Annotated in this window: 41 protein-coding genes, 1 tRNA gene and 6 pseudogenes (1 of these 48 running past the window's edge); 19 read left to right on the top strand and 29 right to left on the bottom strand. The window is 69.2% G+C overall.

The window, feature by feature from the left end; all coding sequences use genetic code 11:
- From ACFVST_RS05555 to ACFVST_RS05535, 5 genes are all read right to left on the bottom strand, one after another.
- Positions 1 to 155, bottom strand: the 5' end (the start) of a protein-coding gene (locus tag ACFVST_RS05555; RefSeq protein ID WP_390147135.1) for a MerR family transcriptional regulator. 184 nt of this gene lie to the left of the window's left edge; the window shows 155 of its 339 coding nt (coding positions 1-155); the start codon lies at positions 153 to 155; the stop codon falls past the left edge of the window.
- A 655-nt stretch (positions 156 to 810) separates the two neighbouring features.
- Positions 811 to 1,116 carry an SCO5918 family protein gene (locus tag ACFVST_RS05550; RefSeq protein ID WP_390147133.1) on the bottom strand — a complete coding sequence of 102 codons (306 nt, stop codon included), beginning with the start codon at positions 1,114 to 1,116 and terminating at the stop codon, positions 811 to 813.
- Positions 1,104 to 1,439, bottom strand: a complete 336-nt coding sequence (locus ACFVST_RS05545) for a CBS domain-containing protein (protein ID WP_390147181.1) — start codon at positions 1,437 to 1,439, stop codon at positions 1,104 to 1,106. Before ACFVST_RS05545 ends, ACFVST_RS05550 begins: the two co-directional genes overlap by 13 nt.
- Before the next feature lie 192 nt (positions 1,440 to 1,631).
- Positions 1,632 to 3,125, bottom strand: a complete 1,494-nt coding sequence (locus ACFVST_RS05540; protein ID WP_390147131.1) for a DEAD/DEAH box helicase — start codon at positions 3,123 to 3,125, stop codon at positions 1,632 to 1,634.
- Positions 3,126 to 3,468: 343 nt separating this feature from the next.
- Positions 3,469 to 3,672, bottom strand: a complete 204-nt coding sequence (locus ACFVST_RS05535) for a cold-shock protein (protein WP_055566644.1) — start codon at positions 3,670 to 3,672, stop codon at positions 3,469 to 3,471.
- 723 nt (positions 3,673 to 4,395) lie between these two features.
- Between ACFVST_RS05535 and ACFVST_RS05530 the strand changes: the two genes are divergently transcribed.
- Positions 4,396 to 4,563 carry a hypothetical protein gene (locus ACFVST_RS05530; protein ID WP_390147129.1) on the top strand — a complete coding sequence of 56 codons (168 nt, stop codon included), beginning with the start codon at positions 4,396 to 4,398 and terminating at the stop codon, positions 4,561 to 4,563.
- A gap of 92 nt (positions 4,564 to 4,655) precedes the next feature.
- On the opposite strand, the pseudogene ACFVST_RS05525 reads toward ACFVST_RS05530, so the two are convergent.
- Positions 4,656 to 5,591: pseudogene (locus ACFVST_RS05525) on the bottom strand (transposase family protein).
- A gap of 266 nt (positions 5,592 to 5,857) precedes the next feature.
- Between ACFVST_RS05525 and ACFVST_RS05520 the strand changes: the two are divergent.
- The 5 genes and pseudogenes from ACFVST_RS05520 (at position 5,858) to ACFVST_RS05500 (ending at position 9,805) form a co-directional block, all read left to right on the top strand.
- Positions 5,858 to 6,358, top strand: a complete 501-nt coding sequence (locus tag ACFVST_RS05520; RefSeq protein WP_390147127.1) for a hypothetical protein — start codon at positions 5,858 to 5,860, stop codon at positions 6,356 to 6,358.
- 14 nt (positions 6,359 to 6,372) lie between these two features.
- Positions 6,373 to 6,636, top strand: a pseudogene (locus tag ACFVST_RS05515) (LacI family transcriptional regulator); the annotation flags it as partial.
- Between the two features lie 633 nt (positions 6,637 to 7,269).
- Positions 7,270 to 8,997 carry a GNAT family N-acetyltransferase gene (locus ACFVST_RS05510; protein ID WP_390147125.1) on the top strand — a complete coding sequence of 576 codons (1,728 nt, stop codon included), beginning with the start codon at positions 7,270 to 7,272 and terminating at the stop codon, positions 8,995 to 8,997.
- Positions 8,994 to 9,326, top strand: coding sequence for a hypothetical protein (locus tag ACFVST_RS05505; protein ID WP_390147124.1), 333 nt, complete (start codon positions 8,994 to 8,996; stop codon positions 9,324 to 9,326). The genes ACFVST_RS05510 and ACFVST_RS05505 overlap by 4 nt, the downstream gene beginning before the upstream one ends.
- A gap of 17 nt (positions 9,327 to 9,343) precedes the next feature.
- Complete coding sequence (locus tag ACFVST_RS05500; protein ID WP_096622819.1) at positions 9,344 to 9,805, top strand: ASCH domain-containing protein; 462 nt, start codon at positions 9,344 to 9,346, stop codon at positions 9,803 to 9,805.
- A gap of 52 nt (positions 9,806 to 9,857) precedes the next feature.
- Here ACFVST_RS05500 and ACFVST_RS05495 read toward each other — a convergent pair whose 3' ends face one another.
- From ACFVST_RS05495 to ACFVST_RS05480, 4 genes are read right to left on the bottom strand one after another with little or no spacing between them, the layout of a single operon-like run.
- Complete coding sequence (locus tag ACFVST_RS05495; protein ID WP_390147122.1) at positions 9,858 to 11,120, bottom strand: TIGR02679 family protein; 1,263 nt, start codon at positions 11,118 to 11,120, stop codon at positions 9,858 to 9,860.
- Positions 11,117 to 15,355 carry a TIGR02680 family protein gene (locus ACFVST_RS05490; RefSeq protein ID WP_390147120.1) on the bottom strand — a complete coding sequence of 1,413 codons (4,239 nt, stop codon included), beginning with the start codon at positions 15,353 to 15,355 and terminating at the stop codon, positions 11,117 to 11,119. The genes ACFVST_RS05495 and ACFVST_RS05490 overlap by 4 nt, the downstream gene beginning before the upstream one ends.
- A complete protein-coding gene (locus tag ACFVST_RS05485) occupies positions 15,352 to 16,677 on the bottom strand; it encodes a TIGR02678 family protein (protein WP_390147118.1) in 1,326 nt (441 codons plus the stop codon). Before ACFVST_RS05485 ends, ACFVST_RS05490 begins: the two co-directional genes overlap by 4 nt.
- On the bottom strand, positions 16,674 to 18,314 hold the full coding sequence (locus ACFVST_RS05480) for a TIGR02677 family protein (protein ID WP_390147116.1): 1,641 nt from the start codon (positions 18,312 to 18,314) through the stop codon (positions 16,674 to 16,676). Before ACFVST_RS05480 ends, ACFVST_RS05485 begins: the two co-directional genes overlap by 4 nt.
- A 181-nt stretch (positions 18,315 to 18,495) precedes the next feature.
- On the opposite strand from ACFVST_RS05480, the gene pglW reads away from it, so the two are divergent.
- A complete protein-coding gene (gene pglW / locus ACFVST_RS05475; protein ID WP_390147115.1) occupies positions 18,496 to 22,938 on the top strand; it encodes a BREX system serine/threonine kinase PglW in 4,443 nt (1,480 codons plus the stop codon).
- A gap of 46 nt (positions 22,939 to 22,984) precedes the next feature.
- Here the strand turns inward: pglW and ACFVST_RS05470 are convergent, their stop codons facing one another.
- On the bottom strand, positions 22,985 to 23,767 hold the full coding sequence (locus ACFVST_RS05470) for a hypothetical protein (RefSeq protein ID WP_390147113.1): 783 nt from the start codon (positions 23,765 to 23,767) through the stop codon (positions 22,985 to 22,987).
- A gap of 14 nt (positions 23,768 to 23,781) precedes the next feature.
- On the opposite strand from ACFVST_RS05470, the pseudogene ACFVST_RS05465 reads away from it, so the two are divergent.
- Positions 23,782 to 24,957, top strand: a pseudogene (locus ACFVST_RS05465) (helicase-related protein); the annotation flags it as partial.
- A gap of 40 nt (positions 24,958 to 24,997) precedes the next feature.
- On the opposite strand, the gene ACFVST_RS05460 reads toward ACFVST_RS05465, so the two are convergent.
- Both ACFVST_RS05460 and ACFVST_RS05455 read right to left on the bottom strand, forming a co-directional pair.
- Complete coding sequence (locus ACFVST_RS05460) at positions 24,998 to 25,957, bottom strand: NAD-dependent epimerase/dehydratase family protein (RefSeq protein ID WP_390147111.1); 960 nt, start codon at positions 25,955 to 25,957, stop codon at positions 24,998 to 25,000.
- Positions 25,958 to 25,969: 12 nt separating this feature from the next.
- Entirely contained in the window at positions 25,970 to 27,265 is a 1,296-nt protein-coding gene (locus ACFVST_RS05455; protein WP_390147110.1) for a nucleotide sugar dehydrogenase, read from the bottom strand.
- A 341-nt stretch (positions 27,266 to 27,606) separates the two neighbouring features.
- On the opposite strand from ACFVST_RS05455, the gene metG reads away from it, so the two are divergent.
- Entirely contained in the window at positions 27,607 to 29,328 is a 1,722-nt protein-coding gene (gene metG / locus ACFVST_RS05450; protein WP_390147108.1) for a methionine--tRNA ligase, read from the top strand.
- Between the two features lie 32 nt (positions 29,329 to 29,360).
- Here metG and ACFVST_RS05445 read toward each other — a convergent pair whose 3' ends face one another.
- From ACFVST_RS05445 to ACFVST_RS05420, 6 genes are read right to left on the bottom strand one after another with little or no spacing between them, the layout of a single operon-like run.
- On the bottom strand, positions 29,361 to 29,999 hold the full coding sequence (locus ACFVST_RS05445) for a histidine phosphatase family protein (RefSeq protein WP_390147106.1): 639 nt from the start codon (positions 29,997 to 29,999) through the stop codon (positions 29,361 to 29,363).
- A gap of 20 nt (positions 30,000 to 30,019) precedes the next feature.
- Positions 30,020 to 30,574, bottom strand: coding sequence for an FkbM family methyltransferase (locus tag ACFVST_RS05440; RefSeq protein ID WP_390147105.1), 555 nt, complete (start codon positions 30,572 to 30,574; stop codon positions 30,020 to 30,022).
- Positions 30,526 to 32,118 carry a hypothetical protein gene (locus ACFVST_RS05435; RefSeq protein ID WP_390147103.1) on the bottom strand — a complete coding sequence of 531 codons (1,593 nt, stop codon included), beginning with the start codon at positions 32,116 to 32,118 and terminating at the stop codon, positions 30,526 to 30,528. The genes ACFVST_RS05440 and ACFVST_RS05435 overlap by 49 nt, the downstream gene beginning before the upstream one ends.
- Before the next feature lie 4 nt (positions 32,119 to 32,122).
- Positions 32,123 to 33,265 (bottom strand): glycosyltransferase family protein, encoded by a 1,143-nt coding sequence (locus ACFVST_RS05430; RefSeq protein ID WP_390147101.1) that lies wholly within the window; start codon positions 33,263 to 33,265, stop codon positions 32,123 to 32,125.
- A gap of 14 nt (positions 33,266 to 33,279) precedes the next feature.
- On the bottom strand, positions 33,280 to 34,596 hold the full coding sequence (locus tag ACFVST_RS05425; RefSeq protein WP_390147099.1) for a N,N-dimethylformamidase beta subunit family domain-containing protein: 1,317 nt from the start codon (positions 34,594 to 34,596) through the stop codon (positions 33,280 to 33,282).
- Positions 34,593 to 35,162: a class I SAM-dependent methyltransferase gene (locus ACFVST_RS05420; protein ID WP_355360043.1), complete on the bottom strand. Its 570-nt coding sequence runs from the start codon at positions 35,160 to 35,162 to the stop codon at positions 34,593 to 34,595. Before ACFVST_RS05420 ends, ACFVST_RS05425 begins: the two co-directional genes overlap by 4 nt.
- A gap of 384 nt (positions 35,163 to 35,546) precedes the next feature.
- On the opposite strand from ACFVST_RS05420, the gene ACFVST_RS05415 reads away from it, so the two are divergent.
- Together ACFVST_RS05415 and ACFVST_RS05410 are read left to right on the top strand one after the other, a co-directional pair.
- Entirely contained in the window at positions 35,547 to 39,065 is a 3,519-nt protein-coding gene (locus ACFVST_RS05415) for an NB-ARC domain-containing protein (RefSeq protein WP_390147098.1), read from the top strand.
- Positions 39,066 to 39,090: 25 nt separating this feature from the next.
- Positions 39,091 to 40,317, top strand: coding sequence for a damage-control phosphatase ARMT1 family protein (locus tag ACFVST_RS05410; RefSeq protein ID WP_390147097.1), 1,227 nt, complete (start codon positions 39,091 to 39,093; stop codon positions 40,315 to 40,317).
- Positions 40,318 to 40,719: 402 nt separating this feature from the next.
- On the opposite strand, the pseudogene ACFVST_RS05405 reads toward ACFVST_RS05410, so the two are convergent.
- Both ACFVST_RS05405 and ACFVST_RS05400 read right to left on the bottom strand, forming a co-directional pair.
- Positions 40,720 to 41,342 (bottom strand): annotated as a pseudogene (locus tag ACFVST_RS05405) (nucleotidyltransferase domain-containing protein).
- A gap of 373 nt (positions 41,343 to 41,715) precedes the next feature.
- Positions 41,716 to 42,420 (bottom strand): nucleotidyltransferase domain-containing protein, encoded by a 705-nt coding sequence (locus tag ACFVST_RS05400; RefSeq protein ID WP_390147096.1) that lies wholly within the window; start codon positions 42,418 to 42,420, stop codon positions 41,716 to 41,718.
- 190 nt (positions 42,421 to 42,610) lie between these two features.
- Between ACFVST_RS05400 and ACFVST_RS05395 the strand changes: the two are divergent.
- From ACFVST_RS05395 to ACFVST_RS05385, 3 genes and pseudogenes are all read left to right on the top strand, one after another.
- Positions 42,611 to 42,958, top strand: a pseudogene (locus ACFVST_RS05395) (DUF317 domain-containing protein); the annotation flags it as partial.
- Between the two features lie 182 nt (positions 42,959 to 43,140).
- The gene (locus tag ACFVST_RS05390) at positions 43,141 to 43,950 is read left to right on the top strand and encodes a DUF317 domain-containing protein (RefSeq protein ID WP_390147179.1); all 810 of its coding nucleotides are present in this window, start codon (positions 43,141 to 43,143) and stop codon (positions 43,948 to 43,950) included.
- A gap of 162 nt (positions 43,951 to 44,112) precedes the next feature.
- Positions 44,113 to 44,568: a hypothetical protein gene (locus tag ACFVST_RS05385; RefSeq protein ID WP_390147094.1), complete on the top strand. Its 456-nt coding sequence runs from the start codon at positions 44,113 to 44,115 to the stop codon at positions 44,566 to 44,568.
- Positions 44,569 to 44,701: 133 nt separating this feature from the next.
- On the opposite strand, the gene ACFVST_RS05380 is transcribed toward ACFVST_RS05385, so the two are convergent.
- From ACFVST_RS05380 to ACFVST_RS05360, 5 genes are all read right to left on the bottom strand, one after another.
- Entirely contained in the window at positions 44,702 to 46,438 is a 1,737-nt protein-coding gene (locus tag ACFVST_RS05380) for a relaxase/mobilization nuclease domain-containing protein (protein WP_390147092.1), read from the bottom strand.
- Positions 46,435 to 46,887: a plasmid mobilization protein gene (locus ACFVST_RS05375; protein WP_390147090.1), complete on the bottom strand. Its 453-nt coding sequence runs from the start codon at positions 46,885 to 46,887 to the stop codon at positions 46,435 to 46,437. The genes ACFVST_RS05380 and ACFVST_RS05375 overlap by 4 nt, the downstream gene beginning before the upstream one ends.
- Before the next feature lie 279 nt (positions 46,888 to 47,166).
- Positions 47,167 to 48,459, bottom strand: a complete 1,293-nt coding sequence (locus ACFVST_RS05370; RefSeq protein ID WP_390147089.1) for a hypothetical protein — start codon at positions 48,457 to 48,459, stop codon at positions 47,167 to 47,169.
- A gap of 233 nt (positions 48,460 to 48,692) precedes the next feature.
- Positions 48,693 to 49,373, bottom strand: coding sequence for an ATP-binding protein (locus tag ACFVST_RS05365; protein ID WP_390147177.1), 681 nt, complete (start codon positions 49,371 to 49,373; stop codon positions 48,693 to 48,695).
- Positions 49,370 to 50,302, bottom strand: a complete 933-nt coding sequence (locus tag ACFVST_RS05360) for a hypothetical protein (protein ID WP_390147087.1) — start codon at positions 50,300 to 50,302, stop codon at positions 49,370 to 49,372. Before ACFVST_RS05360 ends, ACFVST_RS05365 begins: the two co-directional genes overlap by 4 nt.
- Positions 50,303 to 50,812: 510 nt before the next feature.
- Between ACFVST_RS05360 and ACFVST_RS05355 the strand changes: the two genes are divergently transcribed.
- From ACFVST_RS05355 to ACFVST_RS05340, 4 genes and pseudogenes are all read left to right on the top strand, one after another.
- Positions 50,813 to 51,070, top strand: a complete 258-nt coding sequence (locus ACFVST_RS05355) for a helix-turn-helix domain-containing protein (RefSeq protein WP_390147085.1) — start codon at positions 50,813 to 50,815, stop codon at positions 51,068 to 51,070.
- Positions 51,071 to 51,115: 45 nt separating this feature from the next.
- On the top strand, positions 51,116 to 51,496 hold the full coding sequence (locus tag ACFVST_RS05350) for a helix-turn-helix domain-containing protein (protein WP_266399275.1): 381 nt from the start codon (positions 51,116 to 51,118) through the stop codon (positions 51,494 to 51,496).
- 50 nt (positions 51,497 to 51,546) lie between these two features.
- Positions 51,547 to 53,076, top strand: a complete 1,530-nt coding sequence (locus ACFVST_RS05345; RefSeq protein ID WP_390147083.1) for a LacI family DNA-binding transcriptional regulator — start codon at positions 51,547 to 51,549, stop codon at positions 53,074 to 53,076.
- Between the two features lie 157 nt (positions 53,077 to 53,233).
- Positions 53,234 to 54,076: pseudogene (locus ACFVST_RS05340) on the top strand (PE-PGRS family protein).
- 193 nt (positions 54,077 to 54,269) lie between these two features.
- Here ACFVST_RS05340 and ACFVST_RS05335 read toward each other — a convergent pair.
- The 3 genes from ACFVST_RS05335 to ACFVST_RS05325 all read right to left on the bottom strand — a co-directional run bounded on the left by ACFVST_RS05335 (position 54,270) and on the right by ACFVST_RS05325 (position 56,951).
- The gene (locus tag ACFVST_RS05335; RefSeq protein ID WP_390147081.1) at positions 54,270 to 55,646 is read right to left on the bottom strand and encodes a PE-PGRS family protein; all 1,377 of its coding nucleotides are present in this window, start codon (positions 55,644 to 55,646) and stop codon (positions 54,270 to 54,272) included.
- A gap of 227 nt (positions 55,647 to 55,873) precedes the next feature.
- Positions 55,874 to 55,947, bottom strand: a tRNA-Pro gene (locus tag ACFVST_RS05330).
- A gap of 74 nt (positions 55,948 to 56,021) precedes the next feature.
- The gene (locus tag ACFVST_RS05325; protein ID WP_390147079.1) at positions 56,022 to 56,951 is read right to left on the bottom strand and encodes a metallophosphoesterase; all 930 of its coding nucleotides are present in this window, start codon (positions 56,949 to 56,951) and stop codon (positions 56,022 to 56,024) included.
- 102 nt (positions 56,952 to 57,053) lie between these two features.
- On the opposite strand from ACFVST_RS05325, the gene ACFVST_RS05320 reads away from it, so the two are divergent.
- A complete protein-coding gene (locus tag ACFVST_RS05320) occupies positions 57,054 to 57,521 on the top strand; it encodes a GatB/YqeY domain-containing protein (protein ID WP_390147077.1) in 468 nt (155 codons plus the stop codon).
- Positions 57,522 to 57,671 lie beyond the last annotated feature (150 nt).

The raw sequence follows: 57,671 nt of genomic DNA, 5'->3' as shown, positions 1-57,671 counted from the left end.
TGCCCACCGTCTGAGCGCAGGGGCGTGATCAGCCGTGCCTCGCCGATGGCGCGCAGGAAGCCGGGAGTAGCGCCGATCATCTCGGCGGCCCGGCCCATGGTGTAGGCGGGGTAGTCGTCGTCATCGAGACGGCCCAGCGAGCTGTCTGCTGTCATTTCACCTCTCTGCGGAACACGTTGAGGGGCCTTGGTGCCGTACGGCACCAAGGCCCCGAAGGAACTACTACACCATCTGCCGACCTTGCTGCTGCGTCGGCCCTCTGTTTCCGCATGACCGTCCGGAATGCTGACGGAAGTGCGGGGATCGCGGATGCGTGACCGGAGACCACCTGCCTATCGATGTCCTGCGGTACCCGGGCTCAGTTCTGCTCCCGGGCGATCCTGATGGCGATCGATTCCTCCGTTCTTCCCTCTGGATCATTCACTCGCCTGCTGTGGCGGCCCCTGATCACCGCGGGCCACCCGGTCCGGTGGTCAGCCCCGTCGCCGTCGTGCAACAGCCCTGGCTTCGAAACTCCACCACCGCACCGTGATGCGTGCACTGCTGCCCGGCAGTTCGTGTCTGCCGGGCCCTGCTCGATCTCGGCTACGACAGAGACCTTAGCTACGCGAGGGGTCAATGTCTACTCTGGCGAGGATAGATTTTTGGTTGCCTGTTGATGCGGTAATCCTCTCTGGTGGCGTACGGATGGCTGAAGAGGCCGGGCGGCAGCGATGTGGCCACGGTCCGACAGCAGTGAGGGCCCGACTGGTCGTGCCGGTCGGGCCCTCACTGCTGTTCTGGTGTCGTCTCGTGGCCTGCCCTTGCCGCTCAGGTCGCGCTGGTCCCCAGCATGGTGGAAGCCCTCTGGAGCGGGCTGGTAGTGAGCGCGGGCGAGGCCGTGGGGACCGTACGGCAGGTGAAGCCGAGTCGTGTCATGGCCCGGACGACCTCGCCGGCACTGAAGTCGCGGCGGTCCTGGCGGGTGATCGCCTGGCCGACCTGCTTGACGGGGTACTGGCGCCGCCCGATGGTCACCGATTCACCGGTGACCGGCTCGGGCTTGACGCCCTTCATCGTCTCCAGCACGCCGGCCTTGGTCAGGTCGAACGGGAAGCGGGCGATTACACAGCGCATGAGACCTCACAAGGAGAGGGGCGGAAGGACCGACCGTGGGGAGCTGATTCGGCGGGCGAGGGCGAGGACGGCCGGGTCACTGCCGTGCCCGTCACCCACCACGGGCAGGGTGCCGGGCGGGTCGCAGCACTCCGAGCGGTCGGCTTCGGTCGTCGCCCGCGGCGGGGTGAATGGTCCGCTGCCCCGCTGATGTCACGCAGGCGGATCCGGTCCGTGTATCCGGAGCCGTCACGGACGGCGGTGAGCCGGGCCAGGGTGATCAGGCCGGTGCGTATGCCGTCCTCATCGCAGACGAGCAGGTGTCCAACTCCGGCGCCGGCCATGACGGACAGTGCCACCTCGACCGTCATGTCGTCCCAGACCCGCGGTCCGGCTTCCTTCGCGGTATCGGCCACTGCCGTGCGCGTGGTGCCGGCGTTCGTCGGGTGGAGCTGCATCTGAACCAGCGTCAAAAGATGTCTCCTACAGAGAGGGATCAGCTTCAGAGAGGGATCAGCTTCCTGATCACGAAGGTGCTAGGTCGCCTTCTCGACTCGGCGCTGCTGTACGGACGCGCGCCGACTCGTCGAAGCGGGGCGGCGACGGCCGCGGGAGGTGGTGTCGCGCTTGGGGCGTTCGACCACCGGCGCCGTGATGACGACCGGAATGCCGGAGGGAGTCCGGGCGCCGGTGATGCGGTGCAGTTCCGGCTCGCCGGAGCGGATCTGGGTGACCTGCGGCCGGATCCCGGCGTCCGACATGAGGCGGACCATGCCGCGGCGCTGATTCGGCGTGACGAGGGTGACGACGCTGCCGGACTCGCCGGCGCGGGCGGTGCGGCCGCCACGGTGGAGGTAGTCCTTGTGGTCGGTCGGCGGGTCGACGTTGACGACGAGGTCGAGGTTGTCGACGTGGATGCCGCGGGCGGCGACGTTCGTGGCGACGAGCACGGTGATGTGCCCGGTCTTGAACTGCTGGAGGGTGCGGGTGCGCTGGGGCTGTGACTTCCCGCCGTGCAGCGCCGCCGCGCGCACGCCGACGTTGAGCAGGTCCCGAGCCAGTCGGTCGACGGTGTGTTTGGTGTCCAGGAACATGATCACACGGCCGTCGCGGGCTGCGATCTCGGTGGTGGCGGTGTGCTTGTCGGCGCCCTGGACGTGCAGAACGTGGTGCTCCATCGTCGTGACCGCACCGGCCGACGGGTCGACCGAGTGGACGACGGGGTCGGTCAGGTAGCGGCGCACCAGGAGGTCGACGTTGCGGTCCAGCGTGGCGGAGAACAGCAAGCGCTGCCCCTTGGGGCGCACCTGGTCGAGCAGCGCGGTGACCTGTGGCATGAAGCCCATGTCCGCCATCTGGTCGGCTTCGTCCAGCACGATGATGCCGACCTGGTTCAGTCGGCACTCACCACGGTCGATGAGGTCCTTGAGACGGCCCGGGGTGGCCACCACGATCTCGGCTCCGCCGCGCAGCGCGCCGGCCTGCCGACCGATCGACACCCCGCCGACGACCGTGGCCAGGCGAAGCCTGACAGCGCGGGCGTACGGAGTGAGTGCGTCGGTCACCTGCTGGGCGAGCTCGCGGGTGGGGACGAGGATCAGCCCCAGCGGTTGGCAGGGCTCGGCGCGCTGTCCGGCAATGCGGGAGAGCAGGGCGAGCCCGAAGGCAAGGGTCTTGCCGGAGCCGGTGCGCCCGCGTCCCAAGATGTCACGGCCTGCGAGGGAGTTCGGCAGCGTCGCGCCCTGGATCGGGAACGGTACGGTGACGCCTTGCCTGCCGAGTTCCGCCAGCAGCTGCGCGGACATGTCGAGATCGGCGAAGTCCTCCACGGCGGGAATCGCGGCAGTGATCGTCGTGGGGAGCGCGAACTCACCCTGCGGAGCAGAGGTCCGACGGCCGTGACCGCCGGACCGAGCGGGCCCACCGGAACGGCGCGGGGCCCGCGAACCGAAGTGCCGCCCGCCCTTTCCGGCATCGGCACTGCCGCCACGGGTGCGGCTGAAACGGTCGTTCGTACGTGTGCGGTTCATACGGGAACCTTCCTTGATGCGGTGCATATCAAGGAATTCCCGCCAGAACGAACGGCGCAGAGAATTACAAGAATGTACCGATGAAAAACGACAGTGGAGCTGACCGGTAAAGAGAACGCGGGCGCATGCACTGAAATGGGTGGCGTGACGAGGACGCGAGATCCGGGTGCCGTTTTTGGGGCGTGCAGAGACGTGTCCCCGTCCCCGCGTGATCATCCGCCTGCGCTGAGGCTGCGGATCTCGTCAAGTGGGGCCCCGCAGCTGAGGCCAGCGCGGAAAAATCATGCAGCTGGGGCCCGCACCCCGAAGGATGCGGGCCCCAGCTGCAAACTGCGCGTCAGTATCAGGCGGGAACGATGTTCTCGGCCGTCGGGCCCTTCTGGCCCTGCGCGATGTCGAAGGTCACCTTCTGGCCTTCGAGGAGCTCACGGAAGCCCTGGGCGGCAATGTTCGAGTAGTGGGCGAACACGTCGGCGCCGCCACCGTCCTGCTCGATGAAGCCGAATCCCTTTTCCGCGTTGAACCACTTCACGGTGCCATTGGCCATGTCGATCTCCTTTGGGGCAGTGCATCGGGATCCACGCTCTGCGGATGCCGTGTCGCCGCGATGATCATCCCGCCGGAAATTACCGGTCAACACGAAAGCGCTCCCGTCCCGGAATTCGATCGGGGGGCGCTTGAAGTTTTGGGAACCACAACTGCAACTGAAAAGACAGTAGCACGTCTCGGGCCCGCGAGTGGCAAATCATTTCACTCTGCTCGGTGCGCGAAAAACTCTCACCAGGCGGGCCGTTGAACTCTCCCTTCGCGGACGTAGAAATTCAATCTCCGGAAGTCCAACGTTTCTGGGCGAGCGTTGTGCGGCCGTTGGCGCCGTACGGGCGCTTGCCGGATGCAGACGGATCCCGTTCCACCCGGTGTCGTGGTCACGAGTCCCATGGGCAGACCGGGGCGAAGTCGTTCTTCGTTCGCTGGCCATACTTCAGGTGGCAGCTCTCGGGGCCTGCCGCGGGCTCTCCGTCGCGGCTCAGCCCGCTCTCCACCGGGACCGTCACGCCGCCGTGCCGTTCCCTTCAGGCGGAACGTGCCCGCCCGGCGGACTCCAGCACGTCCGTCAGTCCTGAATGCCGTGGCTGTTTGCCGTGACGGGGCGGTGTGCCGCGGTCCAGGCGACGACGGCGCCCCGGAGGGCCGGGTCCCGGCGTCAAGGTGCCCGAGGGCGACATCAATGACGACGTGAGGCTGTTGGTTCATCACCTAGTTCATCACCATGGGCTGCGGCGAAGCCTGCCCGGTCCTCCCCGGCAACCAGTCCCCGGCTGGCAACTCGAGGACCCCGCCGGCCAGGAAGCGGACGACGTACGCCCCTATCTGGGACGAGATCCGTGCCCGCATCGAGACGCTGATCGCGGACATCGACGCGAAGCCGGAGGCGTGAGAGCGGCCAAGGGGAGAGGGACTGTCGCCCGGCTGCTTACGAGTTGGTGCGTGATAGCGGGTGAGGTGTGGACGCCTTGCTCACGGCCGTCTTCAGATGTTGGCCGTGCGGTCGGAGACGAGCCCGGAGATGGCGCGGTAGGTGTCGGGGAGGCGGTCGCGGCGATGGGTCCAGCGGGTCGTTGTTTCAGCGTTTGTGGTCGGTGAGGGCGTGTTCGACCGTGATGCGGTCGGAGGAGTGGCCGTGGCGGTCGCGTTCCCACTGTTCGACCCTGCCGGGCAAAGCTCCTGGCCGGGGTTTTCGTGGCGGTGTGATCGCTTGCCCTCGGTGGTCGCGGCTCAGGCCCAGGTAGCCGTCGTCCAGGAGGACCTCGACGTCGGGGTGGTGCCGAAGGCAGACGGCGATGCTTCGTTGCGGGCGACCGTGGCGTCGTGCATACGCCCAGGTCGCAGGGCGTCGGTCCATAACGTGCGGCCTTGATCACCGACGGTGACGGTGGCCTTCATGGTGTTCTGCTTCTTCCTGCCTGATACGAACACCTGACGTCCGCCAAGGCCAGCGGGTGGTCGGCGGACCTGGATCTCGGTTGCGTCCAAACACACTCGATGCCCTCGGCCTGGGCATAGGCAAAGACGTCCGTCAGCGTTCGAAGCCGCAGGTCGGGACGGTCGGTGGCGCGCACCCCCGGTCCGCCAAGAGCGTGCGCACCTCTCCGCTCGCCCGGGTGACGGTGGACCGGTCGACGTCGAACAGCAGCCCCAGCACTGAGTGCGGCAGGTCGTGCCTCAGATGGATCAGCGTGGCCACCAGCCGATCAACGAACACCAGCTGATGGCCTGCGCGCCGGCGGCTTCGGCTCGCTTGCGGACCCCGCCTCGCGCAGCATGGCGACGGCCCTTGACCCCGGCCTGCCACGGCTCGGCCAACTCCTCGATCAGGTACGCAAGATGCCGCCGAGAGTGCCCTGTGAACAGCCGATGCGCCAGCACCGCCCGGTTGACCGTGATCGCCACAGCGGGATCATGCATCCACCTGGCACGACACCTCACCCGCTATCACGCACCAACTCGTAAGGGCTGTTCGACTCCACCCCTGACCACGGGCCCGCCCCGCCGACAGTCACCTCATCGCCCGAGCCCGACCTCGAACCGGACTTCAGCTCACGCACCACACTCTTAGTTCGCCGTCGCGAATGCTGATGGCTTCGGGTATGCCAATCTGTGGATGGCTCGCAGCGGGACGAACCTTGGCAGTTTCGCCCCCCGGAAGGTGTTCTGAGTGAGAAGCTCACTCCGTGGGACGAAACAGCCAGCGCCGCCGCCTCGCTCGTACAGGGCGAAAGAACTCTGTAAGCCCGCCTGACCTCTCCGAGGTCTCGCGCGCTCGTGCGGCTAAACGCCTGCGGGCCGACATCGCTGCTTGGTTGGAAGTCCCTTCCAGCGGGCCGGGTCGGTCATTCATCGAGGGGGAGCATCCGTCCGACCCGACGATGGTCTGGGGCATCCTCATGCACTGGCTCGTCGCTGCTAGAGAGCAGATATCCGAGGAGCAGGCTCGCGACGCTGTCAACTGGGTCTCAGATGCGCTCGGTATCCATCATGATGATCTTCTGTACGCAGCCGGGCTCATCGGGCATCCGGACGCTCCTAACGTGACCCTCAACGAAGGTGTGGAGCACTACGGTGAGGACGCCCTGACCTTCGTGCTGTACATGCTGCTCCTGAGCGGTGCCCTCGTTGCCACGGTAGGAAACGGAGACCCCGACTGGCTACGCCAGTTCGACATCAAGACATAGAGGTCGGTCGGTAGGGGCTCACCCCGCACGGGCTCCGGCACACGCACAAGACCGTCATGGAGGACCTGGGTACACCTCCCAAGCTGATGGACGAGCGTCTCGGTCATGAGGACGGTTCGGTCCAGGCCCGGTGCGCCCACATCGCGTCGGGTATGCGGCAGCGGCTCATGGACGGGCTCACCGAGCAGTGGGAGCAGTCGCTCGCGGCGAGGCTCGCGCTTCACCCGCGGTCTTCGGTCCGGGCGCTCGATGAACTACTGAGAGCGCGTCACTCGTAGCAGTGATCAAACGGGGTCGCCTTCCTTTGGGAGGGAGGCCCCGTTTGCGTGTCTGGGGTCCGCTGCCACTCCCCGGGAGTGGGGAGTTTCCATGATCCACTCCCCGCTCACTCCCCGGAGGCAACCGAACAACAGGTCAGGCCCGGTTTCCTTGGAAGGAAACCGGGCCTGACCTGGTCCTGCGTCTGTCGGGGTGGCGGGATTTGAACCCACGACCTCTTCGTCCCGAACGAGGTTCGGGCGGAATCAGCACCAGCAAAATCCACGTTTCGCCTAGTCAGAGCGTTGGACCGGGATGGTCTCGGGTGGTCTCGAACGGGCTTGGAGAGCGGATCGGCTCCCAGGTGGCTCCCAAGGCTGGGGTCCTCTCGCACGAGTCGTTGAGCGAGGGCGAACGAGGGGCGGGAGAGTCATGTGTCGCCCGTCGTATCCGTTCCTGCGCCGTTTGGGCTTTCCACATGCCAGAGCAGCGCGGACGCCCACTCGAGGGCCAGACGCCAGCCACACAACGGAACGACGTAGCCACTGACCACGAGAACAATCAGAAAGAAGCTCCCCCGGCCTGGTTGCAAGGGGTATGCATTGAGGGCGTGATCGGCCACATTCACTAGAGCCGATACGGAGGGGGAGTCGATGACGATCAAGGTGCTTCCGGTGTCCGGAGAGCAGACCGATCTGCTCGGCGCTGTTGTGGCCCTGGGGGACCGGTACACCAAATGGCTGGGGCTGCTCACGCCGCCTGCCTATCGTGCGGCCGCCGAGGAAGGCGGCCTTCTCGTCGCTGTCGAGGGTGAGAAGGTCGTCGGGTATGCGCTGTTCGGTCTGCCGAAGCGCAATACCCATGTGCGCCTGGCTCACCTTTGTGTGGCCGAGGCACACCGAGACAAGGGCATCGCCCGCCGACTGATTCAGGCCATTCGTGAGCGGCACCCAGAGCGGCTGGGGATCAGGGCCAGGTGCCGGCGTGACTATGACCTCAGCGGGATGTGGACCAGCCTGGGTTTTGTCCCTCTTGGTGAAGGGCTGGGCCGCGGCCGGGACCAAGAGACCCTGGACACCTGGTGGCTCGGCTTGGGACACCAGGATCTGTTCGCGGAGGTCCAGAGCGACGCCCTGCTGGTGGTGACTGTGGACCACAGCGTCTTTGCCGGCCTCCGAGGTAATGGCACCGCGTCCGATGTCGAGGACTCGCGCGCCCTGGAAGCCGGCTGGCTAGCCGACCTGATCGAGCTCGCGTTCACGCCTCAGTTGTTGCACGATGTGCGAGATGTCGCCGATCGAACCACCCGGCAGCATCAGCGGGCTGGGCTGCCGAGCCTTCGGCAAATCACCCCTGCCCCGGACACCGTGGCTGCCCGGCACAAGGAACTCCTGGCCGCCGTGGAGAAGAATCTGCCGGAGTTGCCACTCGATGCGAAGGTGCGGAGCAGGCTGAAGTACGTGGCCGAGACGTCCTGCGCCGGACTCCAGATTCTGGTGACCCGTGACCCGGCGCTGGCTCGGCTGTCCGACGTCGCCTGGGATATCGCCGGCGTCAAGGTAGTCGCTCCGTCCGTGGTGACCCTTCACGTCGATGAGTTGCGCCAGGCCCAGCTCTACCGGCCCAAGGACCTCTTGGGCACCGCGCTCTCCGCAGGAGAGGTGGCGCCGGGCGGCGAGGGTGAGCTGGTCGCCTTCTTCGACCAAGCGGACAGCGACAACGGATCTGCCTTCCAGGAGCGACTCAAGGACTTCGCCAACGATCAGACCCTGTGGCGACGGGAACTACTGAGGGACGGCGAGGGGCGCCCGGTGGCCCTGTACGTCTGGGCCTTGGATGGCCGCAACCTGAACGTCCCGTTGCTGCGTACCGCGACGCATCCGCTCGAAGAGTCCCTCGCCCGACAGCTGCTCCTGATGCTCAAACGCCTCGGGCGTGATCGCAAGGCACAGGCCATCCGGATTACGGATCCCTTTCTCTCGCCCGTAGCTCGGGCGGCGGCCGGTGCGGACGGTTTTACCGAGCAATCAGGCGACCTCGTCGCACTGCTTGTGGACGTCTGCGGGTCTGCCGCTGAAGTGTCCGCTGCGGCGACTGGGATCGCCAGCCGCCTGGGGCTTGCCGTACCCGAGCTGCACGCCGGACTCCCCGCTGAAGTGGCGAGCACCGCTGAGCGTGCCTGGTGGCCTGCGCAGATCATCGACTCCAAACTGCCGTCGTTCAGCGTACCCATCGAGCCTCGATGGTCCGCCGAACTGTTCGACCTCCCGACCATGCTGGTGCCGCGCGACGAGGTATTGGGCATCAGCCGCAGCATGTCTACTACCGCTCGCCGGGCCACCGGAGTGAGAGCGTCCCTGCCCGCCTTCTCTGGTACGTGAGCAAGGGCGGGCCGGGACAGCAGGGGCAGATGGTCATCGGGTGTTCGCGCTTGGACGAGGTGGTGATCGACGAGCCGGATACCCTCTTCTCGCGGTTCGAACATCTGGGCGTATATGGTCGTGAGCAAGTTCGCGCGGTGGCCGAACCCTACGGCAGTGCAATGGCGTTGAGGTTCTCGGACACCGAACTCTTCCCGGTGCCGGTGTCGCTCGGACGTTTCAAAGCGTTGGCAGAGGATCTGGGTCTACCGTTGTCGTTGATCTCGCTGTCCAAGATCAGCAACGCGCTTTTCCAGGCGGTTTACAGAGAGGGGCACCGAAAGACGTGAGTGATCCGGAGTGCGCAATGCTGCTGTCCGTCCATCCCAGGTTCGCGTCGGCGATCCTGGCCGGCAGCAAGACGGTGGAGGTGCGGCGGCAGCGCGTCGCGGCGCCTCCCGGCACCCGCGTGCTCCTCTATGCAACAGCGCCGACGATGGCCATCGTGGGCATGGCCAGCATTGCCTCCGTGCAGGTGGCTTCTCCTCGCGATGTGTGGTCGGCCAGCCGCACCCGCGCTGGGATCAGCAGGCGCGAGTACGACGCCTACATGAGCGGTGCGGCACAGGCAAGCGGTCTCACTCTTGAGGATCCCGTCACGTTCGAAGAACCGGTGCCGCTGAGCGCCCTCAGGGCCGTCGGCTCCTTTCACCCGCCACAAAGTTACCGGTACCTGAAGAGGGAAGATCTGCGGCAGTTGGCAGAAGCGGCACAGACCGGTGGTGATGAGGCCCTGCGCAGTGTGCTGAGCGACGCCGTTCCGGCCTGACGGCTGCAACGCTCACCGTACTGCCGGACCCTCGGCGGCGGACTGCGCGGCTTTATGCCAGGTCGTCCACCAGCAAGTCGAGGGTGGCCTCCTCGTGAAGCGCAACCCCGAGGGCGGTCATCGCAGGGGCGAGACCCGGGTCCCAGGCCGCGCTGACGGGGTGGCCGTCGAGAGGCAGTTGTGGGATTCCCTTGGCCTGGCTGCGTGCGGCAAGGTGCTCGTAGTCCTCGGCGCACATGCGCCATGGCTGGGCCCCGTAGCGGCGGATGATCCGGTTCGCCAGAGCGATGCCCGGCCAGTCGAAATCGCCGTGATACGCGAAACGGCAACCGGTGGCGGCGAGAGCATCGAGGAGCGTGAGGACCACCGTGGCGGCGCTGCCGGAGGTGCACACTAGGGCGCGGACACCGGCAGCGTCCGCCGCAGCCTCCACCACGCGTGGGTTCTCACAGATGTGGATCACTGTTCCGGCAGGCAGTTGCAGTTGCAGGTCGTGCAGGTCCCGGGAGGTGAGGTGGGCTTCGGCGTGATGGTCGGTCCGCTCCCGCAGGGCCTGCTCCCGCCATCCCCCACCTACGGGCCGCAGCCCGTAGGTCAGCACGGTGCTGGAGACCTCGTCCGGTGTGACGGACACGAGCCGCCAGAGTGCGCGCCGACCGGACGCGTCGCCGGGGAACTCGGTGCCGTGGGCGAGGGCGATGCCGCGTTGGACGAGGCGTGCGAGCCAGGTGCCGTCGTCCAGGCCGTGTGCGGACCCGGTCGCCATGGCGGCGAGTTCTCCTCGGCCCCGGGTGCCACCCCCCTCCGGGCCGAGCAGCAGGGTGAGGACGTGGACTGCCTGTTGGAGCGTCCGTACCGACGTTTCCGGCGTCACACCTCTCGGGATGCCGGTACGGCGGAGCAGCTCGTACCACTGTCCAGCCCAGTCCTGGCCGGTGAGCGGAGAGGCGTCCAGCACCGAGGCGAGCGACGACCAAACATGCTCGCGCCGTGCCGCGATGCCCGCGCGGACGGCACGGCGGTCGGTGAGCGGCTGACCGAGTTCCTCCAGGACCTCTCTGAGCCCGAGCCCGGCAGCCGAGGCGCGCAGGCGGGCGTCGAGCATGTCCAGGTGCACAGTGGCGGTGGCCCCTGTGAAGGGCTTGCCCAGCAGGAGCGACAGGGCGTTGCGTTCCTGGGCGTTCACCGAGGTCAACCGGAGGGAACCGGTGGCCTGCACGCCGTTGCTCTCCAGGCGCTTGCGTACCGCCTCCCAGAGCCGGGTGAGCCCGGGACCGGCCAGCCAGTCCCGTGTCGCCGTGGGTAGCTTGCTCATACGGACACCAGACGCCGGTGCCGGCCGTTCCAGGTGTAGTGCAGGGTGGCCACCCCGCGCACATGGGGATCGCGGAGGCACTCGTAGATGTGCAGGGACGGCACCTCCGGCCAGTTGCCCATAAGTCGTTCGCTGGTGAGGACGAAGTCGAGATCGAGGTCAACGAGGATGCGTCCCAGCCTCCCGTGAGTGGGTTCGTCGACCTTGGCGAAGGCGTCGTCGAGCAGGATCAGCCGCGGGGCGTGGGGTGCGGACTCGGCGAGGCTGGTGAAGTGGGCGGCGGCCGCGGCGAAGAGCACGAGGTAGGAGAGCACTCGCTGCTCGCCCTGGCTGAGCCCGGTGCGGCCGGTCAGTTTCCGCCTGCGTCCCGGGGCGGCGTCCTCGACCACGAAGGTGTGGAAGCGGAACCAATCACGGTAGTCGAGCGCGGTCCGCAGATGGGCGGCGTAACCGGCTGAGGGATCGGCCCGTCGGGCATCCTCGATTCGGCGTTGCAGCACCTCGCGGAGCTGCTCGGTCTGCTCACGCGTGCGCAGGCTTGACGGACTGCGCAGCAACTCGACAGCCGCCCGCACGTCTGCGTCGACGTCCTCGTCCAGCTTCCACAGCAGTTCCACGCCGAGACCGTGGGAGGTGCGTACGGTCCGCAGGGTGTCGTTGAGAGCCGCGACCAGGTTCGCCGCGGTGATGACCTGGGCCGAGAGATGGTCGCCGAGCTCGCCGGTCAGGAACCGCTGGAATACCTCACCTTCGCGCTCGGTGAGCCGTCCCCGGGCCTCTGCCGCTTGGACAGCGATCCGCTCACCCACGGCCGCGACATCGTGGGAACCGTGGTCGTCGATCAGGCGGCACACCTTGATGCCGTCGCGTTCCTCCAGTTGCGCGTCGTAGCCGCCGGCCAGCTGGTCGCGCAGTTCGGTGTGCCGGTTGAGCAGGGTGCTGTCCGAGACCTCGCCCTTCGGACGGCCGAGGGTCTGTTCCACGGCGTCGGCCAGTGTCCGCAGTGCTCGTAGACGGCTGCGGACGTCCGAGCCGGGGTCGTCCACCACGTCCTCGGGCAGTGCGGACCGGTCCAGCCCGGCACCGTGCACCACCTCCGGTCGGCCGAGTGCGCCGCGAAGGGCCCCGCCGGTTGCAATAACTGCCGTCTCCTGGGCGGTCAGGTCCTCGCGCAAGCGCTTCTCCTCCTCTTCCGCGCGCACGCGCCGGTCGTGCAGATCGTTCCGGATACGTTGTGCTGCCGGGACGGCCTGGGCGGCGTGCGTGATGCGCTGTCTGGTTTCCTGCTCGCGGGTGAGGATCTCTTCTTCGGTCGCCCCGATGGCCTCCTCGCGGGTGCACAGGTCCTGTTGCGCGGTACGCAGCCCGTTGAGGCGAAGCCGGTAGTTCTCCTCCGCGGCTAGGCGATCTCTACGGGCGCGGTCGTAACGCTCGGCATCGGCGTGATGGGTGCCGAGCCGCTCGCCCGTGCTGCCGATCGCTCGGCGAAGATGTCCGATGCCGGTGAGAAGGGCAGCCAGCGCGGTGCGTACGCGTTCCAGCTCGGCGGGGTCACTAGGCAGGTCGTGGGCGGTAGCGGTGGCGTCAGCCTCGGCGCGGGCGGCTACGGCGAGGGCGCGGGCGTCCTCGGCCAGCCGTGCCACGCGGGTGGCCTTGGCGGTCAGGTCACGCAGTGTCCTCTCGTCCGACTCGGCTCTGCTCCAGGCGTAGGCGAGACTGCGTGCCTGGGGGAAGTCCTGCTCCGCGAGCCTGAGGGCTCGACGCTGGGCGTCGGCCTCGGTGAGTTCGTGACGGGCGTCGGCCAGCCGCTGCTCCGTCTGCGTGAGCCGCTGTTCCAGCTCCGCCAGGATGCGCCGTCGGGTCTCGGCGCGTACGGCGGCTCCCACGTACTCGGCGTCACTCTTGTGGTGCCGGCCGCTGAGGATGCCCAGACGCCAGCTTCCGTCGTAGTGCACCGCGTCATGAGCGGTCGTTTCCTCGGCCGGTGCGAGCGCGATGGCGGCCAGCAGGTGTTCCACCTGCTCGGACGTGACTCCACACCCCGGTTGCGGCGCTGGGCGCAAGGCCGAGGCGAGGGTCAGCCCATCCGGCAGCGCGGGGCCGGGACGCAGCAGAGTGTCACGGGTGCCGGGGTCGACAAGAGCGCCGTCCGCGCCGACCCACGCGTCCAGGATTCCGCTGGCTTCCAGCGCTGCTTCCAGACCGGCCCGACGCGCGGGGCTCAGATCATCCACGAAATCCACCAGCCGGTAGAAGGGCGCTCCGGTGCCCGGTGTCCTTTCGGCGACGCGGTGGTGGGGGACCGGCGGCTCGGGATCCGTACGTCGCTCCCAGTCACGCTTCTGACTCGCCAGGCGGCCGAGTTCCTCATCGAGCCGGCCGACGGTGAGTGCGAGGGCGTCGCGGCGCCGGGTGAGTTCCTCGCCGTACGGCTCCAGTGCGGCATGGGCGGCCTGCCACGCCTGGCTGTCGATGTCGGACGGGAGCGTGCGGTCCGCGAACGGGGCGTCGGTGGAGCTCTCGAAGGCGACCGTGGCGTGGACGGCGTCCAGCGGCGGGCAGTCGGACCCGACGGAGGCCCGCGTGCGTGTTACCCACTCGGCGACCCGGCGGGCATAGGCACCGCTCTCCTCGGCGACCTTCTCGCGGCCGGCGTCGAGACGGCCGGCGGCCTCTTCCGCCTCGCCCTCCAGTCGCTCCCGCTCGGTGTCGGCCTGCACCGCCCGGCTTCGGGCCTCCTCGGCCCGCGCGGAGAGACGCGTCACCTTCTGGACCATCCGGGCCCGGTTCTTCGTGACCGTCTCGGCATCCTCCAGCTGTCCCTGCCAGGACCGCAGTCCTTCCTGTACTTCGGCCGTGTTCACACGGACGACCGATGGCTGCCGCACGGTGTGCGTCTCCCCGTCCGGAGCGGTCAGCTCCGTCTCGCCGGCCTGGGAGCGAACGGTGCGGGGCAGGGCGACTGTCTCGCCGAGATGGCCGGTGGTAAGTCCCGCCTTCTCCGCCTGCGTCAGCAGTTCCCGGTGCTCAGTGCCCAGTTCGGCGAGCCGACTCCCGAGGTGGTCGACACCGTCGGCCAGGCGCTCGGCTGCGCCCTCCTCTGCGCCGTGTGCGTTGCTGAGGGCGGTGAAGGCGGACACAGCGGCGGTGTGCAGCGCCTCGACCGTGCTTCGGCGTTCCGACAGTTCGCGCAGGCTGCGGTAGGCGTGGCTGGCGTGCAGGGCGGCGAGGTCGGTCCGGGCGGCTTCTTCCTCTTCGCGCAGGGTTTCCAGCCGGGCTTCCGACTCCTCCTCCTGCGTCCTCAGCTCGCTGGTCCGCTGTGCGGCGCCTCCGGTCACCCGGCGTCGCTGCGCGAGGATCTCCAGCTCCCGGCTCACCGCCTGCGCGGAGGTGCGCAGGACACCGGACAGGTAGCCGCGGTAACTCGTGAGGAAGGTGCGCAGCGCCGTATCGGTGCGCTCCAGGCGGCCGAGTTCGTCACGCACGGCGTCGAGGTCGTGGAGGTTGCGCGCGACCTTCTCGACCACGTCCTCGTCGAGTCCCGGCAAGGTCTCGCTCAGCAGGGAAGCAAGTCCACCGTGCTCGATGCGGTCCCCGACGGTGGGCCGCCGCAGCCGGTGGAGGAGCTGGGTGAGGTTGCGGTAGCGGGTTGCGTCAGTGATGCCGAACAGTTCCCGGGCCACCCGCGAGCGGTGGACGACCGCGCGATCGGTGACGTTGTCGGAGCCAACGATCTCCTTGAGCCGGTCGAGCGGCAGGGGCTTTCCGCCTTCGACCAGGTGCAGGTCCTCACCGACGCGCAGCGGGCTGACGAAGAACGCCGGCAGCGCCTTCTGCGTCGACTTCGAGGCGCGGATGGCGGCGCCGAGGGTGAGGTGGCGATGGTCGCCGCCGTCGGTCGTGCCCCGGAACTCCACCCACAGGTAGCCGAGACGGTTGGTCTGCTCGAACCCGTCCAGCATCAGCCAGGCGAGAGTGGTCCGGCCGGTGCCCGTCGCGTCCAGTGCCCGTGAGTCGCCGTCCAGCAGATACGGGAGCAGCATTTCCAGGGCCTTGGACTTGCCCGCGCCGTTCTTGCCGCGCAGGAGCAGCCGTCCGTCGCCGAAGGCGAACTCCTGCTCGTCGTACTGCCAGACGTTCTCGATGCCCGCGCGGTGCAGCCGGAAGCGGGTGCCGGCGGTGGTGGTGGGGCCGGAACGCGGCAGCGGGACGAGGCCACGCGCATCGGTGGTCACAGCGGCAACTCCTCCTGAACATCAGTGCCCTTGCCGGCTGCGGTGGCCGGGCGCACGGTCACGTGGGTGCCGTAGCGTGCCGCCGCGGCCAGCAGCACCCAGCTGACACCGCCAGGACGTCCCCTGCGGACATCGGTCACGGTGCGTCCCTCCGGTGCCTCTTCGGCGTACCCCTCCGGCAGGCCATAGCCCTCGGCACGCAGCCGGCCGGTCCGGGCCATCAGCCGCATGCGGGCCAGCAGGTCCAGCACGGCCTCCCGCAGGGCGCGGATGTCTTCCAGGTAGCCACGCTGCCAGTTGCTGCGCTGTCCGTACTCGGCGACCAGTTCGGCCAGCAGCTCGTCCACCAGGCCGTCCGGGACTGTCACGCCGATGACGAGCGTCCCTCCGGTCGCCGGGTGCCCGGGCTCCTGCGGCCGAAGGCGCTCCGCGAGCCGTTCCACCAGCAGCAGCGCGGCCTGTGCGACCGTCCCGGTGCCGGGCAGGTGCAGGTCCGTCAGCGCGTCCTCGGGGTCCACCAGCGCCACTCCTTCAGCGCGGATCTCCATTTCCAGGCCCAGAAGTTCGGAGAACGCCTGCGCTTCGCGGCGCTGCCGGGTGCGCAACCAGTCGCGTTCGGCGTCAGTCAGCTCGTCCAAGTAGACGACGGGTGTCTCGACGAGCATCCGGCGCACATAGGTGCGAGGACCGCCGAACCCCGGGTCCGCTGCCCGCCGGACCAGGTCGGCGCCATCACTGGCCTGGGCGAGCGGGCCGGCGACGACGACACGGGCCAGCTCGCGGTCCACTGTGATCAGAGCCTCTTCGCCCGCATCGTGCGCGAGAGCAGCCACATGGCCCTCAGTCTCGATGAGGACGCCCCACTCGACCAGCAGGCGCAGAGCCGCTACCAAGGTCCGTTTCCCGGCCGCCCTACCTGTCTCCTCCAGCTCGATCTCCGCGTCGGCCGCGGCGGCCCTGATGTCGGCCACCAGCTGTGACAGCAGCAGTTGTTCGGGTGCGGTCACCAGCACGGACAGGGCCAGCGCGAGACAGGCGTAGGTGTGCGGGGTGAAGGGGGTACCGGTGGCGCGCTCCAGCCGGCGGCCCGCGCCTGCTCCCAGCCCCGCCTTGAAGAGCCGGGCGTAGGAGCTGTCGACCAGCAGGCGGTAGCCAAGCACCTGCTGGAACCGCTTGCCCAGCCAGTCGGCGTGCCTGCGGATGAGCGGGAAGAGGTCGGAGTGCGGGCCGTCCGCGGTGACGAGCGGGTGGGCGAGCAGCAGTCGGGCGGCGCTGCGGCGCTCGGCGGCCAGGGCGACGTCGTGTGCCGAGGGGAGGGTCATGACACGATCACCTCCGCATCGCTGTCTGTGGCGCCGGATGAGGTACGGCCGACGTCCAGCTCCAGGTCGTCCAGCAGCAGGTCGCCGTCGACCGAGTGCAAGACGCACCGGGCGCCCGCTGTGCGTCGCACGGTGAGCCGGATGCCCAGCTCGGCGTCCTCGCTGTGCGCCAGGTCGAGGTCGAATTCCGTCGCGCCCACCCGGTCCGTGTCGGCGCGACGCCGGAGCTGTGCGTTCCCGAGTGCGGTGGCCAGCAGCTCCAGGAGCAGACCGAGCGCTGCAGAGGTGAGACGCACCTCGGCGAACCGGCCTGAGGCACTGCGCAGTTCGTCCGCCGCCGCTGCTCTGGCTGCCGCCCGCTCACGGGCTGCCTCCCGCAGCCGCCCTTTCTGCGCGGAGTGGTCCTCCACAGCGGACGTCCGGCCCCGCTGGGCGCGGCTGCCCCTTTCCCGCAGGGCCACCGGCACCTCGACCACCGGACCGGTCCACCAGCTCGTGTAGGCGGGCACCACCTCGTCGGTGGCCGGGGGTATGCCCAGATGGCGGGCGCCGTAGAGCCCGAAGGCGGCGACGGCGATGTCATGCGCGTCCTGCGGCGCCGCTTCCTCGAACCACCGGGCCAGCCGCAGCAGGTCCTTGCGCCGGGACATTTCCCCGGTGGCCGACCGCAGCATCCGCTTGGCGTTGGCGAGCAGCGACTGCAATGCGCGCAAGGTGGCGTCCCGCAGTTGATCGACCTGGCTGCCCTGCCCGTCGGTGTCGCTGAACCAGCCGCGCAGGCCCTCCCAGTCCGCGAACTCGCGCCCACGGCTGCGCTGCACCCGTGTCTCCAGGCGGCTGTCGCTCTGCGGTGACAGGCCGGTGAGCCCCTGTGCGTGGGCGTCCAGCCGGGCGAGCAGATCCGGGACGTGCGGCCACAGCTTTTCCAGTGCCGCCGAGATCCGGGGCGCGCGGAACGCCACGTCTTCAGTGATCGCCTCGACGTAGTCGAGGAGCAGCTCCTTGAAGCCCTGGTACTCGGTGCTGTCCAGGTCGTACCGGGCCAGAACCTGGCCGAGGCAGGCGTAGAAGTCCCGGATGGAATCCGCGAACTCGGTGAACTGCACGAACAGCGTGCTGACCCGCTCCAGCCCGTCCTGCGGTTCGATGCCGCCGGGCGCGGTCACGAGCTCGGCCAGCTCCCTGAGCCCGCGCTCGACGAGAGCGAGCAGCTCGTTGCTCACCTCGCGGGCCGCGTCTGCCTCGGCCAGGACCTCATCGGCGTCCCGCTGGATGCGCTCGCCCAGCTTCGACAGCTGGTAGCGCGCACGGGACCGCTGGTACTCGCTGATACTGGATGCCTTCACGGTGTGGCTGCTGCGCAGCAGGTTGCCCCACTTCACCAGCTGTTCGAGCCGGACGGTGAGGGTGTCGGCGTCGAGCCCGGCAGCAGGTCCGCCAGCCTGGCGCAGCTTGGCCATGACTTCCGACACGGAAAGGTCCGCCAACAAGGTCCCGCAGAAGACCCGCATGATCGCGACGTGCTCCAGTCGCTCGGGCGCGCTGAGGTAGGTGTACGCGTCCAGACGCCGACGCGCCTCGCTGTGGGCGTCCTGCGTTGCGGCGTCTTGCGCTGCGCCGGGTGCGGGTGCCTCCATGCATGCGAGGTTACGCGGCGCGTTCGCCTGCCACCGGTGGGTGGCTGAAAATGCCCCCGGCCCCTGCTCGGCCGGGCTCTGCTCCCGTCCACAAACCGGTTTCGGCCGCTTTCTCTCGCGATAGGCTCGACCAGGCACTTTTGCATCGTGGTCCGAGAGAAAAGCCTGGGGAGGCCGGACGGTGACAGCTCAGTCAGGCACGTCGGCACCGAGGCCCGGCACACCCAAGCCGGGCCCGCCGCGCCCCGCCCGGCAGTGGTTCCAGGAGCGCCCCTCGCCGTACCCGTGGGAGCAGGACGCGCTGGACCATGTGCGGAGGCTCATGCCGCAGGCCGAGCCGTTCCGCGCCTGGGCCACGTTCTCCTTCACCGCGATGTCCGGCCGCGTCAACGAGTGCGATCTGCTGATCGCCGTTCCCGCCGGGCTCTTCCTCATCGAGATCAAGGGGCATCCGGGGCAGCTGCGCAATACCGGGTCAACCTGGAACTTCCAGGGACCTGACCGCATGCGGACCATCAACAACCCCCTGCACCTGACCGACCTGAAGTCCAAGGAGCTGAAGAGCCAGCTCCAGTGGGCGGCTCGCAAACTGGGCCTGTCCGAGCGGGTGGTCCCCCGCGTCGAGCCCGCTGTGTTCCTGTCGTCGCCCGACCTCGAAAGCCACCTGGACGAGGTCCAGCAGATTAAGGTCTATGGGCGTGACGACGGCGGTAGCGGCCTGAAGCGGATCTGGCAGGACTTCCTCGGTCTGCCCCCGGACCGTCCCGACCGGCGCATCACGCCGGAGCTCTCCCGGCACACCCTGCCGCAGCTGCTCAAGGCGATCGGGATCCGTCAGTCCGCGGCCCACCTCCGCTTCGGCGACGCCTGGAAGATGGAGCCGCACCCGCTGGACGCCGGACCGTCCTGGGAGGACCGCCTGGCCACCCGGGACGACGGCCTCGTCCAGGAGGAGGGCCGGGTCCGCATCTATCTGGTGAGCCAGATGGCGACGGAGGCGGCACGCAGAGCCACCGAACGCGCTGCGCGCCGCGAGTACCAGGTGTTGCAGGGCATCACCCACCGCGGCATCGTCGACGCGCTCGACTACCGCGAGCACCAGGGCGGACCGGCGATCCTCTTCCGCCACCGCCACGGCGATCTCCGCCTCGACCAGTACCTGGACACCTACGGCGGCAGGCTGACGCCCGAGATCCGCCTGGATCTGGTCCGGCAGCTCGCCGAGGCGGTCCGCTACGCGCACAACCGCTCGCTCTACCACCGGGCGCTCGCGGCCCGCTCTGTGTACGTGTCGTTCCGGGCCGACGGGACGGCTCCGGAGCTGCGGATCACCGACTGGCAGACCGCGGCGCGGGACTTCGACAGCAACGCCACGTTCTTCCGTTCCATCGGCGGCTCTGCCCTCGACGCCGCCCTGATCGAGGACGCGGCCCGGGTCTATCTCGCCCCCGAGTCGGACCAGCCGTACGCGGACCCGGCCGACCTGGACATCTTCGGCCTAGGCGCGGTCGCCTACCTGATCCTCACCGGCCGCCCGCCGGCCACCCAGCGCAGCGACCTGGCCGAACGGCTCCGCGGTGACGGAGGGCTGCACCTGTTCGCGGTGGCCGACGGCCTGCCCGATGTCCTCGACGACCTGGTCTTCCGGGCGACCCGCGCCGACGTCAACGAGCGGCTCGGCTCGGCCGAGGCGTTCCTGGACCTGCTGGACGAGGCGGAACGCGCCAGTATCCTCCCGGACTCACCGGCGGCGACCTGCGTCGACCCGCTCGAAGCGGTGCCCGGTCAGGCGCTCGACGCCGAGTGGACGGTACGCCGGGTCCTGGGCACCGGCGCCACCGCGCGCGCCGTGCTCGTGGAGCGGGCCACGGAGGACGAGGACGGTCGCACCCAGGTTGACGAGCACGTCTTCAAGGTCGCTCTCGACGAGGAGAAGGCGGGGCGACTGCGTGCCGAGGAGCGGGCGCTGCGCAAGGTCGGCGGCGGCTCCGTCGTCCAGCTGCGCGGCGAGGGGCTGCGGGAGCTGGGCGGGCGGACCGTCCTGGAGCTGGAGTACGCCGGCGCGCAGTCGCTCGGCGAGCGGCTGCGTGGCAAGGGGCGACTCACCTACCACGAGCTGGAGCGCTTCGCGGACGACCTGTTCCACGCCCTGGACCAGCTCGCCGCGCAGGGCGTGCGCCACCGCGACATCAAACCGGACAACTTCGGCATCCAGCGCCGCAAGGACCGCACGTGGCAGCTCAAGTTGTTCGACTTCTCCCTGACGGACGCCTCCGACCGGGACGTGAAGGCCGGCACGCGCGGCTATCTCGACCCGTTCCTCGGTTCAATGCGCCGCGCCCACTACGACGACCACGCGGAGCGGTACGCAGCCGCCGTCACCCTTCACGAGATGGCGAGCGGCGAGCGACCGCTGTGGGGCGAGGGGCAGCTCGACCCGCTGACCAACGAGTCGGCCGAACTCCACGTCGCCACCGAGCTGTTCGAGCCCGCTCTGCGCGAGGGACTCAGCGCCTTCTTCCAGCGTGCGCTGCACCGCGACAGCGAGCAGCGCTTCGACACGCTCCGGCAGATGTGGGATGTCTGGCGGGAGGTGTTCCGCGCTGCCGACGCGACCGCGCCCGCCACGACCCCCTCCACCGTGGGTACCTCGTCCGATGACCCGGAGGAGGCCCGCGATCGGGCCGCCGCGGCGGCCGACCTGACGACGCCGCTGGATGCCGCCGGCCTGTCCCCGCGTGCCGTGTCGGTCGCCGGCGGACTGGGCGCCACGACGGTCGGGGAGCTGCTGGACATCCAGCCGTACGCCATCTCCAAGGCGCGCGGCGCGGGCGCCTTGGTCCGCAAGGAACTCAACCGGCGCCGCAAGCAGTGGGCCACCGCGCTGCGCTCGACGGCGGCTTACGTGCCCCCCCGCCGGCAGGCGCCCGACGCCGCCGCCCCGCCGCATTCCGTCCTCGGCTCCGACGAGACCCGCATCCCGTCGATAGACGACATGGCCGCGCTCCTCGCGCCGGAGCCGGGCCGCAAGGGCTCCCACCGTGCCGACGTCGTACGCCTCACCCTTGGCCTGCCCCTGGACGACGGCGGGCTGTCCCCGCTCGGCGTATGGCCCGTGCAGGCCCGGATCGCCGACCACCTGGGGATCAAGCAGACCTCCGTATCCCGTCACCACCGGAACGAGATCAGGAGGTGGACCGAGGCGGACTGGCTGACCCCAGTCCGCACCGAGCTGACCGAGATCATCGAGGCTGTCGGCCGGGTGATGACCGCCGACGAGGCCGCGGCCGAGCTGCGCGCTCGCCACGGCGCCGGGGCGGACACCCCTGCGAGGACGCTTGCCAGGGCTCTGGCCGTCGTCCGGGCCGCCGCCGACGCGGAGACCGCCGAACGCCAGGACGAGGAACCCGCCGGGCAGCACGAGCCCCGCTTCGCCGTGCACCGGCGCGGTGACACCGTCCTGCTTGCCGCCGAGTCACTGCCGGGCGCCGACGACCCCAGCCCGCGCGAGCTGGCGGACTACGCGGCGCTCCTCGGCCAGGCCGCCGAACGACTGGCGCGGCAGGACCCCCTGCCCGGCCGGGGCGAGGTCCTGCGCGTCCTGCGGTCGGTGCCCGCGCCCGACGGACTGGCGCCGCTCGCCGACACCCGCCTGGTGTCCCTGGCCGCTGCGACGGCCACCGGCGTCGCGGCCACGCCCCGGCTGGAGCTGTACCCGCGTGACCTGAGCCTGGAGCGGGCGGTGCGCATCTCCCAGGCGGGCGCGGGCGTCCGCCGCGACCGGGGGATCACCGTGGCCGAGCTGGTGGCGCGGCTGCGCGCCCGTTTCCCGGGCCTGAACCTGGTCTCGGGCTCCCGGGAACCCACCCATGTGGAACTGCTGGACGCCCTCGAAGGCGCGCGGTTCGACCTCGTGTACAACGATGAGGCGGAGAAGTTCTTCCCCAGGGCGCCGGAGTCGAGGGGGCCGTGGAGCTCCACCGGCGCCCTCACCAGCTACCAGCCGCCCACTCCTGTAACCCGGGCCGACCGTCAGGACCCGCACGGCCCGCTCCGGGAGCGGCTGACCGCCGTGGCGGAGAGGGGCGGGTTCCTCGCCCTCACGGTGAAGCCGAACGCGTTCGCGCGAGCGGCGGAGACTGTGGCAGCCGCCTTCCCGGTCGACGCCGTCGACCTGTCGGACGTGTTCCTCACCGCCTTCCACGCCCTGGCCGCGGAGAAGGGCCAGGACTGGCAGAAGGTCCTGCGCGCCGACAGCCTCTCCACCCCCGGCAGCATCAAGCCGGGGCTGGCGTCCTTCGTCCGAGTGGTCTGGCAGCGTGTCGAGCAGGTGGTGCTCGCCCGCGCCGACGCCCCGCGCACCGTGCTGTTCCTGCACGACGCCGGCCTGGTCGCCCGCTACTGGGACGAGGGCGGCCACGCCTTCCTCGTCCGGCTCCAGAACGCGGCACGCCGCCCCGCCGACGCCCCGCACGGCCTGTGGCTGCTGTGCACGGTCGAGACGCGCGCGCAGGAGCCGAAACTGGACGGCCGTACGGTGGAGGTGATCGGCGGTGACGGGGAACGGGCGCACCTGGATCAGGAGTTCCTGGACACGCTGCGGGTGCCGGTCGCCATGGGCTGAGCGTCGGCAGGACGGCGCCGGCCGACCATCTACCAACCTTGATAGTTCAGGTCTTCCGGGGCACCCCGCCCTTGCGCCCGATGTTGAACGCCAGCCGGTACACGTCGGGTAGGTCCAGGGCGCCACTGGTTCGTTCGGTCAGTACGCCGAGGTCCACCAGTTCCTCGATCAGTGCGAAGGGGTCCGCGGCGTCACGGGGACCGCTGCTCTCGCCGTCGTCCTCCCGCATCCGGCGCAGGGCTTCGGCGAGTCCGCCCTGCTCCCAGCACTGGCGGACGTACGACGGCTCCATCGGCACCTGCCCGCCCTCGAGCCGCTCTATGGCGGCGGCGGCCCAGGCGATGTCCTCCGTCAGCTCCTCCACCCGGACCCGCGATGCCTCGTGGAGGCTCTCCCGGATCGCCTCGTAGTGCAGCGGGTGGGGGTGTCCGGCGTACCGCTCCGTCGTCAGGGCCGCGGCCGAGCGCAGGGCGAGCAGCCAGGTCCTCGGGCTCACCCGGCCCTTGCCGTCCTGGAGGTGGTTCGGAACCCAGGTAAAGGTGTGGCCCTTGCGCCGGTCGGTGCCCATGTAGGGGCCGGCCAGGGAGACGAAGACCTTCTCCTGGCACTTCTCGTCGGCGATCACGTCGACCGGCGCGATGAACCGCCCCTCGCCCTCCGGCCGCCACTCGCCGTACTGGGCGCGGAACTTCTCCGCTTCGGCGCTCGGATCATTGCCCAGCCGGTGGAAGAGCAGCCCGTAGAGGTTCTCCCGGCTCCACTCCAGGTCGGCCGCGTTCGCCCCGAGCTTGGAGGCGTCGGGGAACCTCTTGGGCGCACTGTCGTACATGTCCGGACGGACGAAGACTAGGCATCGACGTGGGCGATCTGGACCGTGTCATTCAAATCGACGCACCCACCTCCGTCGCCTCGTTCCTGCAGCGCCTGGGACGTACCGGGCGCCGCCCCGGAACGACACGCAACTGCCTCTTCCTCACACTCGACCAAGGCGGTCTGCTGAGTGCTGCCGGACTCCTGCTCCAGTGGTCGCGAGGCTGGGTGGAACCCGTGATCGCGCCGCCCGAGCCCCGGCACATCGTCGCCCAGCAGTTGCTCGCCCTCTGCCTCCAGGAACACCGGGTCGGAGACCGGCTCTGGCAGGAGTGGTGGAACGGCCTGGGACCATTCGGAGGGTCCGCCGAGCCGATCGTCCGGCATCTGGTAGAGGAGGGGTACCTGGACCAGGACGGCGGCATGCTGTTCATCGGCCCCGAAGCCGAACGGCGCTTCGGACAGCGCCACTTCATGAACCTCACCGCCGTCTTCACCGCACCCCCGCAGTTCACCGTCCTCCAAGGCCGCACTGAGATCGGCCGCACCGACCCCGCCCTGCTCACCGAGCGGGTCGCCGGCCCCCGCAGGCTTCTCCTGGCCGGGCGCAGCTGGCAGGTCACCTACATCGACTGGCACCGCAAACGCTGCTTCGTCGAGCCGGTCGACGGCGGCGGCAAGGCGAAGTGGAGCGGCACTGGGTTCGGCCAGGGGGCATCCTTCGAAGTTACCCGTGCCGTGCGTGAGGTACTGCTTGGCGCCGATCCTCCGGTCACCCTGACGCGGCGCGCCACCTCGGCAGTAGTGGAGGCCCGTGAACACTTCCTGGAGAGGGTCCATCCGGGAGGCACTCTGGTCGTGTGCGACACATCAGGGCAGGCGCGCTGGTGGACCTGGGCGGGCCACCGTGCGAACGCGACGCTGGCCGCGACTCTGGAAGGCGTCGCGGTGCCCGCCCAGAGGATCAACGACCACTGGATCCGGCTTCGGGAGGACCTCACCCCCGTGTCATGGAAGGAGGCCGTGAGCGACGCTCCGGAGCGGCTTTGCCTTCCCGCCGTTGATGAGCGGGCGGTGCGGGGATTGAAATTCGGTGACGCGCTACCGCCGAGGCTGGCGGAGGCAACGCTGTCCGCTCGGCTGGCCGACTTGGACTCCGCTGCTGCCATTCTCGCCGAGCCGGTACGTTTCATCACGAAGGGTGTGTAGGGCAACCCTCAGGACGCGCTACGGCCACGATCACTCGAATTCAGAACGGCTTGGCTGAGGCTGCGCTCATGACGCTGGTCCGGAACCAGCTCACTGTCGCGGAGATACCTTCCTCAAGCGCCACCGGCGCCACCGTCGGGAAGAACGCCCGCAGGCGGCTGCTCTCCGCCTGGGAGTGCGGGACATCGCCAGTGCGGGCCGACACGTGCTGCCGGTGGACGACGCAGCCAGTTGCCGCCTCGATCTCCGAGATCAGGTCCAGGAGGGATATGCGGGTCCCAAAGGCCAGGTTCACGGGGCGAGGGTCCACGATGCGGCGGAAGAGGGCGTCGGTGAGGACGCGGCACACGGTGCCCACGTACGTGAAGTCGCGGGTCTGGGTGCCGTCGCCGTACACGGTCACGGGCTGGCCGGCGAGCGTGGCGCTGATCCACTTCGGGATGACCGCGGCGTAGGCGTGGTCGGCGCGCTGGCCGGGACCATAGACGTTGAAGAAACGGAAGGGCAGCACCGGCAGGTCGAAACTGTGGTGGTAGGCGCCCAGGTACGCCTCCGTGGCGAGCTTGGTGACCGCGTACGGGCTCAGCGGGGCCGTGGTGAGGTCTTCGTGCTTCGGCAGGCGCGGGTTCGCGCCGTAGACCGAGGACGAGGAGGCGGCGATCACGTGCAGGCCGCCCGCGCGGCGTGCGGCTTCGAGGACCTGGAGGGTTCCGGTCGCGTTGGCGTGGTGGCTGGCCAAGGGCTCTCGGACCGAGCGCGGTACGGAGGGCAGCGCGGCGAGGTGGACGACGGCGTCCGCGCCGCGGAACACCTGGTCCAGGAGGTCGGCGTTCTGGATGTCGCCTTCGAAGAAGTCGACGCCGAGGCCGGCGATGTTGGCCTCGCGACTGGTGGAGAGGTTGTCGACCACCCGGACTTGGGAGATCTTGGGGTGGTCGGTCAGGGCTCGGGCGAGGTTGCTTCCAATGAAGCCGGCGCCACCGGTGATCACGATCTTCACGTGGGTTTCCCTTCAGAGAGAGTCGATGTGTTCGCCGACGAGGCGACGGCGGCAGTCGAGGATGTAGGGGGCGTGCGCGGTGATCAGGGGGTAGTCGAAGGCGTCGTGGTCTGCGAGGAGGACGACGGCGTCGGCCGCCGCGAGGCCAGCGGGAGTGACGTCGACTCGCTTGAGGTTCGCCAGGCCGTCGGCGCGAGGGTGAGCGTCGTCGCTGACGTGGGGGTCGGCCGCCTGCACCTCCGCGCCCATGCCGATGAGCAGCTCCGCGATCCGCGCCGCCGGCGTCTCGCGGGCGTCCCCGGTGTTGGCCTTGTACGCGAGGCCGAGCAGCAGCACTCGGGAGCCGTTGACCGACTTCTTGCGTTTGTTGAGCCCGTCGACCAGGCGCCGGACCACGTAGTCGGGCATGTGGTTGTTGACGTCGTTCGCGAGCTCGACGAAGCGGAAGTTGCGGCCCACGGTCCGCTGGACGCGCCAGGACAGGTACGAGGGGTCTATGGGCAGGCAGTGGCCTCCGACTCCCGGTCCCGGAGTGAAGCGCATGAAGCCGAACGGCTTGGTGGACGCCGCGTCGATGGCGGCCCAGACATCGATGCCCAGCTCGTGGGCGAAGATGGCCAGCTCGTTGGCGAGCGCGACGTTCACGTGTCGGAAGGTGTTCTCCAGGAGCTTCGTCAGCTCGGCTTCCTTGCAGCTGGCCACCGGGACGACCTTGTCGACGAGGGACGCGTAGAAGTGGCGAACTGCTTCCCGGGACGCCGTGTCGATCCCGGAGACGATCTTCGGGGTGTTCTCCAGTCTCCATTTGGAGTTGCCAGGGTCGATGCGCTCAGGGCTGTAGCCAAGGTGGAATTCGGAGCCCGCCGTCAGGCCAGAGATGCCTTCGAGGAGAGGGCCGAAGATTTCCTCCGTGGTGCCCGGGTACGTCGTCGACTCCAGGACGACGGTCGCCCCGCGAGTGAGGTGGTGGCCCAGCAGCAGCGCCGAGTCCTCGACATGCGACAGGTCCGGAGCTCCGTCGCGGAGCGGCGTGGGCACCGTGACGACCGCTACGTCGAATCCCGCGCAGTCGGAGGGGTCGATGGTGGGTCGGTAGGCGCCGGCGGCGAGGAGCGGCGCCAGACGCGAGTCGGTGACGTCCTCGATGTAGGACTCTCCGAGCATGAGCCGCTTGACCCGCCGCGCGTCCACGTCGAAGCCGACGACCTGGTGCCCGACCTCGGCGGCTCTCACCGCGAGCGGGAGCCCGACATACCCCTGCCCCACGACGACGACGCGGAGCCGCTGGGTCTCACGCTTTTCGATCATGCTCTCCACCTCGTTGTGTAAGCGTGCGGATGTGTACGGCGGGCGCGGACCCGTGGCCCGGCGGTGGCTTTAAGATGGAAAGCGCCTCGGCCGTACGAGACTCGCTTGGCCGCCTGTCTTGGACGGCCGAGTGCTTTTCGCGCTCCGCCCAGACCGGTCAGAAAACCCGTGGGATGGGGAAAGCCCCGGTTCGATACGATGGCGTTGGCTTGTAGACCCGTTCCGTCACCATGCGTGACACCAGCGCGCGATCCGAGTGATCGCATCGGCTGCAGCCTCCCGACTTGGGCCCGCCGTGGCACTGTCACCGACGCCGTACGTACGAAATGGAGCATCCGAGGATGGCTCGACACCTGGTCACCAGCGCGCTTCCCTACATCAACGGGATCAAGCACCTGGGCAACATGGTCGGGTCGATGCTTCCGGCGGATGTGTACTCCCGGTACCTCCGCCAGCGCGGTCACGACGTCCTCTACATCTGCGCCACCGACGAGCACGGCACGCCGGCCGAGCTGGCCGCCAAGGAGGCCGGGCTCTCCGTCGCCGAGTTCTGCGCACAGGCCCACGACGCGCAGAAGGCCGTGTACGACGGTTTCGAGCTGGCCTTCGACTACTTCGGCCGGAGCTCCTCCCCGCAGACCCGCGAGATCACCCAGCACTTCGCGCGCAAGCTGCACGAGAACGGCTTCATCGAGGAGCGCGCGATCCGCCAGGTGTACTCGCCGGCCGACGGCCGCTTCCTGCCGGACCGGTACGTCGAGGGCACCTGCCCGCACTGTGCCTACGACAAGGCCCGCGGCGACCAGTGCGAACACTGCACCCGTGTGCTCGACCCGACCGACCTTCTCAACCCGCGCTCGGCGATCAGCGGCTCCACGGAGCTGGAGGTCCGCGAGACCAAGCACCTGTTCCTTCTGCAGTCCAAGCTCCAGCACGAGGTCGAGGCGTGGATCGACGCGGTCAGTGAGCAGTGGCCGCACCTGTCCACGTCCATCGCCCGCAAGTGGCTGACCGAGGGCCTGCACGACCGCGCGATCACCCGCGACCTGGACTGGGGCGTGCCCGTCCCGGCCGACACCTGGCCGGAGCTCGCGGCCGAGGGCAAGGTCTTCTACGTTTGGTTCGACGCCCCCATCGCGTACATCGGCGCGACGAAGGAATGGGCGGACGCCACCACGGACGGCGAGACCCGCGACTGGAAGTCGTGGTGGTACGAGGCCGACGACGTCACCTACTCCGAGTTCATGGCGAAGGACAACGTCCCCTTCCACACGGTGATGTTCCCGGCCACCGAGCTGGGTGTCCGTGAGCCGTGGAAGATGGTCGACTTCGTCAAGGGCTTCAACTGGCTGACGTACTACGGCGGCAAGTTCTCCACATCCCAGAAGCGTGGCGTCTTCACCGACGCGGCCCTGGAGATCCTCCCCGCCGACTACTGGCGCTACTTCCTGATCGCCAACGCCCCCGAGTCGGACGACTCGTCGTTCACCTGGGAGCACTTCACCGCCACGGTCAACAAGGACCTGGCCGATACTCTCGGCAACTTCGTCAACCGCGTGCTGTCCTTCTCCCGGAAGCGGTTCGGCGACGAAGTCCCGGCCGGCCGCGCCGCCGGCGAGGTGGAGGCGAAGCTGGGCGAGGAGATCGCGCGCCTGCTGGCCGAGTACGAGGAGCACATGGAGGCGCTCCAGTTCCGTAAGGCGGCCGCCGCGCTGCGCGCCCTGTGGTCCGCGGGCAACTCCTACCTGGAGGAGAAGGCGCCCTGGCTGGAGATCAAGACCGATGCCGACGGCGCCGCGCTGACTCTCCGTACCGCGATGAACCTGATCCACCTGTACGCGGTCGTCTCTGAGCCGTTCATCCCGACCACCGCCGCCGCCATGCGCGGGGCCTTCACCCTGGAGAACGACACCACGACCTGGGTGACCGCCGAGCAGGCCAAGTCCCTGGACGCCGTCCCGGCCGGCACCGCGTTCACCGTGCCGCCCGTGCTCTTCGCGAAGATCACGGAGGAGGACCTGGAGTCCTACCGGGCGCGCTTCGGCGGTTCCCCGGACGCCTGACAGTGTCTCCCGAGCCCGTACCGTCCGTGCTCTCATCGGGCGGTACGGGGGTCGAGAAGGCTGGGCAGGCTCGCGGCCGGCACGTTCATCAGCCGGATGTGGGAAGCCGTGTCGTCTGCCTCGACCCATGTGACGCCGGCTGACCCAGGGACGTGCTGGAGGTAGCGATCGAAGCCGTTCCCCGTCAGCCACAGCAGCAGGCAGGCGATGCCCCCGCCGTGCCCGACGAGGACGGTCGTCCGATGCGGCCCGGTGTGGACCTGGTTCCACAGGTCCACATAGCGGGCCTGTACGTCCTCCGATGACTCGCCGCCCGGCGTGCGGAGCTGGTGGATGGGCACGCCATGGCGTGCTGCCTCACAGGCGGCGAGCTCCCTGGGCCGGCCACCGAGGTGGCCGCTGTTCTTGGCGGCGAGGCGCTCGTCCACGCGTACGTCGGTCGGCTTTAGCACCGAGGTCAGCAGCGCCGCCGATTCGCGGCAGCGGGACATCGGGCTGACGAGCATCTGGTCCACGGTGATACCGGTTGCGGCGAGCCCGTTACCGACCGCGCGGATGTCGTTCCTGCCGCGTTCGCTCAGCCTGCCTCCGACGGCCTGGCCCTGGTGGATGCCCTGCAGGTTCTCTTCAGTCTCGCCGTGCTTGATCAGGTAGATGTGCTTGGTGCGCATGGCGTGGCCCCTTCCTCGTATCAGTCCCAGTCGCGGACGCCGACACAAGCGGAGACCGCCGCGGCGACGTGGTCGTGCTCGGCACGGCTCATGGCGGGAAAGCGGTCGTAGTGCCACTCGATGTAGAGGACGGAGATGAGGTTGATCGTCCCGTCGTCCAGCAGCTTGGTGAGCACGGGGTACTCGGCACCTTCGATGTCCATCTTCACGACGACGTGATCACCGGGACTGACCGTCCGCCGCAGCCAGGCGCTGAAGTCGATGGCCGGTACCGAGATCGGCGAGGTGTAGTCGATCTGCTGGTCGTACACCGGCGGCACCTGCTTGCCCGGCATGACGGTGGAACTCTCGTGGTGGCCGAGGAAGAGGTCGATCGTCCCATCATGGGTCCACACCGCGCTCTGGGAGATCTCGATACGGGCGGAGCCCTGGGCCTGTTCGACGTGCCGGCGGATGGAAGGGATTAGCTCCGCGTTCGGCTCGAAGGCGTAGAAGTCATGATCCGGAAGCTCGTGCATGAAGCGGTTCAGCACGACTCCGAGGTTGGCGCCGCAGTCGATGAAGATTTTGCGCATGAGGTGCTCCCGTGGTCGGGTTTCGGGGGTACGAGGTCGATCTCGTGCAGGACGTCGTCGGCGAGCAGGACGAAGTCGCCGGTCGCGGGGCGGTAGCAGCGCTCCTCGTACCGGATGGTGACGCGGCGGACGACTTCGTCGCCGCGGTAGGGCGGCAGGTCGCCCCACCGGTAGAGCTGGCCGCCGGGCGCTTTGAGCCAGCGCAGCGGTCGGGGCAACGGGCCTTTCGGGACACCGTTGTTGAGGCGGCTGAACATCGTGGTCAGGAAGTCGACGTGCTCGTTCGCTTGCTGCTCGTCCTTATGCACGCGGCCGTAGGTCTTCTTGAGGTGGCGCAGCGTCTCTTGGTCCCCGTCCGCGTGGACGATGAGGTCGCGGAGCCGCCGGTCCCAGACGATGCCGAGGTGGTCGTGGAGGACCGGTTCGCTCGTCAGGAAGTAGCCCAGAACGCGGCCGAACTCCCGCTCGTACGGGCACATGAAGCCGTTGTAGAGGCCCTGCTGTTCGCCGGACGCGGTCTCCACCTGCCAGTGGACACGGGCCGTGAAAGGAGAGTCCCACCACCCCAGGTGCCAGGGCTGCCACAGCAGGTCGGCGGCGCTGATCACGAGCACCGCGAGTGCCAGCAGCGCGGCTGGCCAACCGAAGGCCGCGTCGTACTCCGCAGCGGGGAGTAACCCGACGGTGATCGCGAGAGCGATGTTGGTGCCGATGTTCTCCCAGAAGTGGATGCCGGAGGCGAGAGCGACGGCGACATTGAAGACGGCCGTCGCTGCGAGGACCGCGAGCAGGAGACGGCGATCGAGGAACGCGATCAGCCCCGCTGCCTCGATCACCATCGCGAGGACGTTGACCGGCCGATCGAGGCCGCGTGCACGGCGCAAGACGCGGGACACGGTCTCGGGGCGCAGGAAGCGTGCCCAGCCCCAGGAGTACGCCGAAGCGATGAGGTAGTGGGTGCGGTTGTGCCAGGCCCATGACCAGGGTCGCGGCCCGAGTCGGGCCTTGCTCCAGGCCGGCTTCACGTAGTGGGAGAGTGAGACGCAGCCAAGGACGAGCAGGAGTGCCGCCGGGGAGCCCGGGGTCTCGAAGAACGTCGCCACGAGAAACCAGGCGAGGTATGCCTTGAGCAGCCGCAACGGCATCATCGCGTGGTGCTTCCAGCCTCGGAGCTTGCCGCAGTACACGCCCATCCAGGCGAGGAGAGCCGGGGGCCAGAAGCACGAAGCGGCACCCAGCACGAGAAGGAGCCGCTTGTCCAGGCGTTGCGGTCCGATCGGCTCCGTCACGTCGTAGTCGCTCGTCGCGCCTTGCCACGTGAGCAGCGCGATCACGACCATGGCGAACCACCGGAACGGCCCGGGATCGGGTGAGGACAGGAAGGCGAGCGGTACGGCGGGTGTGATGCTCGCGATGAGGATCAACCGGCTTGGGCGGCGCGCTATGGCCCGCACGGTCGGCGAGATCGCGAAGCGGTAGCAGGCCGCGACGGCGGAGACGGTCACGGCGGTGTGCAGGTACGCGGCGAGCAGTGGCGTCCCCATGGGCCTACCGCCTGGACGGCGCGAGGATCGCCGAAGCGGCTGTGGGCAGACTCTCCAGGTAGGAGGCGATCCGCTCCCGAGGGTCGACCGCGAGGTGCTCGTCCCGGTGGCGTGCGACGTTCGCGCGGAGTTCCCGGCTTCGGTTGAGGAAGTCGAGCACCGCTCCGCCGTCGATGCGGGGCGCCGATGTGCCCAGTTCCGCCTCGTGGACGACCTTGGCGCACCAGTGCTGGTCGTACGTGGGCAGCGGGATCAGATGGATCGGTTTGCCGAGGACGAAGGCTTCGCTGATGAGGTTGAAGCCGGCGTTGGAGAAGACAGCCTCGGACCGCGCCATGTCCCTGATGAACGCCTCGCGGTCGAAGGTGCGGATCTCGATCTTGCCATCGGCGTACTGACGCAGGTTTCCGATTTCGGTCGGCTGCACGTAGATCCGCAGACCGCGGTCCGGGACGTACTGGCGGAAGACCCTGGTCAGCGTTCGGACGGACTCTTCCGGCCCATGGTCGAAGTAGCGAGAGAAGTAGGCGGTGGCGGGGGGCTCGATCGTGACCGGCGTGGAACGCACTGAGTCGGGGATGACCGGGGCGATGAACTCCAGCCTTCGGTCGTCCGACTCCAGTGGGACGTACGAGCAGATGAAGGACCGGTCGACGCGGGGCGCGAAGTAGCGGAGACGCTGCTCGTCGGCGGTCCGGGCGTAACGGCCAACGGCCGGTAGGTCGAGGTGTCGGTACTTGCTCTGCTGATCGACGGAGATCAGGGGTCTGTTGAAGTGGTACGCGAGGCGGGGAGTGTTGGGCTCGTAGTCGGTGATGAACACGTCGGGGACGCCGGTCTCGCGAACGATCCGGCGCAGGCGCATGTGCTTGGCAAGGCCGGCGGGGGCCTGCCAGATGTTCGCGCGTACGGCGTCACTCGCGGATATGCGGTCCGCGCGGGCGAGGAGCGTCGGCATCCACGCGTCCCAAGCGGGGAAGCCGAGGTCCCGGAAGTACTCCACGCGGGCGCCGCCGTTGGTGACGATGCGCACCTCGTGCCCGCGGTCGCGGAGGTACTGGGCGATCACGCTCTGTCTGACCGAGTGGCCCATGCCGATGCCGTTGACGCCGATGATCACATTGAGCGGCCGTACGTTTCCAGACACGACGATCCCTTCGGTCAGGAGAGACGGGTGAAGATGTTGCGGGTGATGGCCGAGACCTGTGTGTCGGTGGCCAGAAGGCGGGCCCAGTCGGTCGTGGCGGCGGTGAAGACCGTGCCGTTCGCCGTGTAGAGGCCGAGGGTCGCCGCCCGAGGGCTGTCAATCGCCTCCCGAGCCGCGATGTTCCAATCGCCGGGCAGCGGCGCGATGCCGAGAATCTCGAAGTCCTTGGGAGTCCCGTCTCGGCCTGTCGGGCGCGGTCGGCCGGACGCGTCGAGCTCGTACGCCGCCCCGTCGCATTCGTAGCCGACCAGCGCGCCGTCGCGGCCGACGACGTCGCCCGTCCGCAGGCCCGTGCCGGAGAAGAGCCAGTGGTCCGCATCCGTGACGGTGAACCCGAGGGGAGTACGCGGGCCGTCCCAGTGGCCACCACCGTTTCGGTAGCTCACCCCGAGAAGGGAGTTCTCGGGCTCCGACTCCCACCAGTGATCCGGGCAGCCGTACGAGCTGTCCGGGTCCTTCCCGGCCGAGGCTCCGGGCGGGAACTTGTCGCAGCGCAGCCCGGCTCCGTCCGGCGCCACGTGTACTCGCCACCAGCAGGTGTTGGCGCCGAAGTTGGCGATGTTTCCTCCGCTGTCCCGGAACGCGGTGACGTTTCGACGGATCTCGGCGCTCCAGTACTCGTCGTGGCCGGCGGCGACCAGGAGGCGGTATCCGTCATGGAGGTGTCGGCCTTCGTGAAGGTCCAGGTCGGTGCAGAAGTCGCTTTCGATCCGGTTCTCCTCCATCCACGCGATGAAGGGGGCGTCCCAGTGAGCGAAGGTCTGCCGCGGGGAGGCGGTGTCGTACGGGTCGGGCAGGCCCTTGACGGGGCCGCCGACGCCGCCTCCGGGGCGGAGCATCGTGACCTGGGCGGCGCTGTAGAGGCTGCCTCCCCCTGCCGTGTTGTAGGCGTGGTAGGTGAAGGTCGGGATCTTGAAGAGGACCTTGCGGCCAGACGGCGCGGAGGGTGTGACCACGAAGAGGATCCGCGCCTCACGGGAGTCCATCGGCGGCATGTCCGATGTCGGCTCCGTGTTCAGCGCCGCGATGTAGACCCCGGACCTCCACTCGGGGGGCACGAGGAACTCGTAGGCGGGCCACCGCCAGTCCGCGTCGAACGTGCCGGACTCTGCGGTGCCGCCGGGCCACTCGACATGGCCGGCGTGGTGGGGCGTCGCGCCCCAGCGGTAGAAGTCGACGTGGAAGTGCGGGGCCGATGCGGCGATGTGCAGCCGGAGCACTTCGCCGGCGCGGACGCTCGGCCGGGCGGGGTAGCCGCTGATGCTCGTCATGCGCTCGTCCAGGGGCGCGCGACACCAGCGATGTGGTACTGGTCGACCGGCTCGATCTGGGCTTCCCACTCCAGGTCGCACAGCTGCGAGGTGAGGTCGGCGGCGTCACGCAGCACCTTCACGGCCTGGTGGTGGGATCCGTCGGCGAGCCTGCGGCGCACAGTGGGCACCTGGGCCTCGGCGACGGCCTCCTCGATCCCCGCCTTGGCAGGTGCGTCGTCGAGGAACACCACGCGGCCGCCCGGCGCCAGCGTCCACCTCAGGAGGTCCCAGAAGGCTTCCATCTCCACGGGCGGCACGTGGCTCAGCCAGAAGGCGAAGAAGATGGTGTCGTACTGGCGATCCGGCTCCCAGCTGAAGACGTCCGCCTCGATGAAGCGAGTCGCGGTCCCGTGCATCCGCTCACGGGCCGCGGACAGCATCTCCGGCGCGGCGTCCAGCGCGGTCAGGCTGCGTACGCGGTCGGAGATCAGTCGGGTCCACTGGCCGGTACCGCACGCCAGCTCCAGGACGTCGCCGCGGATCGGCAGGTCGTCGAGGACGTTCGCGAGCTGGGGCATGTGCATGCGGTCGCTGTAGGAGTCGTCGTACTCGCCGGCTCGCGCTCGGTAGTAGGCGATCTGCCTCTCGGACCATCCGCCCGCACCGCCATGCTGCTTTGCTTCGATCACCTGAAACCCACCCCTTCGTCGTCCACGCGGAGCGGCAGCGCTCCGTGGTGAGCAGACTGCCGAGCGGTGCGGGACAGCGGGCTGCCGTCGTGCCGCACTTGCGTGGCAACGCCGTCGCTCGCGTGGGCGATCGCGGGACCGCCGGTTACGTCGGCCGGGACGGCCCGGGTGTCGAACCGGTGCTGAACTCCTGTCGCAGCGAAGGCCCTACGCCCCTGGTCAGACCGCCCTACGCTGTTACCGTCGTTGGTGTCGGTCGGAGGAGCTTCGGTGGCCACAGTGCAGCGCTGGACCGGAAGGGAGGCGCGCGCTCTGCGGCTCGCGACGCGTCGGAGCGTGCGTCGCTTCGCCGCCTACCTCGGCGTCAGCGACCGGACGGTGTCCAATTGGGAGGCCCGAGGCGAGGAGATCGTTCTCACCCCGGATTCCCAGGCGTTATTGGATACGGCGCTGGAGCGGAGCGACGCGGAGGTGCGGCAGCGCTTCTGGGACACGGTTGGTGCTCCGATGTCCTCAGCCGCGCCCGCACCGGACAGATACCTCCCGATACCCGTCCCGGAGCCCGGCTTGGTGCACAGGTCAGATGATTTCGAGGGGCTCGTCTCCGTCCTGCGGGAGGCGTCGGCGGACGACAGCGCCTTCACAGTCGCCCTTTGCGGTCCCGGCGGGTTCGGGAAGACGACGCTCGCGACGCAGGTGTGCCAAGACCCTCGTGTACGGAACTCCTTCTCGGAGTTCCTGTGGGTGGAGACCGGCGAGGAGTGCACGGCGGCGAGGGTTGTCGAGCTGATCTCCGACCTGTGCGTTCATCTGGACGGCAGCCGCCCTTCTTTCGCGGATCCGGAGCAGGCCGGCTTCCACCTGGCTCGTCTGCTCCAAGGACGGCGTGCGCTCCTCGTCATCGACAACGTCTGGTCCGCGGCCGACCTCAGCCCTTTTCTGCTGGGTGGGGAGGACTGCGTACGGCTTGTCACCACCAGGAACGTGCGCGTGTGCCCCAGCGCCGCCAGGGTCGTACGGCTGGGTCCCATGGCGTCCGGCGAGATCAGAGAGCTGCTCGTCCGCAATGTCGGCAACCTGGACGAGGCCGAAGCCGCGCGCCTCGCCGGCGCGTGTGGAGGATGGCCCCTGCTGGCGTCGATCGTCGGGGCGAACGTCGCACAGGAGGTCGTCTCTGGTGCCCCGGCCGGTCGTGTGGTCGCCGAGACGAGCGCGGCGATCCGTGCGTACGGCCCCCAGGCATTCGACGTCTGGGACTCGGACCAGCGGAAGAACGCTATCGGGCAGGCACTCGCGTCCAGTCTCCGCAGCCTTGAGGAGAGCGTCTCGATCGCGGGGCACTCGGACCTGCGGGACCGGTACCTCTCGCTCGCGGTCTTCCCGCCGTCGCTGCCGATCCCCGTGTCGGTGCTCACCCACTGGTGGCGAACAGCGCACGGATGGGCGCCTCACGTGGTGAGGCAGTTCTGCCGACTGCTGTCCGACCGGTCCCTGATCAGCGCCTATCTCGCGGACCGGGACGCCATCGTGCTGCACGATGTGTTCCGGTCCTACCTGCGCCACCTGGTCGGCGATCGTTGGGCGGCCCTTCACCGGTCCCTGATCGAGTCATACCGGCACGGCACCGAGGGCGCGTGGGAGACGCTGGACGAGACCGAGGGCTACCTGTGGCGCCATCTTCCCTACCACCTGCGTGAAGCCGAGCTTGACGCCGAGCTCGTCAGCCTCCTGGCGTCCCCGTCGTACGTGATCCGGAAGGTCGCGCTCGTCGGACACCAGCACCTGACCGCGGACGCCGCTGTTCTCGATGCTCTGCCAGGGCGGGACGAGGCCGGCCACCCCCAGCGTCAGGAGTGGCTGACCGCCCGCGCCCTGACTGGCGCCGGGTACCTGCTGAGCGGACTGGAAAGCCCGGCTGACATCGCCTCGACGCTTTCCATCGTGCTGCGGCGCTCACCTCTACCCCAGGACACGCGAACCCTCGAACGCGTCACTGGTGCGGAGGCGGTACTCACCCCCAAGTGGCTACGGCCTCCAGAGGGCGACACCCCGGAAGCGCCGACCCCCGGCCACATCGGTGCGATTGTTAGCGTCTCCGCCGCTCGTGACATGGTCGCGTCGGGTGGTGAGGACGGAGTGGTCAGGCTGTGGAACGTCAACACCGGCCGGCTGCTCCGAGCCCACCAGGCGCACATCGGATGGGTGTTCGCCACCGCGCTCTCCTCGGACGGGCTGGTCCTCGCTTCGGCGGGAGACGACGGAGCGATCCGACTGTGGCGCACCGACACCGGAGACCCCATCGGCGTGCTGCCCGGGCACAATCGCCGGATCCGCAGCCTCGCCTTCTCCCCCTCCGGCCCGTTCCTGCTCTCCGGGGCCGAGGACGGAGCTGTGCACGTGTGGGACGTGGACAGGCTCGTGCTCGTGCGATCGATGCGTACGGTCGGCACTCCCGTCTGGTCCGTGGCGATCGGAGGAGACTCCCAGTCGCTTGTGGCCGTGGCCGGCGAGGACGAGTTCGTCCGTCTCTTCGACCTGCGTACAGGTCGTCTCCTGGACGAACGCGCCGCTCACCGCGACTGGGTACGTTCCGTGGCCTTCGCCCCCGGTTCCTCTCTGTTGGCCTCCGGATCAGGTGACCGCTCCATCACTGTGTGGGACGCGGCGGACGGTCAACTGGCTCTCGTTCGCCGGATCGCCGATCTCAAGGCGCGCGTGCGTGCCGTTGCTCTGTCCTCCCACGACGATGTCATCGTCGCCGCCACCGAAGAGCCGAGGATCCAGGCTTTCTCGGCGGAAGGTCCGGCGGGCGAGACTCAGCCCCCACCGGGAGTCGACTGGGTGCGTTCACTCGCCACAACAGGCGACGGCACCGTGATAGCGGGATGCGAGGACGGCGCTGTTCGCATCTGGACGGTGGGCAGGAACAGCCTCAGGACGCTGGCCAGCGGCGCGAACACCGTGTGGTCCACGCAGTTCGCCGCCGACGGCCGTACCGCCGTGGTCGGCGACGGTGCCGGCGGCATCGGCGTCATCGATACCTCGACCGGGACGGTCAGCAGGAGGCTCACGGCGGCCCATGGGCGTGTTTGGTCCCTGGCAGGTGGTGGTGAGCACGTCGCGGCGGCCTGCGGCGACGGGGCGGTCAGGGTCTGGTCGCTGCTCGATACGGCGTGGTCCCTCACCCTGAGCCAGGACACCCCGCGGACGTGGGCCGTGGCAATGGCTCGCTCGGCATCCCGCCTTGCCGCGAGTACGGGCGACGGACACATCCGGGTTTGGGACTTCTCCACCGGGGCCCTGCTGTGGAGCCAGGATGTTCACGCTGGCCGACTGCGCTCGCTCGCCTTCGACGACAGCGGAGACCTTCTCGCCGCCTGTGGCGGCGACGGCTCCGTACGCGTGTGGCACGCCCTCACCGGCGAGTTCAAGGGCCGGTTCTCCAGCCCCAGCGGGTGGGCCCGCGCCGTCACGGTCGACGGACCGGGGCATCGCGTCGCGGTTGGGGCGGGAACCGGTGATATCGCGGTACGGCACCTGGCTACGGACAGGTTCACCTCCCACCTCTCCGGGCACACCGGCCGCATCCTCATGCTGGGCTTCCTCAACGACGGGGACCGCCTGGTGTCGGCCGCGGCGGATGGAACGGTGCGCCTGTGGTCACTCAGCGAGCAGCACCAGATCGCCAAGGTCAGGGTGGATGCCTCCTTGCACTGCGCGGCCTTCGAACCTCGTACGGGCGAGGTGTTGATCGGCAGTGCGGCGGGGGTCGTGTCCCTGGAGATCAAGGACTCATGAGCGACAAGCGAAGGGCTTGCACACCATGACAGAGAAGATTCCCAGCACCTCGGACGGAAGGGCCGACAGCAGCTCCGGCCCGGCCGCCGACCGCGACGCGCCGGTCATCCTGAGCAACGAGCCCGGCTCGTTCGCCTGGGGCGTCCTGGCCAAACGCCACCCGGCCCTGATCCAGCAGGTGCGAGACGCCTTCCCGTACGGCCGTCGACAGCACGAGGCCCTCGATGCCCTGCTGGACGAGATCACCAACGGCGTCATCGAACCGCTCGCTGCCTCGGAGCACGATCACCGGCAGTGGAAGAACTGGGGCCGGGAGCACTTTGGGCGGTCGTGGTTCGACGCCCCGTTCCTGTGGGCGGAGAGCTACTTTTACCGCCGGCTGCTTGGCGCCATCGAGTACTTCGGTACGGGCCCGTGGCAGGGAGTCGATCCCTTCGCTCCGTTCAAGCAGGCCGAACTGCGCGGCGAGGCGGTGGAGGAGGAGCTGCGGGCCCTGGACGCGCTCGCCGACGCACCTGCCGACGAGCGGGCTGCGGCGCTGCTCCACGCCTCGCTCTGGGGCAACCGCGCGGACCTCGGCTTCCGTGTCTCGGCGGGGGAGCCAGCGACCGGCGAAGCTACCTCCGCGCTGGTCGCCGACGACAGCGGCGTGCTTTGGCAGCTCCTGCCCGCCGGTGCCCCCTCGACCGTCGCCGTTGTGGCGGACAATGCCGGACGCGAGCTGATCCCGGACCTGATCCTCATCGACTACCTCCTCGAACGCCCGCACGCCGAACGGGTCGTGCTCCATGTAAAGCCCAGCCCGTACTACGTCTCCGACGCGATGACGGCAGACGTCGTCGACTGCCTCCGCCGCCTCACCGAGGCACCCGGCGAAGCCGGCACGATCGGCGACCGATTGTGGAAGGCCATGGCGTCAGGACGCCTGGAGGTCCGCACCCACCCCTTCTTCTGCGCTCCGCTGCCGTACGAGGAGATGCCCGAGGACCTTCGAAGTGAGTTCGAGGCCGCCACGCTCACCATCCTGAAGGGCGACCTCAACTACCGCCGCCTTGTGGGCGACCGTCTATGGGACGCCACGGCGCCGTTCGCAGACCTCACCGCGTACTTCCCAGGGGCCGTCGCAGCCCTCCGCACCCTGAAGTCCGACGTCATTGTCGGCCTGGACCACGGAACGCTGGACGCCCTCGAACAGTCCGGTGCGGCGTGGCGCACCAGCGGCACTCACGCTCTCATCCAGGTTCGGCCATAGCCCTGGCCTCGACGCGACTTCGCTAACGTGTTCTATGCACCGAGCGAGGCCAGGTCTTACCTACTGCGACGTGGGCCGTGGCGTGCGTGGACGGACCTCCCTTCCAGCTTCGACACCTGGTCCTGCCTGCCCATGATTCTCGGGATCGATGGACCCGACGAGGCATCGGCCCGCCACCCTGCCGCCCTGCTCGGCCTTGGCTACACAGAAGCCCGTTTCGGGAGCGCACGAGGTCTGCAAGAGCGAGTTGGGTCCGGGCTCCCTCGCCGAGCCCACTTCGCACCGGCGGGATCCTCCCGTACAACCACGTCTCCGCCGGTCTGAAGGCCCAGTCTGCCGACGGCAGGACGAGCCACCTTCTCAGTGCCAAGGTCCAGTCCGACCTCTACGACGTTCCACTGCTCACGTTCGGCTGACCGGCAGGAGCCGGCGGAGCCAGTGATGGGTGGGCGCGATCACTGTGATCGCGCCCGCCAGCCATGCGCGCGCCGGAGCGTCCAGCAGTGGCAGTACCGCTTCGAAGTCAGTCTCGTCCTTGTCCCGGGTCGCCCTCGCCTTGTAGAAAAGCTGCACCTCGGGCGCGAGATACGGGATGCCCGTCTCGCCCGTCCGCCCGAGCCGGTCGATCGGGAGGCGAATGTCCGGGGTGCGCCGCGAGACCCACTGGGTGCCCTCGGCCTCGTCCAGCATGAGCTGCACCGACCAGGGCGCCTCCGGCGTGCGGCGGCACCAGATGTCGTGGAGCGGCGGCCGTAGGAGCTCTCCAGGACGCCACGGTCGCAGCTCCCCCTGGCCGGGTGGGTCGGCCACGTACAGGTCCCAGTCGGCCAGGAGGTTCCGTACGCGGGCCTGGTCGCGCCGGAGGACGAGGCATCGAGATCGCCGTGTGGGCGCAGCTCGCGGCCGACAGCGAGTTCGATCGCGTAGCCACCGGCGATCCACCATGGGAAGTCCGCCTCGGCGAAGACCGCAGCCACATCCTCGGGACGATCCGGCACCAAGCGTCCCAGCACGTCAGCATTCACTCGCTCATACTCTCAGTGACCAGACGGGCGGAGGCGAAGGCCGACGACGGGTCGGCGGTCTCGCCGGAGTGCCCTGTCGCCCGCTCGCACCCTGCGCTCACAAACGCCCATGAGCATCAGGGCCACCGGCAGCCACCCTTGAGCGAGTGACTCGCGACCGGCCTCGTGGCCGGGAGCTTGAGCCACTACCATCCCAGGGCCGGACAAGCTCGATGCCATGGTGCTTTATGCGGTTTCTACGCCTTTCGGCGGCGTACGCACTGCCGCGGCCGCTCCGGAGTCCTGGGAGGAGGCAACCGACGTCACCCGCAGGAGGTCCGCCGCCCGGTGATCAGTGCACCGTCCGCCGCCCTCGTCTCGGTCCCCGCGAGGTTCATGAAGTTCCACCACGTTTGTAGCCGACCCACAACCGACCACCGGCCTGCCCGATCACCTCGTCCACAGCGGCTACGAGGGGCTCTACCCGCCCGTCCAATACCTCCCGCAGGCCACGGTGCAGGCGCAAGCTGAGCCCTGGTGAGGTCGTCTCCAGACGGCGTGCGAGCCACTTTCCACCCCCGCCCCACGAGCCGCCGATGGCTAGTGCCAACTCGCCCGTCCGTCGAACCAGTTCGGTGGCAATGAACAGTCGCTCGCTCTGGTCGCTGCTCCCTGCGAGGTCGTCGAGAAGGTCGGTGATCGCGTAGCGGCGATCATCGATCTCGTCGGCCGACACCATGGGTGGCCCTGCGGCGGTCAGCTTTTGGGCCTCAGCTGCGATGCGCGCTCCGACTCTGTCAGTGTCGAATAGCAGCTCACCGTCGGCGCACATCCAGAGCAGCGGCGACCGGCGATTGCGTACTTCCCGCTCAACGTACGCGTACCAAGTCAATTCGGTGTGCACGAACATCTCCACCGGCCAATCGTCGCTCCGGAGGCTGGCCCGGTATGGGGCGGGGGCTCCGCGGAGCAGGACCACGATGTCAAGGTCCGACATTGCCGTGCGGCGGCCCGTCACGACGCTGCCTCCCAGGAAGGCAGTCAGAGCGTCAGGGTGGTGCTCATCTACAACGGCACGTGCGGCCTCGATCGCATCCATGCGGCAACTATCAGCATTCTGCCAACCACGCGCACGCCGTTTCTCCGGCGTATGACGGCGCTGTTTCACGCCTCGTCGCAGTTCGCCCGGGGCAGACAGCAATGATCGATGAATGACTGGCCAACGCTGCAATGGCATGTCAACGTGGATGACCTTCTGGTAAACCACCAGGTCAAAGAGGTGATCGCCTGTGATTCCGGAACCCCCGAGTCCGGGATTCTCCACCACCATCGAGGCCCTGCGGTTGCGTGAGTGGCAGCTTGGGCCGGGTCAGCCCACGCTCGTGATGGATCAGTTCTGCGCCGACGACTTCAACCTGGTCGTCGACGACCGCGCGGACGTACACGTCAATTCGAAGGACGGCTCCTTCTATCTCGGATGGTTCCCGTCCGGCCGCCCTGGCACCGACGGCGAGGGATGGAAGATCGCCGTTACTGGTACGGCCAAGGTGCGCGGCTACCAGATGTCCTTCGACACCCAGACGCCGGCCGATATCGTCGCCGCCGCAGTCGCTCGCGTGCTGGAGACCTCCAGCAGGTGTGACAACAGAGGCTCAAGGCGGGGCCCCTCGGGCGGACCGGCGTCCGCCTTGCCGGGCGCAATGCGGACACGAAGCTCGGTCATCTGCCACCCGAGGCCGTCACACGACCGGCCCGGCACTCCTGACCAGCGCCACGCACCGCCGGCGGCAATGAGTACCCCGACGCCTTTGGAGGCACCCTGCATCCCGACTTCCCGTTCGGCCCACTCACCCCGGCCAGCGACACGTCCGCATACTGGGTTGGCCCCCGTCACCTGGCTGGTGACGACGGACGTCTCTACGACGCCGTCGCCGACACTCTCGCTGGCCTGGGCTGGACGGCCCTGACGATCGTCCGTGGCCGCCAGGAGCCGGACGAGCCTTTGGAGGACCACCAGGTCCTGCGCAGCACCGTCCTTCACATCAGCCCCGACGCCCTGCGGTGGGCGCAGTGGGTGTTGCCGGACGAGCCGTTCCATCTGGGGAATCTGCCCATCGCCTGGCAGGTCTCCGCCCGTACGGACCCGAGCAGTCCGCTCGCCCAGTGGTCGGCCTACTTCACCCCCGAGGTCCCCGCAGAGGTTCTCGCCGACTTCCTCGTCGCGCTCGACGCCCGCAATCAGCCCGCCCTGTCGCTCGGTGGCCCTGAGCTGGTCCTCGACGCCGTTACCGCCCACGGCTGGCTGCGTGACGTCGACCAGCCCGGCACGGGAGCAATCAATCCGACCTTCGCCTCCCACATCCGCCTTGGCGAGGTGCCGCCACTCATCCAGGACGCCGACTCTCGGGCGCTGGTGGCTCAGGCGGACGAGGCGGCCCTGGCTGGATGGCAAGCGTGGGCCGAGCCGGTACCCGGCGCGGGATACCTGTGGGCGGCTTCCTTCGGCCCCAGCGTGCCGCACGACCTCGTTGCCGCCTTCGCCGACTCCCTCAGCTCCAGCGCACCGGTCCTGCGCCGGGTGCTGCCGGAAAGTACACGCGACCGGCTCCTTCGCGCTCCAGCCAGCTAGGGCCAGTCCGATGGGTCGGTCACAGCTGAAGACCGACCTCCGCCCGACTGGCGGGACCGTCGGCGACGACGCCCAGCACGTTTCTGCCGAACGGGGGAACACAAACTGGGTGCCGACCTCAAGTGCATGGCCCAAGGCCAGCCAATCGTGAAAATCGCGGTCATGACATCGATGACGGAGACCTTCCACGAGGCCCTGCGAAATGCGCTGGCCAGTCGGGACACGGTCAGCATCCGAAGCACCCTGGCTGAGATGCTGCAACGAGACCCCTCCAGGACGGAGGTCTCAGCAGCCCACAAGGCGGCCCGAAGGATCGCTAAGGACGGGGACGCGGTCCTCATCTCCCTGCTTCCAGACCAGGCCGGCGCCGACGCCTATGTGCCTACGGGCCGCGGGGGTAGGAGTCGGGCCTCGAACTACCTGACCGTGGACGAGGAGATCATCAAGGACTTGCCCTGCCGCGTCGAGCTCGCCACAGAGAAGTGGGACGCGATCATCGACGAAGGCATGCGGCTCACCCAGCAGAAGATTGAAAGCGACCCAATGCTCTCGGCGTTCCTGCCTTGCTGGCAGGCCGAACCACGTGCCGAGAAGAGAGCCCGTCTCGCGGCCAGCTGACCCACCGTCCAGCGCGCCTGTGCCAACAGACAAGGGATGAAACGCGACGCAGGCGAATGGAGCTTCGAAAAACCACCGGTACTCCAGCGCCGCACCGCCTCGTCGGCGCCCGCACAGATCCGCGACCCATTGGTTAGCGCCGACGGTTGGCGTCGTTCGCTGCGCTGGGCGCCGGCTGTGTGGAGGGCGCCGGGGACATGGTGCGCGGACTGCCTTGGGTCGGGGTGCCGTGGGGACTTACGGGTAGGGCGGGCAGGTGGGCGCTGCGGCGCAGGCGCCAGACGAGCACGTCGCTGATGGAGGTGGCGGTGTCGAGCTCGCGCCGTCGGGTGGCTTCGGCGAGCAGGGCGGCCGGGTCGTGGCCGGCTCTACGGGCGTCGTCGAGGGTGGTGGCCAGGGCGGGCCAGCCCGGCTCGGCCCGGATTCGTTCGGCCAGCTCTGGTAGCACCTGGTGGAGAAGGTCGGCTTGCCGCTGCCGGACACGCGGGGCCAGACGCTGGCCTCGCTGGCTCATGAGGGCCATGGGTTGGGCTGCGGCGGCTTGGTAGGCGGCGCGGAGGTGATGGGCGGCTTGTTCGGCGGCGGCTGCCTGTTGGCTGTGGTGCTTCCTGGCGTGCCAGTTCGCCGCGGCGGTGGCGAGGAAGAAGGCCATGTCGATGAGCATGGCGGTGGTGGTGCCGTCTTCGCCGCGGCCGAGGGCGGGACCGCTGTGGACGAGATCGCGGGCAGCCTGGCGCAGGGCGCGGTCGTGCCCGCGTACGGCCTTCACGTGGGAGCGGCTGGCCCGCTCGAACACGAACGCCGCCTCGCGCAGCTGAGCGCGGGTGTGGGCGGCGGAGGTCTTGGCGAGCGCGTCGAGGATCTCCCCGGCTGCGGCGATCTGGGCTGCCGCTGTGCCGTCGTCGCCGTGGTCGATGATCAGCAGGGCCTGCCAGGTGGTGGCGGAGGCCCGGCGCCGTGCGAACGCGGGACCTGTCACGTGCGGCAGGGCGGGTCGCTCCGGCCCGGAGCCGTCTGCCGAGGCGGCAGCCTCCGCGGGAAGGGCCCAGCGTTCGCGGATGCGGGGCAGGGACAGATCGGGTGCGAGCGTGGAGCCCGCGTAGAACACCGGCTCCTTCTCACCGTTGCGGTCATCAGGCAGCGCGACCTTGTAGCCGAGCAGGTCGCCGGAGGGCGCGATGCGCTTGCGGATCAGAAGACCGGCGGCGGCCAGCCGGTCGAAGAACTCCTCCTCGCTCGTCGCGCCGGCCACCGCACGCCGTACGGTCTCCCGGAGCTCCTCGCGCGCCGGGCGCTCCCGACCCTCGCGTTCGGCCTTGTGCCGCTCCGCACTGGTGGCCCGCTTGGCGGCGGTGCCGTCCCCAGGTGCGACCTGGTGCAGGTCGAGTTCCTTTTCGATCAGACGGCACTCGGCCTGGGCGCGTTTGCCGGAGCGGTGGTGATCGGGACGGCGGCCGTCTTCACGGATCAGGGTGGCGATGATGTGGATGTGGTCGTCGGCGTGCCGGACGGCTGCCCAGCGGCAGCCAGCGCCGTCGCCAGGGTCGATGCCGGTGGCGGCTACCATGCGACGGGCGATGTCGCCCCACTGCTCGTCGGACAGGATCGGGTCGTCGGGGGCGGCGCGCACGGAGCAGTGCCAGACGTGCTTGTCGGGACGCTGGTCCGCGTCGAGGAGGGCGAGGGGCTGGTCGAGGAGGTGCTGGAGGTCCTTCTTCGTGACCGAAGGGTCGCGGCCGGGGTCCGGGGCCATGCCGTCGAACGAAGCGACCAGGTGCGGATCGACGTGCTCCTCGTGGGTGCCCTTGCCGTAGAGGTAGTGCAGGAGGCCGAGGGTGTTGCTGCCCTGCTTGTGGATCCGAGGGATCAAGCGGTCTCTTCCTCCTGTCGTTTAGTGATCCTGTCGGCTGCCCGCTGGGCGGCCTGCGCGGCGCGTTGCAGATCATCGAGAGCCGCGGCGAAGTGTGGTGCGTCGGCACCGGAGTTCAGTGCTTTGGCGATTTGGTTGACGTTGCTGCCGGCCCAGCCGAGCTGGCGGCGTACGCCGAACAGCGCGGTCAGGACATCACGCTCGGTGGCGATGGCCGCCGCGGTACGTGCTTGGTCGCGGGCGGCGGCCAGGGCGGAATAGGCGAGGAACCCGGCCACGCTCATGCCGACGTGTTCGGCGCCGGCCTGGATGATGGTGAGTTCGTGTTCGTTGAGCCGGACGCTGTGGGCGGGGCGTTGCCTCTTGTCGCGCGGGCGTGACTTCCCCTTCTTGGCCTTGCCCTTGTGGCTGGCCTTGCCTGGCTGCGATCCGCCCTCGGTCGCAGCCATCCCGTCCGGCGCCCCCTGGCGCAGGTCGGGCCCCGCCACCCCCGGGGCGGGGTCGGGTTCGGGCGCTCCCCCAGCGGGGGAGTGTCCGGACCTCCAACTTGCTCCGCTTGCTCCGCTTGCTCCGCTTGCTCCGCTTGCTCCGCTTGGGGCAGGCGTCATCTCCCGAGTGACGGCGGTGTCGTTGAGGGCCTTGGAGGTGGGATCGTGCATGTGCTCTCCGAATCGTGGGGGAGTGGGCGCGGGTGGTGTCAGCTGGGGGTGGGATCCCCGCGGCCTGCCTCAGTGGGGATGGCTGGCGCGAGCGGTCTTCAGCTCGGCCTTGACGGTGCGGACGACCTCGGCGGCGCGGTCGCTGGCGATGCGGTAGCCGTCAGCGCGTACAGCCGCCTCCAGCAGGTCGCGGGAGAGACGTTCGGTGTCCTGGTGGATGCGGTGGGCGTACTGGACGAGGACGTCCCAGGAGGCGTCGGGCTTGCGGCCCGGCCGCTTCGGTTTCGCTTCCGCGGCATTGCCCGGATCGGCCCCCGCTGCCTCGCCCGCTATCGGTTCCGGGCGGTCGGCTGGGGCTGCGGGGTGTTGCGGGCGGTAACCGGAACTCGCGCTGGAGCGGTCTGCGGGTTCCGGGCGGGCGGATTGCGGGCGGACCACCCGGTGAGCGTCTTCGTTGCCCGCATTCGACGGCGAAGAGCCGCCCGCCGTCTTCGTCCGCTTTGGAGAGATGGCGCGCGGGCGGGCCTGCCCGGAAGTGCTGGGGGCGTACGAAGCCGGGGCGTGCCAGCGCGGGGGAAGGGTGATGGAGGCGAGGCCGAGAGCTTGTTTGCGAGTGGCGAGCTTGCGCAGCAGCAGCTCGTCCTGGAGCGGGTCACCGTCGACGTCGGCCCGCTCCAGCGCCTCGTGCAGGCGATAGGAGAGGCGTCGGCCCCACAGCCTGCCCCGCTGCCGCTCGGTCATCGCTTCGGCGCGGAGGATCAGGGCGACGGCTTCGCTCAGGGCGCGCTCGCGGATGAGCCGGGCAGCGTCGGCGTCCTGGTCGGCGATGCCGAGCCGGGCCAGCAGCCGTTCGCGGGTCTGTCGGACAAGGACGGCGGCCAGACTGTGGGAGGCGGCCTGGGGGGTGCGGTGGCGCAGCTCGATGCCCATGGCCAGGTGCCACAGCATGGCGGCCATGACCGGGCCGATGAGAGCGCGCACGGTGCCGCCGACGAGCCCGAACTCGGCATAGGCGGGGATGATCTGCACGCCGGTGATTACCCACACCATGGCGCCGGGGAGCCCCGGCGCGCGTGCGGGCCCGTTGAGGTTCTGGCGTGCCATCAGGGCGGTGGCGAACAGGGCGAGCTCGGCGGTGGCGAACATGAAGGCGCGCTCGACGGTGCTGCCCATGTCCAGGTAGTCGGCGGCGAAGCGCCAGCTCGTGTCGGCGCTGTAGGCGGTGCAGCCGAGCGCGGCCATGGCCGCGACGGGCACTGCGACGGTGCCGCGCCAGTGGTTGGTGCCGGGCGCCCGGCGGCGCTGCTGGCGGATCAGCCATCCGGCGAGCAGGCCGAGCAGCACGAGGGAGATAAGCAGCATCACGGTCGTCGTCGGGGACGTGGCCCAGTCGGGGAGGAGCGGCGTGCCGCTTACCCGGGTAGCCAGGGGGACGAGGGCGAGAGGAGGCAGGAGGGGGCTCCAAGGTGTGAGAGGAGACGGGAGGGCAGGACTGTCATGGCAGTGCGTTGAGCGGCCCCCGCGCGCGAGGCCGGGCGCGGGCCAAGGCAGGTGTGAGCGCGGGCGGCGCGGCGAGGCAGGCGGCGGGCGGCCGGTCAGGCGACGGGCGCGGTGCGGCGTCGTCGGTCGGGGCCGTCGAGGATGACGCGCTCGGTCATCTCGGCGAGGCGGGAGGCGACGCGGTCACCGAGGGCGACGCGTAGCTGCTCCGTCGGGAGGTTGGTGGTGATGAGGGTGGGGAGCATGTGCTCGTACCGGTGATTGATAAGCCGGTAGGTCAGCTCCTCGGTCCACTCGCTTGTCTTGGCCGCACCGAGGTCGTCCAGGAACAGCAGCGGGCAGCACGCCAGAGTCTGCAACTCCCGTTCGGCGTCATGGCCAGCGCGGGGACGCAGGCGAGGGTGGAAGTCGGCGGTGGTGATCGCCTCCCAGCGCAGGCGGACGCCACGGGCGAGCAGCCTGCGGATGGCGCTGTACGCCTGGTACGTCTTGCCTGTGCCCGTGGGGCCGGCGATCAGCAGCGACGGCCCTTCGGCGATCCCGGGCCCGCCGGGGCCGGGGCGCCCGGCGCGGGTGATCTCGTCGGCCCAGACGGTGACCTTCGGGTGGTCGGCCAGAGCTCGGCGGTAGCGGGCGGGGATCCTGGCATCGGCGAGTTCCAGCCCGGTGACGGGCTCGACGTGCCCTTCCTCGACGGCGGCACTGGCAAGGATGCCGTTGAGCCGGTCGGCGAGCGGGCCGACCCGATGGGGCTCGCGGGTGAGCGTGGCGGTCAGAGGTCACCTCCGTAGGCGGCTTCGACGTCGGCGGGGTTTGTCCACGCCCTGTGGACAACCGGCGCGGTGGGGGCCGCGTTCATGGCTTCGTGCACGAGGCTCGGCAGCGTGCTGGGGTGCAGGCCCTTGGCGCGGTGTAGGTCGAGCCCCGCCCGGACATGAGCGGGCGCGATGCCCTCCTCCAGCAGCTTGCGTGCCTCCCGGCCAAGATGGCCCAGGACGTCCTTGGGCGGGCGGTGTGTGCAAGCGGCGGCGTACTCGGCGATGAGCTCGTTGGTTGAGACGGTGCGGGGTGCGGGGGCGCTCGCGCCCCCCGAAGGGGTATCTCCTAGATCCATGATCCTAGGTCCTAGATCCGGACCGTGAGACGTCACCGCTCCCTCACTGAACCCTCCCTGCTGCCTCACGGAGGACTCCGTGAAACCGCTCTGACCTGCGGTTTCCTCATCTGAGGCGGGATTCGCCGCAGGGTTGCGTACTTGCCCGGAGCCCTCACGGAGGGCTCCGTGAGACAGCGGTGCGGACTCCGTGATGCCAGCCCCCGCAGCCGGCGCGCCAACGCCCGGCGCGGTGCGAGCCGGCGTGTCGTGGTGCGGGCAGGCGGGAAGGCGGCTCGCGCTGGGGCGGTTGATCTTCTGATGCTGCCGCCAGGTGACGATGTGCAGGTAGCGCTTGTCATCCGTGCCCTTGTAGCGGCATATCAGCCCGGCGTCGGCGAGCTGGGCGAGGTCCTGCTCGACGGCGGAGGGCGTGTGTTCCGGGCGCAGGACCCACAGTTGCCCGGCGATGATCGCGGCGTGGTCGCGGTGGCGGCCCTGGTCGTCAGCCTGGGTGAGCAGGCCGAAGAAGGTGCGCTCGGCGGTCAGGGAGACGGCGGCCAGGGACTCGGAGACGAAGGCTTCGGGCTTGATGGTGCGGATTCGTGCCAAGAGGGGCGGTCCTCACTCGGTGGCCGGTGGGATGGGTGCCCACGGTTCACCGTCGGTCGGGGGCGGAGACGGGTGTGAAGGGCGGGAATGTACGGCCGTTGACGCGGGAGCGTTGATGGCCGCTCGCGCTTTCCGGGGTGTCGTCAACATAGCCACACCCACGGCGCGCAAGTCCAGCCCTATCCGGCGCAATCTCTCACGGCAGAAATACCGCTGGAAATCGAATCGGCGAGGGCGGTGCGAAAACGGTAGGGCACGATCGGCGGTTGACTAAATAGTTGCCCCGCACCCCGAGCCAGAAGGATCACATCGGGAAGCCGTTGACGTCCTGCGAGCGACGAAGCTACAACACAACACCCCACGTCAGAGAGGGTCTCTGGTGTTGGGAACCGTTCGGGGATCCGGCCTTGCGCAGCACCCCGACCGCCTCGCTCACCGATTGAGCGCGGCGCAACATAGCCGACGATCGCCGGTTAACCAAACCGGCGAATGCACGCTACAACTGGAGCCATGGCAGCACGATCTCTGGAAATAGGGCCCGCAGGAATGGTGGCGGCTCGCACCATCGAAATCCTCCGTACGGAACGCGGCCTTGGGCAGCGCCAACTCGCCGCACGATGTACCGCTTTGGGCCGTCCTATGTCCAGCACGATGCTGTCCCGCATCGAACTCGCCAAGCGGCGATGCGATATCGACGACCTCGTCGCCATCGCCGAAGCCCTGCAGGTATCGCCCCTCGCCCTCCTCCAGGGCCCGGGCGCCACCTGAGCCGCCCACGCATCCCCGCCGCCCTCGCGACCAGGAGCCGCCCCCTTGCACCGACCCACGCCCGCGCCCGTCCCCCACAGGCCGTCCGACGCCCCTCCACCCCGCCTCTACCGCCCCGAGGAGATCGCCGACACCCTCGGCTGCTCGGCCTGGTGGGTCAAGGACCGCGCGCGACGGCGCCTGATACCGCACACCCGGGTCGGCCGCGCCTACCGCTTCACCGCCGAGCACCTCGCCGAGACCATCCGCCTCTACGAGGAGCGGCCGGCACAGCCCGCGCAGACAGCCGCCCGGGCGACCGAGCCGCTCTCCGAGCCCGGTACGCAGACCGACTCCGCGCAACGTCGCCGCCCCGCCGTGGCGCCGGCGACTCGCCTGCGGGCCCGCCCGCCGCGTCGACAGCAGCAGTACAGCACTGTCGCGTGACCCGATCGCATCTGCCGTAGCCGAGGACAACCAAGAGGGGACAGCGGGACTTGGGTTTCGCGGAGAAGCGCGGAAACTACTGGCGCGGCCGGTACAAGGTCGCGCCCGGCAAGCACAACACGGTCGTCGATGAGAACGGCAAGGCGATCAGGTTCGCCACCAAGGGCGAGGCCCAACGGGCAGCGGCCGAGGCCGAGAACAAGTACCGTCGCGGCGACTGGCGCGACCCGGCCCTCGGCCAGGAGACCTTCGGCGAGTACGCGAACCGCTGGTACGAGGCCCAGGACCTGGCCGCCTCGACCATGCAGAACTACAAGCGCCACATCGAAGAGCACCTGCTCCCCGAGTTCGAGGACAAGGCGCTCGCCGGCATCCTGCGCACGGACGTCGACCTGTGGGAGAAGAAGGAGAAGGCCCTCTACGCGGCCTCCAGCGTCAAGACCTGGCGCTCGACGCTCCACCTGATCTTCGAGGACGCGATCGACGAGGGCCTGATCACGTCCAACCCGGCTGCTCGGCGGCGGGGACGGGGTAAGCGCGCCGGCCGCTCCCGAGACCGTGGTCCGGAGAAGGTGGTCACCGACGCGCTCGGCATCTTGCTGACCGCCGAGCGCGCCGCCCTGCTCTCCGGCCGTGACGACGAGTTCGTCGCTGTGGTCCTCAAGGGGTACACCGGCATGCGCTGGGGCGAGATCGTCGGCCTGGAGACCGCGTTCGTCCGCCCTGGAGCCGTCCGTGTCGAGTGGCAGCTGTACGAGCTCGACTCGGGGGAGTTGGTGCGCTGCCCGCCGAAGGACGACAGCTACCGCACCATCGACTCGATGGACTGGCTGTCCGCGCTGGTCGCGAACCACATCGCCCGCACGAAGCCCAAGCCGTGCCCCTGTCACGGCAAGACCTACGTCTTCCGAGGACAGGGCGCGGCCCGTACCGGGGGCCACCAGGGCGCGAAGCTCGTCGACGTCGCCCGTCGTGCCGACGTTTCGACCGGCACGGTGTCCAACGTGCTCAACCACCCCGAACGCGTCACCGAGGCCACGCGAGCGAAGGTCGAGCAGGCCATCGCGGACCTCGGGTTCGTGCGGGGCGGCGTCGTGCCGGAGCATGCCGCCCACTGGCGCAGGAACGGTTTCGCAACCTGGCTGTTCACGCCGGCGGTCTCCGGCTGGTACCCGAAGAAGGCGCCGCAGGAGCCACGGCCGGTGCCCTTGCTCGGCGAGCCGTGGCCCGGCGTCCCGGCCCGGGGACGGGGTGCCAGCGATCGGGCTGACGCCTGCTGGCTCCCGATAGCCAAGGGGCTCACGCCCCACGGCCTTCGCCACACCCACCGGACGATGATGGAGGACCTGGGAACCGAGAAGGTGCTCATGGACGAACGCATGGGCCACATCGACGGCTCGGTCTCGGCGCGTTACGCCCACGTCACCCCAGGCATGCGCAAGCGCCTCATGCAGGGGCTGACCGAGCAGTGGGAGGCAGCACTCGACGCACGTTTGGCCATGAGTGCCACGTCACCAGTGCGCGTACTGAGTGACCTCCTGCGGGCACGCGAGGTGTCACGGGCGCCCGTCAAGTCGTAGCAATAAGAGTGCTGTGCCCTCCGGCGACCACTGCCGGAGGGCACAGCCGTATTCCCGATGCCTGCGCGAGGCCGCGTCAACTCCGCGCGGCCGTCTCACTCCAGCAGCTACGACGATTGCCAAGTAACGGGGCCAACGGACCTGGCTCAATAGGTACATGGAGACTGGCGAGCACTGGGCATACCGTGCGAGGTCGAAGGAGCTGGGCAGCCCTGTCAGGCAGGTGGAGATCGTTCGGGTCGGCCACCGTGGCAGGTCTGACTGGATCCACGTCCGGTTCCTGGAAGGGGATGACGCCGGCCTGTAGGAATGGGTCAGTCCCGGCTGCCTCGTAGCACCGTGGTCAGACGTCGACGCGTTCCGCGCGGATGACGAGGCAGAGCTCAGACTGACCGAGGCGTCACGCCACGTACGAGGCAGCACGGACTTCGAGGCCGCGCGCCTGATCCTCGGGTTCGTCCGGCCGAAGAACAGGCTGCGCCTCCGCCGAGGGGTGGCGGACGCGGGAGTTCTGGAACTCAGCCGACTCGACGAGACGGCGCCGCTCATCGGCATGGACGCCACCGCGCTCCGCAGTGACCCTATGGTGCACGAGAACCGCGCCGGCATGTGCCTGGCCGGCTGGTCGGTCACCGAGCGCATCGCCCGCCAGGTAGCGGGTCGGCTCGCCGACGAGATCCTCCCTGAGGTGGACCGCAAGCAGCAGGACATCGACCAGGAGCGCGCACAGCCCTCCTGGTACTCCTACCGTCGTCGGGACGACCGCAAGTTGGATGCGGAGGCGGCCGTCCTGCGGACTGTCCGGGCGTGGTGCGGCGAGGACAAGGCTGAACGCTACGACGAGTTGGTCGCACTGCGCGAAGAGGTCATCAGACTCGGCCAGCTGGTGGAGAAGGCGGTCAAGGCTCTACGTGACCGTGGGCACGGCGTCATCGCCTCCACCATTGAGCGCGACCTTGGCGTCCATATCGCCAGCCTTGATCCTGACGTGCGTCGATAGAGCCGCGCCACGGCTCCGGGGTCGGCTTCGGCGGCTCGGGCCGTGCCGCAGGCTGCTCCTTCTCCGGCCGGTGCGGGTTCCAGCCGTCGAGGAAAGGCCGTAGCTGATCTCCGGTCGGTTCCGCGTAGAAGTCGATAGCGGCCAGGCCCTTGCCGTTGATCGTGGGGTCCAGCCGGTCGGCCTCCGTCTTCCCTCAAGCCGACCACTCTCGAAGCCGATCGGCTTCGACGGCGTCGTCCGATGTGGCGGCGGCTTCGTCCAGAGCGACGCAGAACACCCGGATCTCTCCAGCCACCTTCCACTGCTCCAGGGCTGTGCCGAAGTGCTCCGCCCGTAGGGCGTGAACCGCCTTGATCGAGGCGGCACTGACGGCGGACTCCCACTCCCGCCTCTCGCGCTCCTCCCGCTCCGCCTCCAGACGCCGACGCTCCGCCTCCTGCCGCTCCCGCTCCTCTCGCTGGCGCCGCTGTTCGGCATCCCGTTCCAGTCGAGCCTGCTCCTGCTCCTCCGCGCGCGCCTTCAGCGCCCGGAACACCGAACCGACCTGCTCCTCCAACGGCTTCTTGGCGGTGTCGGCCCATTCCTCCTTCCAGCGGTAGCTGTGGCCGTAGCCGTAGCCCGAGTGCTGGCTGATCCGCAGATCCAGCTCGCCGGACGGCTCGAACCTGTGCGCCGGCGTCACCCGCTGCCAGTCGTACGTACGTCGGCCCGGCTGCTTGGGCACGTACCGGACCTGCTTCTGCCGTTCGCGGAAACTGACCTCGTACGTCCTGCCGTGGACGGTGAGCAGGGGCCTGGGCTGCTTGCGCTTCTTGGACACCGTGATCTCGCCGTGGCGGGCGAGTGCCTGCTCGGCGAGGAGCCGGAGCAGCGAGAGGACTCGGGGCAGGACCTCCTCCGAGATCTCGAAGGCACTGTGGTCCGCAGTGACAGCGGCGATCACGTCCTCGACATCGCTGATCACCCGGCTGCGCGCCAGCCGGATCCGGTTCCACTTGGTGTCGTCCTCCCCGGACACCCTGAGCAGACCGAGGAAGAAGTCCCCCTTCGCCCGGCCGCTGTACTTCAGGTGGTACCCCTCGGGCGCACACTGCCGGGCAGCGTCGAACGCCCTGCGGTAGCGAGCCCGCTCCTCTTCGCTGGGGTTCGGGATGCGAAGGAACCGCCCAGCTTGCTGCACCTCGGCGATCAAGGAAGCTCCGACTTCCGCCGGTGACGGCCGTGAGGGCTTGGGGGCGTGCTGTGGCGTGGGCTTCGTCGCGGACGCGGCTGTGGCTTGCTTCTGCGGTGGAGGTGCCGGCCGTTGCTCGGGGTGTGCGGACCGCTGCTTGCGCTGGACCGGCTCCGGCCGGTCCGGGTGATGGCCGTGCTCCAGGTAGAAGCGTCCGGCGTCGGTGATCTCCGCCTGCCACTTCCCATCCTTCTTGGGCATGATGATCAGACCCCGCCCCTTGAGTGCGCGGGCCGTGACGGCGAGTTCGGGGCTGTCTGAGGTGACCGGGTCGGAACCGTCCCCGATGCGGGTGAGGAGCGCGAGCTGCCGGTCGTTTAACGGAGACCAAGGGTGCATGGCGATCGTCGTACCGTCTGTGATCGGCCTCGCACAAGCCGTAGGGACGCGCCTTCCGACTGTGAGCGTCACAGAGCACGCTCGAAGGTGGACGGCCGCTCGGCTGGGAGCCGCTGGGGAGCCGGTTCTGGAAGTCGGCTCCCAAATGGCTCCCAGAACGGGGCGACAAAGCAGATCAGGCCCGGTGCTGATCTCTCAGCACCGGGCCTGACCTGCTATTTCACCTGTCGGGGTGGCGGGATTTGAACCCACGACCTCTTCGTCCCGAACGAAGCGCGCTGCCAAGCTGCGCTACACCCCGAGTGTCGCTGCTGTCGCGGCGACGTCGTTTACTTTAGCCCACCGGAGGCCTGAGGCGAAATCCGGTTTTGGGGGTCAGGGGGTGGGTGGGGTGAGGGTGAGGAGAGTGGCTTCGGGGGGGCAGGCGAAGCGGAAGGGGGTGTAGCGGTTGGCGCCGCAGCCGGCTGAGACGTGCAGGTGGGAGGTGCGGCCGCCGGACTGGTGGGTGGAGAGGCCCTTGACGCGGTCGGTGTCGAGGTCGCAGTTGGTGACGAGGGCGCCGTAGAAGGGGATGCAGAGTTGGCCGCCGTGGGTGTGGCCGGCGAGGATCAGCGGGTAGCCGTCGGCGGTGAAGGCGTCGAGGGCGCGCAGGTAGGGGGCGTGGACGACGCCGAGGGAGAGGTCGGCGTCGGGGTCGGGCCCGCCGGTGACCTGGGCGTACCGGTCGCGTTTGATGTGCGGGTCGTCGAGGCCGGTGAGGGCGATGCGGGTGCCGTCGAGTTTGAGGGTGCCGCGGGTGTTGGTGAGGTTGAGCCAGCCCGCGTCGTCGAAGGCGTCGCGGAGGCCTTCCCACGGGTTGTGGACGGCGCCGACGACGGGGGCGTTGCCGTTGAGGCCGTGGCGGCCCTGGGTCTTCTCGAAGAGGTAGCGGGCCGGGTTGCGGGGCCTGGGGCCGTAGTAGTCGTTGGAGCCGAAGACGTAGGCGCCGGGGAACTCCATGAGGGGGCCGAGGGCGTCGATCACCTCGGGGACGCCTTCGGGGTCGGAGAGGTTGTCCCCGGTGTTGATCACGAAGTCGGGGCGCAGGCCGGCCAGGGAGCGGAGCCAGCGCTGCTTCTTGCGCTGGCCGCCGACCATGTGGATGTCGGAGACCTGGAGGACGCGCAGCGGGTGCATTCCGGGCGGCAGTACGGGCACCGTGACCCGTCGCAGTCGGAACGAGCGGGCTTCGAAGCCCGCAGAGTAGAGGAGACCGGCGGCGCCGACCGCCGTGATGCCCAGGGGTACTCCGTATCGCGCGCGCATCCTCCCATGGTGTCAGACGGGTCGTACGGTCGGGATCAACGGTCTGGGTCAGCTGGGTAATGGTGGGGCGCGGGAGGGGTGGCGCCTGCGACAATCGCCGCTATGACCATGCTCAAGTCGAAGCTTCAGGAAGATCTCACCGCTGCGATCAGGGAGCGCGATGAGCTGCGCTCCTCGACGCTCCGGCTGACCCTTGCCGCGATCACCACGGAGGAGGTCGCGGGGAAGTCGGCCCGCGAGCTCTCGGATGCCGAGGTGCAGAAGGTGATTGCCCGGGAGGCGAAGAAGCGGCGGGAGGCCGCGGACGCCTTCGCCAAGGGCGGCCGCGCTGAGCAGGCCGAGCGGGAGAAGGCGGAGGGCGAGGTGCTCGCCGCGTATCTGCCGGAGCCGCTGTCGGACGACGAGTTGGAGGAGATCGTCGCCGCGGCCGTGGCGGAGGCGGTCGGCTCGGGGGCCGAGGGGCCGCGGGCCATCGGCCAGGTGATGAAGATCGTGAACCCGAAGGTGGCCGGCCGGGCGGAGGGCGGCCGGGTGGCCGCGGCGGTGAAGAAGCTGCTGGCCGAGCACTGACGGGAGGGGTTTCCCCTTCGATAGCTGATACGGAAGAGCCGATACGGAAGCGGTCCGCCGCGGCCGCGCGGGGGCGTCCCCCGCGCGGCATAAACGAGCGAGGCGGGAGGCAAAGTGCACCCCCCCCCCCTCCTGGGGGAAGCGAACCCC

Origin of the sequence: Streptomyces sp. NPDC058045 (assembly GCF_042885635.1) — a bacterium.
Lineage (GTDB): Bacteria > Actinomycetota > Actinomycetes > Streptomycetales > Streptomycetaceae > Streptomyces.
The sequence above is the reverse complement of the archived record's forward strand: the minus strand, read 5'-3'. Positions and strand labels throughout refer to the sequence as shown.

Coding starts and splice junctions, on each gene's coding strand:
- ACFVST_RS05550 (WP_390147133.1), bottom strand. CDS start 1,116: ATGCGCTGTGTAATCGCCCGCTTCCCGTTCGACCTGACCAAGGCCGGC.
- ACFVST_RS05545 (WP_390147181.1), bottom strand. CDS start 1,439: ATGGCCGGCGCCGGAGTTGGACACCTGCTCGTCTGCGATGAGGACGGC.
- ACFVST_RS05540 (WP_390147131.1), bottom strand. CDS start 3,125: ATGAACCGCACACGTACGAACGACCGTTTCAGCCGCACCCGTGGCGGC.
- ACFVST_RS05535 (WP_055566644.1), bottom strand. CDS start 3,672: ATGGCCAATGGCACCGTGAAGTGGTTCAACGCGGAAAAGGGATTCGGC.
- ACFVST_RS05530 (WP_390147129.1), top strand. CDS start 4,396: ATGGGCTGCGGCGAAGCCTGCCCGGTCCTCCCCGGCAACCAGTCCCCG.
- ACFVST_RS05510 (WP_390147125.1), top strand. CDS start 7,270: ATGACGATCAAGGTGCTTCCGGTGTCCGGAGAGCAGACCGATCTGCTC.
- ACFVST_RS05500 (WP_096622819.1), top strand. CDS start 9,344: ATGCTGCTGTCCGTCCATCCCAGGTTCGCGTCGGCGATCCTGGCCGGC.
- ACFVST_RS05495 (WP_390147122.1), bottom strand. CDS start 11,120: ATGAGCAAGCTACCCACGGCGACACGGGACTGGCTGGCCGGTCCCGGG.
- ACFVST_RS05485 (WP_390147118.1), bottom strand. CDS start 16,677: ATGACCCTCCCCTCGGCACACGACGTCGCCCTGGCCGCCGAGCGCCGC.
- ACFVST_RS05480 (WP_390147116.1), bottom strand. CDS start 18,314: ATGGAGGCACCCGCACCCGGCGCAGCGCAAGACGCCGCAACGCAGGAC.
- ACFVST_RS05470 (WP_390147113.1), bottom strand. CDS start 23,767: ATGTACGACAGTGCGCCCAAGAGGTTCCCCGACGCCTCCAAGCTCGGG.
- ACFVST_RS05455 (WP_390147110.1), bottom strand. CDS start 27,265: ATGATCGAAAAGCGTGAGACCCAGCGGCTCCGCGTCGTCGTCGTGGGG.
- metG (WP_390147108.1), top strand. CDS start 27,607: ATGGCTCGACACCTGGTCACCAGCGCGCTTCCCTACATCAACGGGATC.
- ACFVST_RS05445 (WP_390147106.1), bottom strand. CDS start 29,999: ATGCGCACCAAGCACATCTACCTGATCAAGCACGGCGAGACTGAAGAG.
- ACFVST_RS05440 (WP_390147105.1), bottom strand. CDS start 30,574: ATGCGCAAAATCTTCATCGACTGCGGCGCCAACCTCGGAGTCGTGCTG.
- ACFVST_RS05435 (WP_390147103.1), bottom strand. CDS start 32,118: ATGGGGACGCCACTGCTCGCCGCGTACCTGCACACCGCCGTGACCGTC.
- ACFVST_RS05425 (WP_390147099.1), bottom strand. CDS start 34,596: ATGACGAGCATCAGCGGCTACCCCGCCCGGCCGAGCGTCCGCGCCGGC.
- ACFVST_RS05420 (WP_355360043.1), bottom strand. CDS start 35,162: ATGCACATGCCCCAGCTCGCGAACGTCCTCGACGACCTGCCGATCCGC.
- ACFVST_RS05410 (WP_390147097.1), top strand. CDS start 39,091: ATGACAGAGAAGATTCCCAGCACCTCGGACGGAAGGGCCGACAGCAGC.
- ACFVST_RS05400 (WP_390147096.1), bottom strand. CDS start 42,420: ATGGATGCGATCGAGGCCGCACGTGCCGTTGTAGATGAGCACCACCCT.
- ACFVST_RS05385 (WP_390147094.1), top strand. CDS start 44,113: ATGACATCGATGACGGAGACCTTCCACGAGGCCCTGCGAAATGCGCTG.
- ACFVST_RS05375 (WP_390147090.1), bottom strand. CDS start 46,887: ATGGCTGCGACCGAGGGCGGATCGCAGCCAGGCAAGGCCAGCCACAAG.
- ACFVST_RS05370 (WP_390147089.1), bottom strand. CDS start 48,459: ATGCTGCTTATCTCCCTCGTGCTGCTCGGCCTGCTCGCCGGATGGCTG.
- ACFVST_RS05355 (WP_390147085.1), top strand. CDS start 50,813: ATGGCAGCACGATCTCTGGAAATAGGGCCCGCAGGAATGGTGGCGGCT.
- ACFVST_RS05335 (WP_390147081.1), bottom strand. CDS start 55,646: ATGCACCCTTGGTCTCCGTTAAACGACCGGCAGCTCGCGCTCCTCACC.
- ACFVST_RS05325 (WP_390147079.1), bottom strand. CDS start 56,951: ATGCGCGCGCGATACGGAGTACCCCTGGGCATCACGGCGGTCGGCGCC.
- ACFVST_RS05320 (WP_390147077.1), top strand. CDS start 57,054: ATGACCATGCTCAAGTCGAAGCTTCAGGAAGATCTCACCGCTGCGATC.